General features: G+C 64.5%; 47 protein-coding genes (1 of these 47 only partly in view). 39 read left to right on the top strand and 8 right to left on the bottom strand.

The genetic code is table 11. From position 1 onward, the window contains the following. Together C2L71_RS08395 and C2L71_RS08390 are read right to left on the bottom strand one after the other, a co-directional pair. A partial coding sequence (locus C2L71_RS08395) for a DUF1700 domain-containing protein (RefSeq protein WP_103265315.1) occupies positions 1 to 679 on the bottom strand: 679 nt, incomplete at its 3' end. Further along, entirely contained in the window at positions 676 to 990 is a 315-nt protein-coding gene (locus tag C2L71_RS08390; protein ID WP_103265314.1) for a PadR family transcriptional regulator, read from the bottom strand. The genes C2L71_RS08395 and C2L71_RS08390, both read right to left, overlap by 4 nt. Positions 991 to 1306: 316 nt before the next feature. On the opposite strand from C2L71_RS08390, the gene C2L71_RS08385 reads away from it, so the two are divergent. The 25 genes from C2L71_RS08385 to C2L71_RS08265 all read left to right on the top strand — a co-directional run bounded on the left by C2L71_RS08385 (position 1307) and on the right by C2L71_RS08265 (position 31383). Further along, positions 1307 to 1774 (top strand): universal stress protein, encoded by a 468-nt coding sequence (locus tag C2L71_RS08385; RefSeq protein WP_103265313.1) that lies wholly within the window; start codon positions 1307 to 1309, stop codon positions 1772 to 1774. A gap of 196 nt (positions 1775 to 1970) precedes the next feature. After that, positions 1971 to 2282, top strand: coding sequence for an Asp-tRNA(Asn)/Glu-tRNA(Gln) amidotransferase subunit GatC (gatC, locus tag C2L71_RS08380; RefSeq protein ID WP_103265312.1), 312 nt, complete (start codon positions 1971 to 1973; stop codon positions 2280 to 2282). Next, positions 2282 to 3973: an Asp-tRNA(Asn)/Glu-tRNA(Gln) amidotransferase subunit GatA gene (gene gatA / locus C2L71_RS08375; protein WP_103265311.1), complete on the top strand. Its 1692-nt coding sequence runs from the start codon at positions 2282 to 2284 to the stop codon at positions 3971 to 3973. Before gatC ends, gatA begins: the two co-directional genes overlap by 1 nt. A 2-nt stretch (positions 3974 to 3975) precedes the next feature. Next, positions 3976 to 5550, top strand: coding sequence for an Asp-tRNA(Asn)/Glu-tRNA(Gln) amidotransferase subunit GatB (gene gatB / locus C2L71_RS08370; protein WP_103265310.1), 1575 nt, complete (start codon positions 3976 to 3978; stop codon positions 5548 to 5550). Positions 5551 to 5631: 81 nt separating this feature from the next. Continuing rightward, positions 5632 to 7146, top strand: coding sequence for an alanine/glycine:cation symporter family protein (locus C2L71_RS08365; RefSeq protein ID WP_103265309.1), 1515 nt, complete (start codon positions 5632 to 5634; stop codon positions 7144 to 7146). Between the two features lie 123 nt (positions 7147 to 7269). Next, positions 7270 to 7533, top strand: a complete 264-nt coding sequence (locus C2L71_RS08360) for a holotricin-3 (RefSeq protein WP_187143313.1) — start codon at positions 7270 to 7272, stop codon at positions 7531 to 7533. A 192-nt stretch (positions 7534 to 7725) separates the two neighbouring features. After that, positions 7726 to 8619 carry a DUF2797 domain-containing protein gene (locus C2L71_RS08355; protein WP_103265308.1) on the top strand — a complete coding sequence of 298 codons (894 nt, stop codon included), beginning with the start codon at positions 7726 to 7728 and terminating at the stop codon, positions 8617 to 8619. 184 nt (positions 8620 to 8803) lie between these two features. Further along, the gene (gene hisG, locus C2L71_RS08350; protein WP_103265327.1) at positions 8804 to 10489 is read left to right on the top strand and encodes an ATP phosphoribosyltransferase; all 1686 of its coding nucleotides are present in this window, start codon (positions 8804 to 8806) and stop codon (positions 10487 to 10489) included. A gap of 3 nt (positions 10490 to 10492) precedes the next feature. Further along, the gene (hisD, locus tag C2L71_RS08345; RefSeq protein WP_239926535.1) at positions 10493 to 11854 is read left to right on the top strand and encodes a histidinol dehydrogenase; all 1362 of its coding nucleotides are present in this window, start codon (positions 10493 to 10495) and stop codon (positions 11852 to 11854) included. Further along, positions 11847 to 12938, top strand: a complete 1092-nt coding sequence (gene hisC, locus C2L71_RS08340) for a histidinol-phosphate transaminase (RefSeq protein ID WP_103265307.1) — start codon at positions 11847 to 11849, stop codon at positions 12936 to 12938. Before hisD ends, hisC begins: the two co-directional genes overlap by 8 nt. Before the next feature lie 35 nt (positions 12939 to 12973). Next, on the top strand, positions 12974 to 13567 hold the full coding sequence (gene hisB / locus C2L71_RS08335) for an imidazoleglycerol-phosphate dehydratase HisB (protein WP_103265306.1): 594 nt from the start codon (positions 12974 to 12976) through the stop codon (positions 13565 to 13567). A 99-nt stretch (positions 13568 to 13666) separates the two neighbouring features. Then, positions 13667 to 14452, top strand: a complete 786-nt coding sequence (locus C2L71_RS08330; RefSeq protein ID WP_103265305.1) for an imidazole glycerol phosphate synthase subunit HisH — start codon at positions 13667 to 13669, stop codon at positions 14450 to 14452. Positions 14453 to 14457: 5 nt separating this feature from the next. Continuing rightward, positions 14458 to 15231 carry a 1-(5-phosphoribosyl)-5-[(5-phosphoribosylamino)methylideneamino]imidazole-4-carboxamide isomerase gene (hisA, locus tag C2L71_RS08325; RefSeq protein ID WP_103265325.1) on the top strand — a complete coding sequence of 258 codons (774 nt, stop codon included), beginning with the start codon at positions 14458 to 14460 and terminating at the stop codon, positions 15229 to 15231. Positions 15232 to 15405: 174 nt separating this feature from the next. Further along, positions 15406 to 16170, top strand: coding sequence for an imidazole glycerol phosphate synthase subunit HisF (hisF, locus tag C2L71_RS08320; RefSeq protein WP_087191033.1), 765 nt, complete (start codon positions 15406 to 15408; stop codon positions 16168 to 16170). A 134-nt stretch (positions 16171 to 16304) separates the two neighbouring features. Further along, positions 16305 to 16622, top strand: coding sequence for a phosphoribosyl-AMP cyclohydrolase (gene hisI / locus C2L71_RS08315; RefSeq protein WP_103265304.1), 318 nt, complete (start codon positions 16305 to 16307; stop codon positions 16620 to 16622). A gap of 223 nt (positions 16623 to 16845) precedes the next feature. After that, positions 16846 to 17508, top strand: a complete 663-nt coding sequence (gene fsa / locus C2L71_RS08310) for a fructose-6-phosphate aldolase (RefSeq protein WP_103265303.1) — start codon at positions 16846 to 16848, stop codon at positions 17506 to 17508. Continuing rightward, entirely contained in the window at positions 17505 to 19115 is a 1611-nt protein-coding gene (gene rho, locus C2L71_RS08305; protein WP_103265302.1) for a transcription termination factor Rho, read from the top strand. The genes fsa and rho overlap by 4 nt, the downstream gene beginning before the upstream one ends. 167 nt (positions 19116 to 19282) lie before the next feature. Beyond that, positions 19283 to 20353: a signal peptide peptidase SppA gene (gene sppA, locus C2L71_RS08300; RefSeq protein WP_103265301.1), complete on the top strand. Its 1071-nt coding sequence runs from the start codon at positions 19283 to 19285 to the stop codon at positions 20351 to 20353. Continuing rightward, on the top strand, positions 20334 to 22361 hold the full coding sequence (locus tag C2L71_RS08295; protein WP_103265300.1) for a methionine--tRNA ligase: 2028 nt from the start codon (positions 20334 to 20336) through the stop codon (positions 22359 to 22361). The genes sppA and C2L71_RS08295 overlap by 20 nt, the downstream gene beginning before the upstream one ends. A gap of 235 nt (positions 22362 to 22596) precedes the next feature. Continuing rightward, positions 22597 to 25152, top strand: coding sequence for a ferrous iron transport protein B (gene feoB / locus C2L71_RS08290; RefSeq protein ID WP_103265299.1), 2556 nt, complete (start codon positions 22597 to 22599; stop codon positions 25150 to 25152). 24 nt (positions 25153 to 25176) lie between these two features. Beyond that, positions 25177 to 25863: a response regulator transcription factor gene (locus C2L71_RS08285; RefSeq protein WP_239926533.1), complete on the top strand. Its 687-nt coding sequence runs from the start codon at positions 25177 to 25179 to the stop codon at positions 25861 to 25863. A gap of 125 nt (positions 25864 to 25988) precedes the next feature. Then, on the top strand, positions 25989 to 26906 hold the full coding sequence (locus tag C2L71_RS08280) for an ABC transporter ATP-binding protein (RefSeq protein WP_103265297.1): 918 nt from the start codon (positions 25989 to 25991) through the stop codon (positions 26904 to 26906). Next, a complete protein-coding gene (locus tag C2L71_RS08275) occupies positions 26903 to 27679 on the top strand; it encodes an ABC-2 transporter permease (protein ID WP_103265296.1) in 777 nt (258 codons plus the stop codon). The genes C2L71_RS08280 and C2L71_RS08275 overlap by 4 nt, the downstream gene beginning before the upstream one ends. 21 nt (positions 27680 to 27700) lie before the next feature. Then, positions 27701 to 28642: a sensor histidine kinase gene (locus C2L71_RS08270; RefSeq protein ID WP_239926531.1), complete on the top strand. Its 942-nt coding sequence runs from the start codon at positions 27701 to 27703 to the stop codon at positions 28640 to 28642. Positions 28643 to 28923: 281 nt separating this feature from the next. Continuing rightward, positions 28924 to 31383, top strand: a complete 2460-nt coding sequence (locus C2L71_RS08265; protein ID WP_103265294.1) for a tetratricopeptide repeat protein — start codon at positions 28924 to 28926, stop codon at positions 31381 to 31383. A 291-nt stretch (positions 31384 to 31674) separates the two neighbouring features. On the opposite strand, the gene C2L71_RS08260 is transcribed toward C2L71_RS08265, so the two are convergent. From C2L71_RS08260 to C2L71_RS08245, 4 genes are all read right to left on the bottom strand, one after another. Beyond that, positions 31675 to 31923, bottom strand: a complete 249-nt coding sequence (locus C2L71_RS08260; RefSeq protein WP_103265293.1) for a GlsB/YeaQ/YmgE family stress response membrane protein — start codon at positions 31921 to 31923, stop codon at positions 31675 to 31677. Positions 31924 to 32056: 133 nt separating this feature from the next. Then, positions 32057 to 32986, bottom strand: coding sequence for a SufB/SufD family protein (locus tag C2L71_RS08255; protein ID WP_103265292.1), 930 nt, complete (start codon positions 32984 to 32986; stop codon positions 32057 to 32059). Positions 32987 to 33123: 137 nt separating this feature from the next. After that, positions 33124 to 33900 (bottom strand): ABC transporter ATP-binding protein, encoded by a 777-nt coding sequence (locus C2L71_RS08250; protein ID WP_103265324.1) that lies wholly within the window; start codon positions 33898 to 33900, stop codon positions 33124 to 33126. 190 nt (positions 33901 to 34090) lie between these two features. Continuing rightward, complete coding sequence (locus C2L71_RS08245; RefSeq protein ID WP_103265291.1) at positions 34091 to 37093, bottom strand: insulinase family protein; 3003 nt, start codon at positions 37091 to 37093, stop codon at positions 34091 to 34093. Positions 37094 to 37390: 297 nt separating this feature from the next. Here C2L71_RS08245 and C2L71_RS08240 point away from each other — a divergent pair, with 297 nt between their 5' ends. From C2L71_RS08240 to rsfS, 12 genes are all read left to right on the top strand, one after another. Further along, positions 37391 to 38638, top strand: coding sequence for a hypothetical protein (locus tag C2L71_RS08240; protein ID WP_103265290.1), 1248 nt, complete (start codon positions 37391 to 37393; stop codon positions 38636 to 38638). Positions 38639 to 38841: 203 nt separating this feature from the next. Next, a complete protein-coding gene (locus C2L71_RS08235; protein WP_103265289.1) occupies positions 38842 to 40185 on the top strand; it encodes a glutamine synthetase family protein in 1344 nt (447 codons plus the stop codon). A gap of 33 nt (positions 40186 to 40218) precedes the next feature. Next, a complete protein-coding gene (locus tag C2L71_RS08230; RefSeq protein ID WP_103265288.1) occupies positions 40219 to 40890 on the top strand; it encodes a winged helix family transcriptional regulator in 672 nt (223 codons plus the stop codon). 387 nt (positions 40891 to 41277) lie between these two features. Beyond that, on the top strand, positions 41278 to 43905 hold the full coding sequence (gene polA, locus C2L71_RS08225; RefSeq protein WP_103265287.1) for a DNA polymerase I: 2628 nt from the start codon (positions 41278 to 41280) through the stop codon (positions 43903 to 43905). A 311-nt stretch (positions 43906 to 44216) separates the two neighbouring features. Continuing rightward, entirely contained in the window at positions 44217 to 44720 is a 504-nt protein-coding gene (rplU, locus tag C2L71_RS08220; protein ID WP_103265286.1) for a 50S ribosomal protein L21, read from the top strand. Positions 44721 to 44738: 18 nt separating this feature from the next. Then, on the top strand, positions 44739 to 44990 hold the full coding sequence (rpmA, locus tag C2L71_RS08215) for a 50S ribosomal protein L27 (protein ID WP_103265285.1): 252 nt from the start codon (positions 44739 to 44741) through the stop codon (positions 44988 to 44990). A gap of 152 nt (positions 44991 to 45142) precedes the next feature. Next, positions 45143 to 46537, top strand: coding sequence for a GTPase ObgE (gene obgE, locus C2L71_RS08210; RefSeq protein ID WP_103265284.1), 1395 nt, complete (start codon positions 45143 to 45145; stop codon positions 46535 to 46537). 14 nt (positions 46538 to 46551) lie between these two features. After that, complete coding sequence (gene proB / locus C2L71_RS08205) at positions 46552 to 47694, top strand: glutamate 5-kinase (RefSeq protein WP_103265323.1); 1143 nt, start codon at positions 46552 to 46554, stop codon at positions 47692 to 47694. Between the two features lie 147 nt (positions 47695 to 47841). Then, the gene (locus tag C2L71_RS08200; protein WP_103265283.1) at positions 47842 to 49119 is read left to right on the top strand and encodes a glutamate-5-semialdehyde dehydrogenase; all 1278 of its coding nucleotides are present in this window, start codon (positions 47842 to 47844) and stop codon (positions 49117 to 49119) included. Continuing rightward, positions 49119 to 49802 (top strand): nicotinate-nucleotide adenylyltransferase, encoded by a 684-nt coding sequence (gene nadD / locus C2L71_RS08195; protein ID WP_103265282.1) that lies wholly within the window; start codon positions 49119 to 49121, stop codon positions 49800 to 49802. Before C2L71_RS08200 ends, nadD begins: the two co-directional genes overlap by 1 nt. Continuing rightward, positions 49799 to 50479 carry a bis(5'-nucleosyl)-tetraphosphatase (symmetrical) YqeK gene (gene yqeK, locus C2L71_RS08190; RefSeq protein WP_239926527.1) on the top strand — a complete coding sequence of 227 codons (681 nt, stop codon included), beginning with the start codon at positions 49799 to 49801 and terminating at the stop codon, positions 50477 to 50479. Before nadD ends, yqeK begins: the two co-directional genes overlap by 4 nt. Continuing rightward, the gene (rsfS, locus tag C2L71_RS08185) at positions 50476 to 50949 is read left to right on the top strand and encodes a ribosome silencing factor (RefSeq protein ID WP_244946745.1); all 474 of its coding nucleotides are present in this window, start codon (positions 50476 to 50478) and stop codon (positions 50947 to 50949) included. Before yqeK ends, rsfS begins: the two co-directional genes overlap by 4 nt. Before the next feature lie 196 nt (positions 50950 to 51145). Here rsfS and C2L71_RS08180 read toward each other — a convergent pair whose 3' ends face one another. Further along, on the bottom strand, positions 51146 to 52435 hold the full coding sequence (locus C2L71_RS08180; protein WP_103265281.1) for a chloride channel protein: 1290 nt from the start codon (positions 52433 to 52435) through the stop codon (positions 51146 to 51148). Between the two features lie 8 nt (positions 52436 to 52443). Beyond that, complete coding sequence (locus C2L71_RS08175; protein WP_103265280.1) at positions 52444 to 53445, bottom strand: P1 family peptidase; 1002 nt, start codon at positions 53443 to 53445, stop codon at positions 52444 to 52446. Positions 53446 to 53725: 280 nt separating this feature from the next. Here C2L71_RS08175 and C2L71_RS08170 point away from each other — a divergent pair, with 280 nt between their 5' ends. Then, positions 53726 to 56191: an AfsR/SARP family transcriptional regulator gene (locus C2L71_RS08170; RefSeq protein ID WP_239926525.1), complete on the top strand. Its 2466-nt coding sequence runs from the start codon at positions 53726 to 53728 to the stop codon at positions 56189 to 56191. 349 nt (positions 56192 to 56540) lie between these two features. Continuing rightward, a protein-coding gene (gene secA, locus C2L71_RS08165) for a preprotein translocase subunit SecA (RefSeq protein ID WP_103265278.1) crosses the window boundary here: on the top strand, positions 56541 to 57071 show its beginning. The gene runs 2280 nt beyond the window's last position; the window shows 531 of its 2811 coding nt (coding positions 1-531); it begins with the start codon at positions 56541 to 56543; its stop codon lies beyond the right edge, outside the window.

Genomic DNA, 57071 nt, shown 5'->3' with positions numbered 1-57071 from the left:
CACCGGGGCAGGGGGTTGCGGGGTGGAGGGCGCCCGCGGCTGCCGGCAGGTCGGATGCGGGTGCGCAAGGCGGTACGGCCTGCTCGGATCCGCGTACCTTCTTCACGAACAGCCCCTTGATCCAGCGGGCGAACGAATGGGTGAGCTGCACGAGCCCCTTGCTGGCGGCTAGGACGCCGAACAGGGCGAACAGCCCCGTCCCCGCGGCGGCCAGCCCGCAGCCCAGAAGCCAGGCGGCCGTGAGCGGGTAGCCGGTAGCAAGGCACCACACCAGGCCCACGATGCCGATGGGGCCGCACAACAGCAGCGCGACGACGGTCGCCCATAGCGCCACGATGACCATCCAGATGGACAGGTACACCATGAGCGCCGCCATGACCAGCGCCAGCGCCACGGGCACCCAGATGGGCGAGAACACCACGAGCAGCACCACGTTGAGCGTGCGGCTGCCGGTGTTCGCCTTCGCGATGGCCTTCGGGATGACCGGCGTCTCGGCGATGATCTGGGCGGCGATGGCTCCCACGGGTCCGAGCGCCGCCACGGCGTCGGCCTCGCTCATGCCGTCCTCCACGCGGTCGTCGATCATCTCCGAGTAGAAGGCGATCGACTGCTCCACCTCGTACGACGGCAGTTTGCCGAGCGCGCGCCGCAGCGCGTCGGTGAACTCGGTCTTGTTCATTTTCTGGCACCTCGTTTCACGTAATCGTAGATGGAGACGACATCGTCCCGCTCGTGCAGGAACTCGTCGATATGGCGCACGCCCGCCTCGGTGATGCGGTAGTACTTGCGCAGCCGCCCGCTATGCTCGACGGAGTACGTCGTGAGCAGCCCCGCCGCCTCCAATCGTTTGAGCAGGGGGTAGAGCGTCGATTCGGTCAGGTTCAGAATCGCGGGCACGTCCTTGACGATCTGGTAGCCGTAGGAATCCTGCCGGTTGATCGAGGCGAGCACGCAGACTTCGAGGAACCCTCGCTTCATCTGTGCGTCCATTGCATACCTCCTTTCGCCCGATACTATACAACGCATAGTATCGGGCGTCAACAAGTATTTACGTGACGGGAGAGAACCCTTGTCCGCACGGAGCGGGAGGCCGCCCGTTTGCGAAAGGATGTGCGCGAGAGCGGTCGGATGTCGCGAAGATGGCCGGTTGGCAGGCTCTGGGCGCTTCGAACATCTTTCGTTTTCGAGCGAGCATGCGGGTGCCGGATGCTTTGAACAGGTCTGGTCTGATTATTTGACCCGTAGTTTGACGTGGCCTTATATGGTATAATTAACCAATCCGATCAGGAAGAAGGAGGTGGTGATCATGATGTTCACCAACATTCTTGTCCCGTTCGATACGTCGAAGCATGCGCTTCGCGCGCTCGAGGTAGCCAAGGGCTTCGCTGCGGATGATCCGGCCGTTCGGCTTCATGTTTTCAGCGCCATCTATGTTGCCACGAAGCCGACGGATCTGGGTGTGGACGCTGGCTACGTCCTCGACAGTGGCACGTACGACAGGCTTCTCAGCGCGGGCATTGCACGCGAAAAGACCGAGGTGAAGGAAGCGATCGGCGACATGCTCGACGACCTACCTAATCCCGTGGCATTCGAGGTTGTGAACTCCATGGACGTCGCCAAATCCATCGGCGATTACGCAGCGGAGCATGCCTGCGATCTCATCGTGATGGGCGCGCGCGGCCTCGGTCGTCTTCGGGGCATGATCGGCAGCGTCAGCTACGGTGTGCTGCGATCTTCCGACGTCCCCGTCCTTGTTGTGAAAGAAGGCGAGTAGGCGCCCGGTTCGAAGATCGGGCGGATGTAGATCGTTTTAGTAAAGGCCCCGCCGCGGCGGGGCCTTTTCATGCGGTTCGCTACCGCGCGGCGCTTCCTTTGTTATCATGTATGCGTGCTGTCCACAGGATTCGACCGCGCCGCGACCGACCCATGACAGCGCCGCATGGAAACGAGAGAAGAAAAGAGCAGGCTCTATGACCCAATATCTCACCGAGCACGATGTGCGCGGCATTGCGGAGTACGCGCGCATCGGGCTTTCGAGCGACGAGGTGGCGCAGATGACCACCGACCTTAACGCCATCATCGACAGTCTCGCACCCATTACCGAATACAACCTCGAGGGCGTGCAGCCCACGTTCCATCCCATCGGAGGCTTGTCGAACGTCATGCGCGAGGATGTCGAAGAACCTTCGTTCACGCAGGAAATCGCGCTCGAGAACGCGCCGAAGCGGCAGGACGGCTGCTTCCTTGTTCCATCGATTTTGGGCGAAGGGGGGGATCGTTGATGGCTGCCGCAACCGAGCGTGTGTTCGCTTGCATGGGCGTGCGCGATATCCAGATAGGGTTGGCTGCCCGCGAGTTCAGCGCCCGCGAGGTGGCCGAGGCGTCGCTTGCCCGCGTGCACGCTCTCGATGGCGCGACGCATGCCTACCTCGAGACTACCGAACAGCTGGCCTTCAAGGCTGCTGCGCGCGTGGACGCAGCCGTCGCTGCCGACGATTTGACCGCATGCGGCCCGCTCGCCGGCGTGCCCGTGGCGTTCAAGGACAACATGAACCTCGAAGGTGCGCATACCACGTGCTCATCCGCCATGCTCGCCAACTATGTATCCCCCTTCACGGCTACGTGCGTCGCGCGTACGCTGGAGGCTGGCGGCATCCCGCTCGGCAAGCTCAACATGGACGAATTCGCGTTCGGCTCCTCCACGGAGACGAGCGCCTTCGGCCCCACCCGCAACCCGTGGGACCTCGCGCGCGTGCCCGGCGGCTCGTCAGGCGGCAGCGCGGCGGCAGTGGCAGCGGGCCTTGCCACGGTGACGCTCGGAAGCGATACGGGCGGCTCCATTCGCCAACCTGGCAGCTTCTGCGGTACTGTGGCGTTGAAGCCCACGTACGGCGTAGTCAGCCGCTACGGCGTGGTCGCTTTCGGCAGCTCGCTCGATCAGGTTGGTCCGTTCACGCGCTCGGTGGAGGACGCAGCGTACGCGCTCAACGCCATCGCCGGCCGCGATGCGCTCGACTGCACGAGCCAGGCCGTGGACACCGACTTCACGGCGAACCTTGCCGACGGAGTTCGCGGTATGCGCATCGGCGTGGTTCCCGCTTTCATGGAGGCCAAGGGTCTCACGCCCGAGGTCAAGGCCAAGGTGGAAGAAGCTGCTGAGCATCTTCGCGCTCTCGGCGCCGACATCGTTGAGGTTGAGCTGCCCAACGCGCAGGCTGCCATGAGTGCCTACTACGTGCTGGGTCCCTGCGAGGCGTTCAGCAACCTTGCGCGCTTCGACTCGGTGCGCTACGGATACTGCGACCCTGGCCACAAAGACCTGGGCAGCCAGTACGAGGCGAGCCGTGCCAAGGGCTTCGGCCCCGAGGCGTGCCGCCGTATCATGCTGGGCAGCTACCTTCTGTCTGCGGGCGTGTACGATCGGTACTACTATCCCGCTCAGCAGGTGCGCACGCTCATCACGCAGGACTACGCGAGCGCCTACGAGCAGGTGGACTGCATTCTCGCGCCCGTCGCCCCGCGCACCTCGTTCGCATTCGGAGAAGTGAGCGATCCGACTGACATGTACCTGTCTGATATGTTTACCATCTCCATCAACATCGCGGGCAACGGCGGCATGAGCATGCCGGTGGGCCTGGGTGCCGAAACGCAGCTGCCGGTGGGCGTGCAGCTGATATCCCCCCAGTTCAAAGATGAGAACATGCTGCGTGTGGCCGCCGCGCTGGAAACGGTGTACGGCCCAGCCCCCGTAGCGCCGGCCTTCGCGCCGGGTCAACCCTACCCAGAAGGATCGATGGTGGATATCCCCGACGCCGCCGATGCGGTCCCCGGGGTCGACCTTCCCGGCTTGCTGACAGCGGAGGGCAGCTTCGGCGTTGCCCACCAAGCGAGTTCCGCAGCGCAGCGAGGACTGTCTGAGCGACTGGGCAACGCCGAAGCTGCCCCGTCCCAGGTTGAAAAGGCAGGTGAGTAGCCATGCGCAAGCTCGAAGAGGTGCTGCAGGACTGGGAGGCCGTCATCGGCCTCGAGATCCACGCCGAGCTCACCACGCTCGACACCAAGATGTTCTGCGGCTGCAAGCTGGAATTCGGCGCCGAGCCGAACACGCACACGTGTCCCGTGTGCCTGGGGATGCCGGGCGCCCTGCCCGTGCCGAACCGCGCGGCCATCGAGTCCATCGTGCTGGCGGGCCTGGCCACGAACTGCGACATCGAGAAGCACTCGATGTTCTACCGCAAGACCTACATGTACCCCGACATGTCGAAGAACTACCAGACCACGCAGGGCCCGGTGGCCTTCTGCATGCGCGGCCACCTCGACCTCGACGTGGACGGCGCGGCCGCCAAGGAGCGCATCGACCTGGAGGGTCTCGAGGTGGGCGAGAGCCGCGGCAACGTGACGCGCACGGCCGACGGCTACACCGCCCACGTGGGCATCACGCGCATCCACATGGAGGAGGACGCGGGCAAGATGGTGCACATCGGCGGCGGCGAGGGCCGCATCGCCGGGGCCACGCACTCGCTCGTGGACTACAACCGCGCCGGCACGCCGCTCACCGAGCTCGTGACCGAGCCCGACCTGCGCACGCCCGAGGAGGCCCGCCTGTTCATGCAGAAGCTGCGCCAGGTCTACCTGGCGCTCGGCATTTCCGACTGCTCCATGGAGGAGGGCTCCATGCGCTGCGACGGCAACGTGTCGCTGCGCCGCCGCGGCGCCAAGGAGTTCGGCGTGAAGACCGAGCTCAAGAACATGAACAGCTTCAAGAACCTCCACGACGGTCTGGCCTACGAGATCTGCCGCCAGGCGGAAGTGCTCGAGGAGGGCGGCCAGATCTTCCAGGAGACGCGGCACTGGGATCCCTCCAAGAAGCGCACCATCGTGATGCGCGTGAAGGAGACGGCCGACGACTACCGCCTGTTCCCGGACCCGGACCTCGCGCCCTACGTCCTGACCGACGAGTGGATCGACTCGGTGCGCGCCAAGCTCCCCGAGCTGCCCGACCAGAAGGCGGCCCGCTTCGAGGACGTGTTCGGGCTCTCCGCGTACGACGCGCGCCACCTGGTGGAGCATCGCGAGACGGCCGACTTCTTCGAGGTGTGCATGGAGCTTGCCGGCGGCGACGCGGCCAAGCTGGCCAAGCCGGTGGCGAACCTCGTGATCAACGACGTGACCGCCTACCTGAACGCGGCCGACGGCGTGGCGCTGGCCGACACGTCGCTCACCCCGGCGCGCGCGCTCGAGCTCGTGCGCTTGCAGGCCGAGGACGCGATCTCGTCCAAGCAGGCCAAAGAGGTGTTCGCGGCCGTGCTCGACGAGGACAAGGACCCGGCGGCCATCGTGGAGGAGCGCGGCATGAAGCAGGTGTCGGACACGGGCGCCATCGAGGCCGTGATCGACGCGGTGCTGGCGGCCAACCCCGACAAGGTGGCGCAGTACCAGGGCGGCAAGACCGGCCTTATCGGGTTCTTCGTGGGCCAGTGCATGAAGGAGATGCGCGGCCAGGGCAACCCCAAGCTCATCAACGAGCTTCTGGTTAAGAAGCTCGGGTAAAAGGATCGCGCAAACAGGCAGGGTTGCGGAGGCGCGCTGAGGTCAGGGTGCGCCTCCGCTTTAAGGAAGTGGGGGATTCCGATGGACTTCAACGAATGGCTTGTCGCCTGGACGGGTGAGGTGGACGGCTTTCTGTACACGTACATCTTGTTGTTTCTACTGGTGATCGTGGGCGTGTACTTCACCATCCGCACGAAGGCGGTGCAGCTGCGCTATCTCAAGGACATGTTCACGCAGCTCACCGAGAAGAAGCATGTTCCCGGCGAGCGCTCCATCTCGTCATTCCAGGCGCTCATGGTGTCCACGGCATCGCGCGTGGGCACGGGCAACATCGCGGGCGTGGCAACCGCCATCGCCACGGGCGGCCCGGGCGCCGTGTTCTGGATGGGACTCATGGCCATCGTGGGCGCGGCGTCGGCTTTCATCGAGTCCACGCTTGCGCAGATATGGAAGGTGCGTGGCAAGGAAGGCGAGTTCAGGGGCGGTCCTGCGTACTACATCCAACAGGCTCTGGGGAAGCGCTGGCTGGGCATCCTGTTCGCCGTGCTACTCATCCTGTGCTTTGCATTTGGGTTCAACGGGCTGCAGGCCTTCAACGCTGCCTCGTCGCTCGAGTATTACATCCCCGACTACGCCACGAACGGCGCGGCCGTGGCCTGCGGTATCGTGCTGGCGGTGATGACCGCGTTTGTCATCTTCGGCGGCGCGAAGCGCATCAGCGTCATCACGTCTATCATCGTGCCTATCATGGCGTTCGCCTACATCGCCATCGCCGTGTGGACTACCGTCTCCAACATCGCCATACTGCCGGAGGTGTTCGGCATGGTGTTCGCGTCGGCGTTCGATTTTCAGTCGATCTTCGGCGGCTTCGCGGGCTCGGTGGTCATGCTCGGCATCAAGCGTGGCTTGTACTCCAACGAGGCCGGCATGGGCTCGGCGCCGAACGCGGCCGCCACGGCGTCGGTGTCGCACCCTTGCAAGCAGGGCCTCGTACAGAGCCTGTCCGTGTACATCGACACGCTGCTCATCTGCACCTGCTCGGCCATGATGGTGCTCGTGTTCTACGTGCAGGATCCGCAAGCGGCCGCCGCGCTCAACGGCATGCCGCTCGTCCAGATGGCCGTGAACAACGCGGTGGGCGAGATAGGCATCCACTTCATCACGTTCGCCATCTTCGCCTTCGCGTTCTCCAGTCTCATCGGCAATTACTTCTATGCGGAGAACAACCTGCGCTTCATCAAGGGCGATAGCCGCGCGCTCCTGTTCGTATTCCGCCTCGTGTGTCTGTGCGTCATCTTCTATGGCGCGGTGAACAGCTTCGACCTGGCGTGGAACCTGGCCGATATCTTCATGGGCTTCATGGCGATCGTGAACCTCGTTGCCATCGTGTTGCTGGGCAAATGGGCGCTCAAGGTGCTCGACGACTACACGGCTCAGCGCAAGGCGGGCAAGGATCCGGTGTTCGTGGCCGATACGATAGAAGGGCTCCCGCCCACCGAGTGCTGGCATGTGGAAAAGCTGAAAGAGTATGGCAAGCCGCCGGTGCAGGAGTACCTTGACGATCAGATTGACGTGGAGTTCGTCGGGTTGAAATAAGTCTCGCACGGAGGCGCGGCGCGCTGCGGCATGTCGGCCCGGTAACACCGCGCCATGCTGTGATGAGCCGCGCTTCCGGGTCATGGTAGGATAGAAGCAACGAGCGTGCGAGAAAGGGGCATCATGACCGACGAGCGAAAACCGGGCGACTGGCAGCGGAAGGATCTGCGCCAGGACGCCAATGACCTGATGAGGGATCCGAACCCGAAGAAGTGGTACAACCAGACATTCTGGATCGTGTTCTTTGTCATAGTGTTCTGGCCCGTGGGCATCGTGCTTGTTTGGCGCAGCGATTGGCATATTGCCGTGAAGATAGCGGTCACGATCGCGCTCGCCGCCATCGTCTATCTCGTTTGGAACATGCAGCAAGCTGTTTTGCAGCTATAGGAATGCGCGCCGCACATGCGGTCGCTCCTATCGCGCCTGCGCCTACATGCGTGATGGCGCGAGCTGACCATCGTATTTCCCGGTGTGCAGTTTCCACGATTCGCGGCCTCGGTGCGTCTATGAATGTTTCTCATGCGCTATCATTTCGTCGAACAGTGATCCGATTCATACGATTTAGCGCGAGGTGCGAGAATGATGCGACTCGAGAACGGCCGCACGGTGGTGCTGGCCGGTCACGGCTACTCGAATACCGATCCATACCTACTCTTGAACGATATTGAAGAGGGAACGCAGTATCGATTTGCGGTGCGAGGCAAGACGTTTTCCATCCGAAAAGGCACTCGGCGCCGCTGTATCGGGCGGTTCAATCTCGAAACCCGCGAGAGAACCGTCTGCCCCCTCGGCGTCGCATTGCTGGCCGACGCCAAAGACGCCATGTGTCCGGCCTGCATGGAGGCGACCGGTTTCAACCCGTCGTTCTACTATGCGGACTTCGTTTCGCCGCAGCAGCGGATGTACAATCTCACGCCCCATTTCGTGTATCTGGCATATTTCTCGCCGCAGCATGTGAAGGCCGGCATATCATCGCAGACGCGTGGAATCGAGCGGCTGCTTGAGCAAGGCGCACGGGCGGCGCGTGTCGTGGGACGTTTCGAAGACGCCTATGCGGCACGTGAGTTGGAGGCTATGCTGTGCGCGCAACCTGGAGTGCTCGAAACAATGCGCGCCTCCAAGAAAGTGGAGCTACTGGCAGGGACGCGCTACGACGTTGCCGAGGCGCGCTCGGCGCTCGATGCGGTGGTTGAGCGCTTGGGCTTGGAGGGCGCCGAACCGGTGCAGGATCTCTCGCCGTACTATTTCGGCGGGCCCTCGCCCGATTGCCATGCGCTGCAGGTACCCGTAGGGTTCGATGACGTATGCGGCGGCCTTTGCACGGGGATGATCGGCGGTTGCCTTGTGTTCGAGCAGGGCGGCATGAACTACATCGTGTCTGTGAAAGAGTGGGAGTCCTACGAAGTGGAGCTTTTGGAGGACGAGGTTGCGTGCGAATACGAACTCGAACCCCAGCAGATAGCGTTGTTCTAGTCGGACCCTATCGTCGTCGCGTTCTGCGGAGCCAGAGCGATGCCGACGTGCATCTGCGGACGGAACATGGCATAAGATAAAAAACAGGTTGCTTTAGCACTCTACTGTGATAAAGTATATGATGGATCGCACGACCGTCGAAACGCAGCGTGCTTGCGCGCGCGAAACCGAAAAGGAAGAGGATATGGACTACGTGACACCGGCAGGATTCAGGGACGTGCTCGTCGACGAGGCCGTCGCACGCGAGCGCATCGCTGCTGACGTGCAGGCGTGTCTCGCCACGCGCGGCTATGCCCCCATCGAGACTCCTACACTCGAAGTCATGGATGTGCTTCGCGCTGGAGGGCGCGTGCCCGGGTCGCCATTCAAGCTCTTCGACGCACGTGGCGACCTGCTGGCCATGCGGCCCGATGTGACGTTGCAGGTGGCCCGCATGTGCGCGACGCGTCTCGCCGGGCAGCCGGGGCCGTTCCGGTTCCGCTACATGCAGCGCGTGTTTCGCGAGGCCGAAGCGGAGATGCAAGCCGAGGCGCGCGAGATGACGCAGATCGGCATCGAGTGCATCGGCGAACAAGGTGCCGAGGCTGATGCCGAGGTGGTCGAGCTGTTGGCCGAGGCGCTTGCGCTCGCAGGCGTGGAGAATTTCAAGCTCGCGCTTGCAACCGTGGGCGTGCTCAGGGCGCTCTTGGAGGCGAGCGGAGCTCCGGCATCGTGGCGCGAGCAGGTGCTGGGGGCCTACCATGCGTCGAATTTCGTCGAGCTTGACCGGTTGACCGGGTCCTGTGCGTCGGATGCAGGCGTGCCGCCCGTGTTCGCTGCTGCCATCGGCTCTCTGCCGCGTATACGCGGCGGGCGCTCGGCTATCGACGAAGCGCGTGAGCTCGTGGCGCCGCTCGGGTGCGAGAGCGGCCTCGATTCGTTCGCACGCACGTTCGACCTGCTAGCTGAGGCAGGACTTGCCGATAGACTGCTTGTGGACTTCTCGGTTATGAGTTCGTTCGACTACTATACGGGCATCGTGTTCGCCGCCTATTCCGATGCATTGGGCACTCCTATCGGCAGCGGCGGCCGCTACGACAACATGATTGGATCCTACGGGGAACGTCGCCCCGCAGCAGGCTTTGCCTTCTTTTTGGAGCAGGCTATGGCTGCGGCTTCCCCTGTCGGCAATGCCGGCTCCGCAGGGCCCGATGCATGTCGCCCTCTGCGTATCGCGGTACCGAAGGGGTCACTCAACGCCGATACGGTTGCCGCCCTCGGGGCGGCGGGCCTTGACGTAACGGGTCTCGACAGTCCTGGTCGTCAGCTCATCATCCGCAATCCTGGCGTGGAATACGTCATCGTGCGGCCCACCGACGCGCCGACGTTCGTGGCGCTGGGTGCTGCCGATTGCGGCATATGCGGTAAGGATTCGCTGTTGGAGGCGACGGCTGACGTCGTAGAACTCGTTGATCTGGGATACGGGGCGTGCCGATTCGTGGTGGCCGAGCCCGCCGGCGCGGGCGAGACGACCGCCGAGCATTGCCGCCGTCTGGGCTCCATCCGCATCGCCACGAAGTATCCTCGCATTACGGCCTCCCACTATGCGAAGACGGGCACCCAAGTCGAGATTGTAAAACTGCATGGGAACATCGAATTAGCGCCGCTGACGGGTATGGCCGAGCGTATCGTCGACATCACGGCCACTGGCACGACGTTGCGCGAGAACGATCTGACGGTGGTTGAGGAAGTCCTTTCGTCAACCGCTCGGTTCTTCTCGAACGCCTGCGCGTTTAGAACCGATCCGCGTATCGTACAATTGGTCGAAGCGCTGCAGCGAGAGGCTGATGTCCCGAGCGGCCAGTGCGCAACCGGCGAAGAACAGGAGTGAAGGATGATGCGACGCATCGTACTCGAGCCCGGCGAGGTTTTCACGAACAAGCATTTGAAGCGCACCGGCGCGTTCAACGCCGCCGCGCTGACGGCGGCGACCTCCATCATCGAGGGCGTGCGCGAGCGCGGAGACGAGGCCCTGCGCGCCTACACCGAGCAGTTCGACGGCGTGCGCGTGGAGAACTTCCGCGTCAGCCAGGCCGCCATCGCCGAGGCCATCGTGAACGTGGACGACAAGACGGCGAAGGCCCTGCGCCAGGCCGCCGTGCAGATCCGCGACTTCCACGAGCGCCAGAAGCAGCAGAGCTGGTTCACCGTGCGCGAGGACGGCGCGCTCGTGGGCTCGAAGGTGGAGCCTCTGGAGTCCGTGGGCATTTACGTGCCGGGCGGGCGCGCGCTGTACCCGTCGTCGGTGCTGATGAACGCCATTCCCGCTGCCGTGGCCGGCGTGGGGCGCATCGTATGCGTGACGCCGCCGACGGCCGACGGCTCGCTCGATCCGGCCATCCTGGAGGCGTGCCGCATCTCCGGCGTCACCGAGATCTACGCGGTGGGCGGGGCGCAGGCCATCGCCGCGCTCGCGTACGGCACCGAGTCCATCGCGCCCGTCGCCAAGATCACCGGCCCCGGCAACGCCTACGTGGCGGCGGCGAAGAAGGTGGTGTCGGGCGACGTCGGCATCGACATGATCGCCGGCCCGTCCGAGGTGTGCGTCGTGGCCGATTCCACGGCCGATCCGGCGCTCGTGGCCATCGACCTCATGGCGCAGGCCGAGCACGACCCGCTGGCCGCCTGCTACCTGGTCACCTTCGACGCGGCCTATGCCGACGAGGTGGAGCGCATGGTGGAGCGCCACCTGAAATCGTCCACGCGCGCCGAGATCACGGCCGCCTCGCTCGCCGATCAGGGCCTCGTCGTGGTGTGCGACAGCATGCCCCAGGCGATCGAGACGGTAAACGTCATCGCCCCCGAGCACCTCGAGCTGCACGTCGACCACGCCTTCGACCTCTTGGGCGCCATCCGCAACGCGGGCGCCATCTTCCTGGGCGCCTGGACGCCCGAGGCCGTGGGCGACTACGCGGCCGGCCCGAACCACACGCTGCCCACGGGCGGCACGGCGCGCTACGCCTCGCCTCTGTCGGTGGACGAGTTCGTGAAGAAGTCGAGCGTCATCCAGTACTCTGCGCCCGCGCTCGCCCGCGACGCCGACATGGTGATGACCATCGCGCTGCACGAGGGCCTGTGGGCGCACGCCATGAGCGTGGAGATGCGCAAGAACCTGCTGGACACCGGCAACGTGTTTGGGATCGAAGGCGGCGACGGCGCGGGCCGCGCGGACGGGGACGGGGGCGCCGATGCGTAGCGTATGCTGCTCGGCGCCGCAGCTCGCCAATCTGGAGCCCTACGACCCGAAGTACCTGCCCGCCACCGCCATTCTGTCGGCGAATGAGAACCCGCATGACGTTGAGCAGGAGATACGTCACGAGATCATGCGCGAGGTGAAGCGCGTGGCCCTGAACCGCTACCCGGATCCGCTGGCCAACGACCTGCGCGACATGATCGCCGAGGCGAACGGCCTCGACCGCGACCAGGTGCTCGTGGGCAACGGCGGCGACGAGCTCCTGTTCAACCTGGCGCTGGCCTGGGGCGGCCCGGGTCGCACGTTTCTCAACCTGCCACCCACATTCTCGGTGTACGACGGCAACGCCCGCCTCACGGGTACGACGGTGGTGAACGTGCCGCGTCGCGCCGACTTCTCCATCGACGAGGAGGCCGTGCTTGCGCGCGTCGCCGAGGGCGGCATCGACTACCTTGTCGTCACGAGTCCGAACAATCCCACGGGCGAACTGGCTGACGAGACGTTCATCTGCCGTCTGCTCGATGCCACCGATGCGCTCGTCATGGTGGATGAGGCGTACTTCGAGTTCTCGCGTCAGACAATGCGCCCCTACCTGGACAGGCACAGGAATCTCGTCATCCTGCGCACGTTCTCCAAGGCGTTCAGCCTGGCCGGCGTGCGCATCGGCTACCTGCTGGGAGATGCCGAGGTCATCCGCGAGTTCGTCAAGGTGCGCCAGCCGTATTCGGTGGACGCCGTGTCGCAGGCCATCGCGCGCGTCGTGTATGTGAACCGTGCGAAGTTCGAGCCGGGTATCCGCGCCATCATCGACGAGCGCGCCCGCGTCATCGACGGCCTCAAACGCATCCCCGGCGTGAAGCCGTACCCGTCGGACGCGAACTACGTGCTGTTCCGCCTGGAGAACGCCGGCACTGTTTGGGAGATGCTCTACGGCCGCGGTGTGCTGGTGCGCGATTTCTCTTGCGCGCCGCTCTTGGAGAACTGCCTGCGCGTGAGCATCGGTTCGCCGGATGAGAACGACGCGTTCCTGCATGCTCTCCGCGACGCTGTGATGGGAAAGTGCGATCTCGGGGTTCCGTCGACCTGACGGCTTGACCGGCGATTTTAGAGAAAGAGACGAACATGGATCAACGAACTGCCACCGTCGAGCGCACGACGAACGAGACAGACATCCGCATCGCCGTGAACCTCGATGGCACGGGCGCCGTCGAGGTCGAGACGGGCGTGCCGTTTTTCGACCATATGCTCACGGCGTTCGGGCGGCACAGCCTGATCGACCTGGCCGTGCGCGCGAAGGGCGATATCGAGGTGGATGCGCACCACACGGTTGAGGATACGGGCATCGTGCTGGGCCAGGCCGTCGCCCGCGCGCTCGGCGACAAGCGCGGCATCGCGCGGTTCGGCTCGCTCGCGCTGCCGATGGACGAGGCACTCGTGTTGGCGGCCGTGGACGTGTCGGGGCGCGGCCAGCTGCACTGGGCCGTGGACGTGCCCCCCGTCATGCTGGGCACGTTCGACGCTTCGCTCGCCAAGGAGTTCTTCATCGCCTTCGCCGCGAACGCGGGGATCACCCTGCACGTGCGCAGCCTGGCGGGGGAGAACGCGCACCATCTGGTGGAGGCGTCGTTCAAGGCCGCGGCGCGCGCGTTGCGCCAAGCCGTCGAGCCCGACCAGCGCATCGGCGACGCGCTTCCCTCCACGAAGGGCGCGCTATAGGTTCCAACGGCCTGCCGGCCATCGGGACGGGCCGACGCTGCGGGCACCGCGGAAGCCCTCGCTGATCTTATTGGGTACGTGAGATTGGAACACGCGACTATGATTGCCATCGTCGACTATCATAAAGGGAACCTGAAGAGCGTCGAGCGCGGCCTGGCGGCGGCGGGCGGCGACGTGCTCGTCACCGACGACGCGGCCGCCATCGCCCATGCCGACGCCGTTGTGCTGCCCGGCGTGGGCGCGTTCGCCGACGCGGCCGCCACGATGCAGGCGCTCGGGCAGGCCGGCGTCGTCCGTGAGCGCATCGCCGCCGGCGTGCCGTTCCTCGGCATCTGCCTGGGAATGCACCTCATGTTCGAGGAGGGCGTCGAGGGCGCTCCGCAGGAGGACGACGAGGCCTCCACCCACAACGCCTGCGGCCTGGCCGTGCTGCCCGGCGTGGTGGCGAAGATGCCGAAGGTCGATCAAAAGGGTCTCTCCTACAAGGTGCCCCACGTCGGCTGGAACACGGTGCAGCTGCAAAGCGGCAGCGAGGGGATCGGCGGTCTCCACCAAGCGAGTTCCGCACGAGCCGGACAGTCCTGTGGACTGTCCGAGCGAGCAGGACTGTCTGAGCGACTGGAAGCCGTCGAGCCCCTCGCGGACGGACAGAAAAGCTCGCCCCTGTTCGATGGCATACCGTCGGGCACCTACTTCTACTTCACGCACGGCTTCGTCGCGCCGTCGGGCCCGTTCGTCGTCGGGGAGACGACGCACAGCGTGACGTTCCCGAGCGCCGTCCAGTACGGCGACGTCGCGTTCGGCGTGCAGTTCCATCCCGAGAAGAGCTCGGACGCCGGCGCGCGTCTGCTGCGCAACTTCGTGTCCATCGTGAAAGGGGCGTGAGCGCCGTGTACCTGCTTCCGGCCATTGACATCCTGGGCGGCAAGGCCGTCCGCCTCGCCAAGGGCGATTACGACCGCGTGACCGTGTACCACGACGACCCCGCCGCCCAGGCGCAGCTGTTCGAGGAGCAGGGCGCGACGTGGCTGCACGTGGTGGACCTCGACGGCGCGCGGTCGGGGACCCCCGAGAATATCGCCATCATCGAGCGCATCATGCGCAAGACCCTGCTCAAGGTGGAGGTGGGCGGGGGCGTGCGCTCGCTCGACACCATCGCGCGCCTGGCCGACGCGGGCGTGTCGCGCGTGGTGCTGGGCACGTCGCTCGTGGCCGATCCCGCCTTCGCCGAGGCCGCCATCGCGCAGTACGGGAGGCTCTTGTGCGCGGGCATCGACGCGAAGGGCGGCGAGGTGGCCGTGGCCGGCTGGCGCGAGGGCGCGGGCGTGGCGGCCGAGGAGCTGGCGCGCGACGTGGCGGCGCTCGGCTTTAGGCATCTCGTGTACACCGACATCGCGCGCGACGGCATGCAAACCGGCGTCGAGGCGGCGGCGTACGCGGCCATGGCCGAGGCGTTCGGCCATCCGGTGATCGCGTCGGGCGGCGTGGCCGGCGTGGACGACCTCGTGCGCCTGGGCGAGGTGGCCGGCGGCATCGAGGGGGTCATCGCGGGACGCGCCGTGTACGAGGGCGCGCTGTCGGTGGCCGACGGCGTGCGCGCCTGCGACGAGGCCACGCGCCGCGCCGAGGCCGTCGCCATCGCGGGTAACCCGTGCGGATTGTAACGTGCGGGTTTCGGCACGGTCAGCGAGCGAGCTCCTCGCGAGCTCGGTTGCCGTGAAGGATTGACGAAGCGTGCCTTGGCACGTGAGGAAAGCCTGGAGCGGCAAACGGGCCGCGAGAGGCCCGCGCAGCGTCGGCACGTCCGTCGTTGCGTCAGCGACGACGGAAGGACGAAGATGCTAGCGAAACGCGTGATCCCCTGCATGGACGTGAAGGACGGGCGCGTGGTGAAGGGCGTCAACTTCGTGAACCTGCGCGACGCGGGCGACCCCATCGAGCTCGCGCAGCGCTACGACGAGGAGCGCGCCGACGAGGTGATCTTCCTCGACATCACGGCCACGAGCGACGACCGCGCCACCACCGTCGACCTCGCCAGCCGCGCGAGCGAGCAGCTCCACCTGCCGTACTGCGTGGGCGGCGGCTTCCGCAGCGTGGCCGACATCCGCGCGATGATCGCGGCCGGCGCCGACAAGGTGTCGGTGAACTCGGCCGCGGTGGCGGATCCGTCGCTCATCACGAGCGCCGCCGCGGCGTTCGGCTCGCAGGCCATCCTCTGCGCCATCGACGCGAAGCACGTCGCGGGCGCGGGAGACAAGTGGGAGGTCTACGTGCACGGAGGGCGCAAGGCTACGGGCATCGACGCCGTGGAGTGGGCGCAGGAGGCGGCGCGGCGCGGGGCGGGGGAGATCCTGCTCACCAGCATGGACCGCGACGGCAGCCGCGACGGCTTCGACTGCGCGCTCACCCGCGCTGTGGCGCGCGCCGTGGACATCCCGGTCATCGCTTCGGGCGGAGTGGGGAAGCTCGAGCACTTCGCCCAGGGCGTCATCGAGGGGGAGGCCGATGCCGTGCTGGCCGCGAGCGTCTTCCATTTCGGCGAGCTCACCGTGCGCCAGGTGAAGGAACACATGCGAGCCCAAGGCATCCCGGTGAGGCTGTGAGTTCCGCCGTTCCCCACAGGACCGCGCTTCGCGCACGTGCCGAACGGCGGAACGCTGACGCTGCGAGGCCTCTCGCTGAGTTACTGCGCCAACCGGTGCGACCATCGAACAACCTGCAAGAAAGGGAATCGCTCATGGACATCCTCGACCTCGCCTACAACGCCGACGGCCTCATCCCGTGCATCGTGCAGGATGCGGACACGCTCGAGGTGCTCATGATGGCGTGGATGAGCGAGGAGTCGCTCGCGCTCACGCTCGAGTGCGGCGAGACGGTGTTCTGGAGCCGCAGCCGCCAGGAATTGTGGCACAAGGGTGCAACCAGCGGCAACGTGCAGAAGCTTAGAGAGCTGCGCTACGACTGCGACGCCGACACGCTGCTCGCGCTCGTGCACCCGGCGGGGCCGGCCTGCCACACTGGCGCGCGCAGCTGTTTCTTCCGTACGCTTCGCTGAGCTTCCTTGCTCCGACCATACCGTTTCGTAGTCTGGTCTCCATCGCAAATACACGTTACGAATGGCATTTTGCTTGAACGGAGCAGAAACATACGCTACTATGATCTGCAGTTCTTTATCTTTCAAGGAAGAAAAACCCACCACATTTGCATTCCGCCACACGGAACTTATGCGCGCATTCGCGCGTGTCTAACCATAAAGCCGAACATACAAGGAGGACTGGGTGAAGTTTTTTCTCGACACCGCCGATCTCGCCGAGATCGAGGAGGCGGCCAGCTGGGGCGTGCTCGCGGGCGTGACCACGAACCCGACGCTCTACGCCCGCACGGGCGGCAAGCTCGCCGACTTCCACAACCACATCAGGCGCATCTGCGAGATCGTGGACGGTCCCGTGTCCGCCGAGAGCGTGGCCATGACGCGCGATGAGATGATTCGCGACGGTCGCGAGCTGGCCGCGCTCGCCGACAACGTGGTGGTGAAGCTTCCCACGATGATCGAGGGCCTAGCCGCCACGAAGCAGCTGGCCAGTGAGGGAATCCCGGTGAACATGACGCTGTGCTTCACCGTGCCGCAGGCCATTATGGCCGCCCGCGCTGGGGCGCGCTACATCAGCCCGTTCGTGGGCCGTTTCGACGATATCTCCGAGAACGGTCTCGCTCAGCTCGAGGACGTAGTGGCCGCCGTGAACAACTACGATTTCGGCCACGACGTGGAGATCATCGCCGCGTCGGTGCGCAGTGCGAACCACGTGGCGCAGGCAGCCCTCATGGGTGCCGACATCGCCACGGTGCCGTTCGCGGCGCTGAAGAAATGCGTCCAGCACCCGCTGACCGACCGCGGCCTTGAGGCGTTCCTCAAGGATTGGGAGAAAGTGCAGGGCGCATGAGCGAGAACGAAGCAACTGCAACCGCGGCTCCGCGCCGCCGCCGTTCTACGAACGTGAACGCCAAGGCTCCCTCGGGAAAGCAAGAGGGTTCTGCACCAGCGTCACGCGGTTCCGCAGCGCGTACGCCGCGCAAATCCGTGAAGGCGAACACGGGAGGAGACGCTCAAGGCGCCTCCAAACGGTCAGGCGGCTCCAACGGAGGCGCCAAACAGGGTTCGTCCAATAGGCAGAAGCAGAACGGCAAGCAGAACGGGCAGGGCGGCCAGAACCAGCGCCGACAGCGACGCCAGCACGACAGCAACCGCGGCCCCCGCGAAGTGCAGCCGAGCGTTTCACGCGAGGAGTTGACGAAGCTCAAGGTGGCAGAGTTGCGCGAGAAGGCGACGGAGCTCGGCGTAAACGTGGCGGGCCTCAAGAAGGCCGAGCTTGTAGAGGCCGTGTTTGACGCCAGCGTGAAAGCAGAGGGCTTCATCGAGGCGACGGGCATTCTAGACATCCTCGCTGACGGGTACGGTTTCCTCCGAACGCAGGGGTACCTGCCGGGCGAAACTGACTGCTACGTGGGGCTTTCCACCATTCGGCGCAACGGGCTGCGCAAAGGCGATCTCGTTACGGGGCAGACGCGCCCGGCCCGTGAGAACGAGAAGTACGCGGCTATCCAGAAGGTCACCGCTATCAACGGTACCCCTGTCGAGGAGTGCGGCAACCGCGTGCGCTTCGGCGATCTCACACCGGTGTATCCGGACGAATGCCTGACTATGGAGCATGGCAAGAGCACCATCACAGCACGCGTCATTGATCTCGTGAGCCCTATTGGCAAGGGCCAGCGCGGCCTGATCGTAAGCCCTCCGAAAGCCGGCAAGACCACTATCCTCAAAGATATTGCGGCCGCTATCAGCGCGAATAACCCCGAGGTGCACCTCATGTGCCTCTTGGTTGACGAGCGTCCCGAAGAGGTTACGGACATGGAGCGCTCTATAAAAGGCGAGGTCATATCCTCCACGTTCGACATGCCCACCGAGAACCATATCGCCGTATCGGAACTCGTGATCGAGCGTGCGAAACGCCTTGTGGAGTGCGGTAAAGATGTCGTGGTGCTGCTCGACTCCCTCACACGCCTCGCGCGCGCTTATAACTTGGCGCAGCCTGCATCGGGCCGCATCCTTTCCGGCGGCGTGGACTCCACGGCGCTTTACCCGCCCAAACGCTTTCTGGGTGCCGCTCGCAATATCGAAGGCGGCGGGAGCCTCACCATTCTGGCTTCCGCGCTCGTCGATACGGGGTCGAAGATGGACGAGGTCATCTTCGAGGAATTCAAGGGAACGGGGAATATGGAGCTCAAGCTTGATCGCAATCTGGCCGACAGGCGCATCTTTCCGGCCATCGACCCGGTTGCAAGCGGCACCCGCAAGGAGGAGCTGCTGCTCGAGCCTCAGGAGGCGCCGCTCATATGGGCTGTTCGGCGTATCCTGTCGAATACAAACTCAACCGAGCGCGCCATGGACATGCTCATCAAGTCGCTCAAGCAGACGGACACGAACCAGGAGTTCTTGCTGCGTACGGCAAAGAAGGCGCAGCACACCAAGGGCGACGCCATCGAGATCTAGCGATTGGACTCCTTGTGGCCGATGGGGTTCTTTGGTATCCGTCAAGGTGCCGTCATGCAGGATTCGTCGGCGGGAACGTATAATGGAGCCATCGTGGAACCGCGCCCGTCGGGCGCGGTTCCCTGTCGCATAAGGTAGTATGATCCCAGCCTAAACGAGGAGGGAACATGTCCCAAAATGATACGTGGCAGCAGCAGGTGTGGCAGCAGCCCCCAGCGCCTCAACCGGGCGCGCCGATCCCAGGAGGCGAAGGAGCGTACTACGCGCAACCCTATGCCCCTCAGCCTGCACCCAAGAAGAGCCGAGGCTGGATCGTTGCGCTCGTGGCCGTCGTGTTGGTCTTCGTGCTGCTTGCCGTAGGCATGGTGTCGTGCGCCGGCGTCATGACGTCGTTTGGCTCCCTGGGCACCTCGTCATCGACATCCGGCGTTGACTATCTCATGAGCGATGCGGTAGGCGTCATCGAGCTCGATGGCACTATCCAATACGACGGTTCCACGTGCAGTCCCGAGGGTTTGAAGGAACAGCTCGATATCGCGGCAGAGAATGGGCACGTCAAGGCCATCGTGCTGCGCGTCAACTCGGGCGGCGGCACGGCGACGGCGGGCGAAGAGATGTCCGAGTACGTGCGCGAGTTCTCCGAAAGCACTGGCAAACCCGTCGTGGTTTCAAGTGCGGCGACGAACGCTTCGGCAGCATACGAGATTTCGTCGCAGGCCGACTACATCTTCACCGCGAAGTCCACGGCCATAGGCTCCATCGGCACTGCCATGCAGGTTACCGATTTGTCGGGGCTATACGAACTGCTGGGCATCAGCATCGACAACATCACGTCGTCCGACAGCAAGGATTCGAGCTACGGTACCCGCGCGCTTACCGAGGAGGAGCGCGCCTACTACCAGGCCATGGTCGATCAGATAAACGAGACCTTCGTGCAGACTGTTGCAGAGGGGCGCGGTATGGCCGTCGAGGAGGTTCGCGCTCTGGCAACGGGACTCACGTTCACCGGCATCGACGCTGTGGAGAACGGGCTGGCCGACGAGGTGGGCACGCAGCAGGACGCCGTTGCTAAGGCCGCCGAGCTTGCGAACATGTCGGCGTATACGACCGTGGCGCTCGAGCCCGCAGGGTCCGATCTGTCGACGCTCCTCGACCTAATGTCATCAAGCGATGTATCCGTCGAGAACCTTGTCGCCGCGATGAAGGAGATGGAAAACGATGGCCGCCTCGCCCACTAAGCAGGAGCGCGCGTCCTGGCCCAAACGGGCCGTAGTCACGGCGGGCATGCCCTATGGCAACAAACCGCTGCATTTCGGTCATATCGCCGGCGTGTTTGTGCCGGCCGATGCCTTCGCGCGTTTTCTGCGCGACCGCATCGGCGCGGCCAACGTGCGCTTCATTAGTGGCACCGACTGCTTCGGCTCGCCCATCAACGAAGGCTATCGCAAGCTCGTGGAAGCCGGCGAGTTTGATGGCACCATCGAGGAGTACGTGCTGAGGAACCACGAGGCGCAAAAGGCGACGCTCGGCGCCTACGACATCAGCCTGGATATCTATGAGGGTTCCAACATCGGCCACTCGGGAGACGTGCACCAGCTCATCAGCGAGAAGTTTATCGAGAAGCTGCACGAGAACGGACATTTGCAGCGCCGATCCACGCTGCAGTTTTACGATCCAGAGGCGCAAACGTTTCTTAACGGACGCCAGGTAATCGGACGCTGCCCCGTCCAGGGCTGCAAGTCAGAGCACGGCTATGCCGATGAGTGCGATCTTGGCCACAGTTATGCGCCCGAGGATCTCATCGCGCCGCGATCGTCGCTTACGGGCGTCGAGCCCGAGATGCGCCCGGTCGAGAATTGGTACTTCGATTTGCCCGCATTCGCGGACTTTCTGCGCGCGCATGCGGCGGCGCTTGACGCCGACGCCGATGTGCGTGCCGTCGTGCCGCAAACCGTGAAGGAGTTCTTGGCCCCGCCCGTCGTCTACATCAAGAATGACGCGCGCGAGGCCTACGAGGCTGTGGCTGCCGGCTTGCCCTCTCATGAACTGCACGAGGCCGAGAAAGGCAAGCAGAGCTTCGAGATCGAGTTCGCCGACATCGATGCGCGCGATACGGCGCGCGAGGTGCTCGCCGGTGCGGGCATCCGCTTCCGCACCAGCAAGGCGCTGGTGCCGTTCCGCATCACGGGCAACATCGAATGGGGCGTGAAGGCGCCCGTTATCGACGGTCTTGAGGGGCTCACGGTGTGGTGCTGGCCTGAGAGCTTGTGGGCGCCTATGTCGTTCACTATGGCCGTCAACGACAAGATGGGCCTGCCTCGCGGCAGCTGGCGCGATTGGTGGTGTTCAGAAGACGCCGAAGTGTACCAGTTTATCGGCCAGGACAACCTGTACTTCTACGGCGTGGCGCAGCCCGCGCTCATCGAAGCGGTGAAGCCCGGCGATATACTCGTGCCGGGCGAGACAGATACGCCTTTGCGTCAGACCAAGCTCGTGGCCAATCATCACATCCTGTACGGCGATAAGAAGGCCTCGTCGTCCGGGTCGGTCAAGCCGCCTTCGGCTGACGAGCTTCTGGAGCACTACACCGTGGAGCAGCTACGCGCCCATTTCTTGGCGCTCGGACTCGATCAGAAGTCGGTCGGCTTCAAGCCAAAGCCTTTTCTCGCCACCGAGAAGGAGTTGGCCGACCCGCGCGTGGCCGATCCGGTGCTCAAAGAAGGAGCGTTGCTCACGAACGTGTTCAACCGTCTTGCGCGCAGCTGCTTCTACGAGGCTCAGAAGAATTTCGAAGGATATATGCCGCTAGGCGAGCCCTCGTCCGAGGCTGTCACGCAGGCCTTCAGAGCCCTCTCCAAGTACGACAGGCTGATGCACAGGGCCGAGTTCCATTCCGTCATGTCGCTTATGGACGAGTTTATCCGCTGGGCGAACAAGCATTGGTCGGACGGCATACGCGCGGCCGAACTGGCCGACGACGACGAGGCTCGTCGCCAGGTGCTCGTCGATTCGTTCCATCTGCTCCGCATCGCAACGCTGCTCATGCATCCCATCGTTCCGACAGGCACCGAGAAGATCTGCGATTACCTGAGCTTCGACTTCGACGACTTCTTCAGCTGGAACTACGATTTCGACAGCTTCGAGGAGCTATGCAGCGCCGGCGAAATTACCGAAGGGCGCCATCGGATTCGCGAGCTGCCTCCCCGGTTCGATTTCTTCGAGAAGCATGCTTCCCAGTATCGTTAAACCAGGTCTTTGGTCGACGGTCGGGCGCCCGGTTCGCTTGTGCGATCCGGGCGCTTTTCGTCGTAGGCGAATCGGCGTGCCGGCGTCGTTTTTCGCACTTGTGCAGGTTCCTTGAAGGGTTTGCCACGGGAAACTTTTTTATGATAAACATGTGGTTTCGCGGTACCATGGAGGCAACGGAAAAAGCGAGGCATGCGAGCTGTCGCGTGGCGGCTCGGGCCCGAGGAGATGTGCATTGACGACGCTTGACAACCTGCCCATCGACAAGACCGCCACGGTGACGGCCGTCGGCGGCGAAGGGTCGCTGCGGCAGCACTTCCTTGACATGGGCATCATCCCTTCTGCGGCGGTGACCATGGTAAAGCATGCGCCCATGGGAGATCCGGTCGAGGTGCGCGTTCATGGTTATGAGCTGACGCTGCGCGTGGGCGACGCGCGCAAGATCGCAGTGGACGACGTGCGCGACGCCTCGGAGGAGCGCGACGACCCGCAGGCGCGTAAGCCGGTGCCGCATCCTGGTCTTGGCGAGGGCGGCAGGTTTCACGACAAAGACGAGGAGAACCCGCTTCCGGAAGGGGAGACCGTTCTCTTCGCTCTCGTAGGCAATCAGAACTGCGGCAAGACGACGCTGTTCAACCAGTTGACCGGTTCGAACCAGCATGTGGGAAACTTTCCCGGGGTTACGGTGGATCGCAAGGATGGAGTCGTGCGCGGGCATTCCGAGGCGTTGGTCACCGATCTGCCGGGCATTTACTCCATGTCGCCGTACTCGAGTGAGGAGCTGGTGACACGTCGGTTCCTCCTGGACGAGCGGCCGCGCGGCATCATCAACATCGTGGACGCCACCAATGTGGAGCGCAACCTCTACCTTACGATGCAGCTCATGGAACTGGGCATGCCGATGGTGCTCGCCCTCAACATGATGGACGAGGTGGAGGGCAACGGCGGAACCATCGACGTGAACGAGATGGAGAAGCTGCTGGGCATCCCAGTGGTGCCCATCTCGGCTGTCAAGAACGAAGGTATAGCCGAGCTGGTGGACCACGCGCTGCACGTTGCGCGCTTCCAGGAGCCACCGGTGCGTCAGGATTTCTGCGCGCCCGACGAGCACGACGGCGCGGTGCACCGCTGCCTGCACAGCATCATGGCGCTCATCGAGGACCATGCCGAGCGCGCGGGCATCCCGGCGCGGTTCGCCGCGAGCAAGCTGGCGGAAGGCGATGCGCTCGTGTCCGAGCGGCTCGACCTCGATCAGAACGAGAAGGACGCGCTCGAGCACATCGTGTGCCAGATGGAGGCCGAACGCGGGCTCGACCGTGCCGCCGCCATCGCCGACATGCGCTTCAGCTTCATCGGAAAAGTGTGCTCGCGCACGGTGGTGAAGCCCAAGGAGAGCCGCGAGCACGCGCGCAGCATGGCGCTCGACCGCGTGCTCACTGGGCCGCTCACGGCCATCCCTGCATTCGTGGGCATCATGGCGCTCGTGTTCTGGCTCACGTTCAACGTGGTGGGCGCCTGGCTCTCCGAGGCGCTGGACGCGGGGATCGGCGCGCTCACCGATGCGGTGGCCGGGGCGCTCGCGGCCGCGCAGGTGAACGAGGTGCTGCAATCGCTCGTGATCGACGGCGTGTTCAACGGCGTGGGCAGCGTGGTGGGCTTCCTGCCCATCATCGTGACGCTGTTCTTCTTCCTGTCGCTTCTGGAGGACTCGGGCTACATGGCGCGCGTGGCGTTCGTGATGGACAAGCTGCTGCGACGCATCGGGCTGTCGGGGCGCTCCATCGTGCCCATGCTCGTGGGATTCGGCTGTACGGTGCCGGCGGTCATGGCGTCGCGCACGCTCCCCTCGGAGCGCGACCGCAAGATGACTATCATGCTTACGCCGTTTATGAGCTGTTCGGCGAAGCTGCCCATCTACGCGTTCTTCACGGCGGCGTTCTTCCCGAGTGACGGGGCTGTCGTGATGGTGGGGCTGTATTTCGGCGGCATCGCGGCCGGGGTGATCGTGGCGCTGCTCATGCGCCGGACGATGTTCTCCGGCGAGGCCGTGCCGTTCGTGATGGAGCTGCCGAACTATCGCATGCCCAGCCCGCGCAGCGTGGGGCAGCTTCTGTGGGAGAAGGCGAAGGACTTCCTCGAGCGCGCATTCACGGTGATCTTCCTGGCGACGATCGTCATATGGTTCATGCAGACGTTCGATTTCGGTCTGAACGTGGTGGCCGACTCCGCCGACAGCATGCTGGCCGTGGTGGCGGGTTGGATCGCGCCCTTGTTCGCGCCGCTCGGGTTCGGCGACTGGCGCGTTTCCACCGCGCTCGTCACCGGCGTGATGGCGAAGGAGAGCGTGGTGTCGACGCTGTCCATCCTGTTCGGGTCGACCGAGAGCCTTGTGGCCGCGCTCACGCCGCTCGCCGCTTTCAGCCTGCTCGTGTTCTGCCTGCTGTACACGCCCTGCATAGCCGCCATTGCGTCGGTGCGGCGCGAGCTGGGCGGAACGTGGGCGCTCGGCATGGCGTTCGGGCAGTTGGGTGTGGCGTGGATCGCGGCGTTCGGCGTGCGCGGCGTCGGGCTTGCGCTGGGCATGGGGACGGCGGGGGCGGCGAGCGCGGCGGTTGCCGCCGCGGTGGTCGTGTTGGTGGTATTCGCCGTGCGGCGCGTAAGGAGGCGCGGAGGTGCGGCGGCGGCATGCGACGGCGCGTGCGCGGGATGCGCGAGCGCGGGGTCGTGCAGGCGCATCGAGGTGGTCGACGTGCAGGCGGACGAGGCGGCGGGGGACACGACCCGGTCGTAGCCAGCCGGAAAGAGGTGTATGGGCATGAGTGAGATCCTCGTCGTGGAGGACGATCCCGACATCAACAACTTGCTGCGCGCTGTCATGGAGCGCGCGGGCCATCGCGCGATGCAGGCGTTTTCCGGATCGGAGGCGCTGCTCAGGCTCGGGGCTTCGACGCCCGATCTGGTGCTGCTCGATCTCATGCTGCCGGGGTTGGCCGGCTCGGAGCTGCTCGAGCACATGCGCGGCGAGCAGGGGCTGGACGTGCCGGTGATCGTGGTGTCGGCGAAGGCGGGCTTGGCCGACAAGGTGGCCTTGCTGGCGACGGGGGCCGACGACTACATCGTGAAGCCCTTCGAGCCGGACGAGGTGGCCGCGCGGGTGGAGGCCGTCTTGCGGCGCAGCGGCTCGGGAGGTTGCGCCCGCGTGGGAGAGGTGCTGCGGCACCGGGGGCTCGTGTTGGACGCCGGTACCCGCAGCGTGTCCCTCGACGGTGTCGAGGTGGCGCTCACGGCGCACGAGTTTGATATCCTGCGCACGCTCATGGAGGAGCCGGGGAGGGTGTTCTCGCGCGAGCGGCTCTACGAGCTGGTGTGGAAGGGCGGCTACTACGGCGAGGACAACGCCGTCAACGTGCACGTGAGCAACATCCGCAAGAAGCTGGCGGCGGTCGATGCGGAAGGCGAGTACATCAAGACCATCTGGGGCGTCGGATTCAAGCTGGCGTGAGGGGGCGGGGCGTCGGCGGCGCGGACCTTTACGCTTTCCTTAGCCTTTCTTGAGGACTTATTTCGGGCCTGCGGGCTAAAGTTCTTTCTCGAAGGATCGGGCGAGAGAGAGGAAGAACCCTTTCGATGGAACACGTTATCGAGACGAACGAGCTCGCGAAGCGCTACGGCGACGTGGCCGCCTTGGACGGCGTGAGCGTGTCGGTGCGCCGCGGCGACGTTTACGGGCTGGTGGGCGACAACGGCGCGGGCAAGACCACCCTGTTCAAGCTTTTGTGCGGGCTTGCGTTCCCTACCGCGGGCGAGATGCGCCTTTTCGGGGCGCATGCGCCGAGCGACCTGGGGCGGCAGCGCGCACGCGTGGGGTCCATCATCGAGAGCCCCGGCTTCTATCCGAATCTGAGCGTCGAGCGCAACTTGGAATGCTGCCGCATCCAGAAGGGCGTGCCGGGCGGGGAGGCGGTGGGCCGCCTGCTCGAGGAGGTGGGCCTGGCCTACGCGAAGGACCGCGCCTGCAAGGATCTGTCGATGGGCATGAAGCAGCGTCTCGGCCTGGCGATGGCGCTCATCGGCGAGCCGGAGCTGCTCGTGTTGGACGAGCCGACGAGCGGCCTCGACCCGAGCGGCATCGTCGAGATGCGCGCGCTCCTGCTGCGCCTCAACCGCGAGAAGGGCATCACCGTGGTGGTGTCGAGCCATCACTTGGCCGAGCTCGAGCAGATGGCCACGGTGTATGGCTTCCTGAACCGGGGGAGGCTTTTGGAGCAGGTGGGCGCCGAGCAGCTGCGCGCGCGGTGCGCGGACTTCATCGACATCGCCGTGTCCGACCCGGCCGGCTATACGGTGCTGCTGGAAAGGGAGCGGCCCGGCGAGCGCTACCAGGTGCTTCCCGACCAAGCGGTGCGCATCCTCGACCCTCGAGCGGGCGCGGAGGCCTACAGCGGGCTCGCCGGCGCGGCGGGCATGGACGTCTTCCGGCTCGAACGCCGCACGATGTCGCTCGAGCAGTACTATCTGGGCTTGAAGGAGAAGGGGGCCGCATGATGCTGAACTATATGAAAGGCGAGGCGTTCCGCATCGTGCGCGGCAAGGAGGTGTACCTGCTCGCGGGCATCTTGTCGCTGCTTGCGATAGCGGCGAACGCGATCGAGTTCGCGATGACCTTCGTCGATCCCGGCTTCCCCTACGCCACGGTGCGCTTCAACCTGGGGATCGTAACTTCGTCGCTCGGCTCGCTGTTCTTCGTGGCCGGGATGCTGGTATGGTTCCTTTACTCCGAGGACAAGAAGAATGGCACGATGAAGAACGCGCTCTCGCACGGCTGCTCGCGCACCTCGGTTTTCGCGGCTCAGTGCGTCGTCTCATCGCTTGCCGGGCTTGCTTGCATGGTCGTGGTGCTGGCGGCGTACGTGGGCAGTGCTGTCCTGCTGTTGGAGGGACCGGCGTTGCCGCCGGTCGTGGACCTGCTGTCGGGCGTCGCGGTCGCCCTGCCGTCCGTGTTTGCCTCGGTCGTCCTCATGTCCGCGGTGCTCGCCCACTGCAAGACCACCTCCTCGGCGCTGGTCGCGTGGGTGGTCGTCCTGTTCGTCATTCCCTACACGCTGCGGATGGCCGGACTTCTCTTCGAGCCCGTCGCCATCGTGGCCAGCTGGCTTCCGCCGAACTTCTTCGCCACCGAGGCGCTGGTGAGCATGTCCGGTTCGTCCTTGCTGTGGAACGACCCGGCCGGTCTTGCGAAGTGCCTGATCGCAGGATTTGTCGGTTTGGGAGCGTTCACGGCTGCGGGCGTGTGGTGCGTCCGCAAGATCGAGCTATAGGGAGGGGCGGGGGTGGCGCACGTGCTGTTAATCGTCGCTTTGGCTTGCGCGCTTGCCGTGGCAGCGTGGTTCGCCGTGCGCTGCCTTCTGCTCAAGCGGTCGCTTCGACGGGCTGACGCCGAGCTCCGCGAGATCGTGGAGCGCCTGGAGGAGAACCGTATCGTGAAGCTGCCGAGTCCCGACGCCGACTTGGAAGCGCTCCTAGGCACGGTGAACGCGTCGCTTGCGGGAATCCGCCGGCAGGCCGCGCTGTACGCACGACGCGAAGCGGACTTGAAGGCCCAGGTTGAGCGTATCAGTCACGACCTGCGCACGCCGCTCACCTCCATCCAGGGGTACCTCGCTCTCGTCGACGAGAGCGCGTTGGACGCTGAGGCTCGCGCCTCGCTCGCCACGGTCAGACGCAAGGCGGACGCCTTGCAGCGGCTCATCGCGCAGTTCTACGACCTGTCGCGGTTCGAAGCCGAGGACTTCCACCTGGAGCTGGGGCAGGTGGACGTGGGCCGGCTCGTGCGCGAGTCGGTGGCGGAACAGTATCGGCTGCTCGAGGAGCGGGGGCTGGACGTGCGCGTGGAAGTGCCCCGCCACGCCGTGAAGGCGCGTGCGAACGCGGAGGCCCTTGAGCGCGTGTTCGAGAATCTGCTGCACAATGTGTCGAAGTACGCGCGGTCGAGCTTCGAGGCGGTGGTCGAGGAGGAGAATGCCGAGGTGGCTGTTGTCTTCGCGAACGACGTCGACGACGTGGGACGGCTCGATGCCGAGCGTCTGTTCGAGCCGCATTACGCGGCGGACGCTTCGCGTTCGCAGGAGAGCTCGGGGCTCGGCCTGACAATCGCGCGCCATCTAACCGAGCGCATGGGCGGCACGTTGGAGGCGCGCGCGGAGGAGCGCGACGGGGTGGCGTGGCTCTCGTTTGCCTTGCGGCTGCCGCAGGTTGAGCCAGGCATCTTGCATCCCGGATGAGAGGCTCACGGAGGGCAGCTGGTTTATCTGCGGAAAGAGGGAAGAGCGGCTCGAGTGCCGGCGGTTTCTTCGAAATTCTTGGGAAACGTTCAAAGATCGGCAAAAAATCCGCCACTGTCGCTCGCCTGCGGGCGTGATAAGAAAAACGCAGGGGCAGTCGACGTTGGATTGCGGGGCGCGCTATGCTCGCATCCCGCGCCGGCGCCTCTTCTGCTATCCTTTCTCTCAGCGCGCGAATGCGGTTGTTCAATCGCAATGCGCATCGCCATGGGAGGAGCATCGTGGAAAATCAGGCTGAATTTAAACTGCCCCTGCTGGGCAAAAGCATGAAGTTGCATCCCCTTCCCGGGCAGGATCCGCAGAGGGAATACGGCGTGATCTGGGATGCGTGTCCTCAGCCGAGCGATGGATTCGGCTACGTGTTCGAGTTCACCGGCAAACGTCGGGGTCGCTTCCTCGCATGGCTGACTGCGAATGGCGCGGCATACGCGTGCGACGGCCCGCTCGCGTATATCCCCGAAGGGGAGCCGAACCTGCTTTTGTCGCGCCTTCCGAACAACGAGGACTTCGGACAGGTGCAGGCGCGCCGAGGCGCGCGAGTCCCGCTGCAAACCGTATCGCGCTTCGCGCGCTCGCGTACGGGCACCTTCGCGTTCGAACAACCTTCCTGCGATATCGGGCCTTATGCCGGGTCGAGCCTCGGTTTGCGAACCTTTGCGGCAGTGGGTTATCTTGCGTTCGTACATATTCCGAGCGCGGCGCAAACGCCGGTCTTGACTGGCCTTGCCGCTGATGTGATGGGCGATCTGCTCAGGCCGCCGCTTCCCGATGCGCTCGACATGCTCGTCCACCACGTGCGCTCGGCGCAGCCGGGCGCCGTCTCTGGTTTTGAACGGTACGCCGCGCGCCTGCTGGAGGAAGCGGGGGCTTCGATGATCCGGCCGCTCGCTGCGCGCACCGCTCTCGAAGCGGGCCGTCTGTCATCAACGGGGCTCGCATGGCTGCGCTTCGATGATTCGGCGTTGAGCGCCGGGGAACGCCAGCTGGTGCTGGCAGTCGAAAGCGCGCTCAACCGGCTCTTGCTCGTGCAGGAGGCTGTAGAGGGCTTTCCCGGGACCGCGGCTCCTTATGCCGGTTTTGACGAGGGTTTCTGCTCTCAGCAGGATTGGCGGTGCATCATCGACATCGCCTCGGGTGCTGCGGAGGCGGTACAGAGAAGCGAGCGCGAGAATCCTCTGCGGCAGATGCACGGGGTGCATGCTGCGCGCGGCGGCGAATGGGATGTGCGCACACGGTTCGCCCAGGCGTGCGAAACCATGCGACTGCCGTTTCGCATGGAGTATCGTTTCGATGCTGATGCAGCGGGCGGCACCGTTGCAGTGGAGTGCTCCGTTCCGCAGCCCGAGGCTTTTCCCTCGACACGATGGGACGGAGTGCGCGGCGCATGGGAGGATGTGCGGATGCTGCGGGGCTGGGCCGCATCGGCTTATGCGATGCGGCTCGCGGCGCTGCTCGCTGCTGCAGCCTTCGGTGCGGGCGTCGGTATAGCGCGGGCTTACGTGACGGTGCGGCCTGGGGGCCTCGACGCGCCGGTTGGCATGTCGCTCAGGTTCGATCGCATTTCATTCATGTCGGATGTGCTACCCCTCATCGCTGAAGGCGCGCTCGGTGCCGATCGCAACGCCTGCGATCCCGCCGCCGTGCTTGCTTTGCTGAATCCTGCTGATTGCTCGGCTGCATTTTCGGACGATGGTTTCTTCGGAGTCGCGCAACCGCTCGATATCGGTTTGGAGAGCCGACGTTCGCCGCTGTGGGAGGATGATCGGGCGCTGCCCGGGCCGCTCTCGGAGCTTCTGCAGGCCGACCGCGTGTGCGAGCTCGACGTGCTCCACGATGAAGACGCTGATCTGACTGCTCGGGTATCTGTGGCGATGGAGGACGCGGAGTCTTCGCCTCTCGCAAGCATCGTGCTACTCGAGGAGATTGCAGCGCAGGCGGGCGAGCGGGAGTCGAAGCGCGCCGCGGAAGGCGGTTCCAGCGATGGGCGCGTGCCGCTGTACTGCGCAAACCCCTGTACGCGCATGCTGGTGCGGCTATCTGAAGCGGACGTGAAAACGCGGTACAGCAAAGCGTCCGACGCAGCCTTCGCGGCGCAGAGCTCGCTTTCGCGCCTCTATGCGCAGGTGGGCGATGTGACGCGCGCGCTCGAGGTGGCCGAGGCGTGCAGGTCGTTGGCGCCCACCTCGCTTCCAGGGTACCTTGATGGAGTATCTGTGCTCATGGACGAAGGCCGCTTTGCCGAGGCGGAGGAGTTGGCGCGGCGCGCCTTGCGCATAGCCTCCGACCGCCGGGACAGCAGCTATCTGCGCTATCGGCTGGCGTATTCGCTGTGGAAACAGGACCGGTTCGACCTGGCGCTTGCGTGCTATACGTCGGTGACTGCCGACGGCGGCGACATGGCTGGACACGCGGAGATCGAGATGGCCGATCTCATGGAGCAGATGGGGATGCGGGAGCATCTGTCGAACGATGCGGCGGCGGCAACGCTGCATGAAAACGGCATACCCGCAGCACCCACGTCCGAGGTGATGGGATGTCTCGCACAAGCTGCTCTGGGACTTGCCGATGCCGGCATCCTGAGAGCTTCGGCCTTTCCCGCGTATGCGGTCGCTCAGCTTGCTTCCGATGATGCCCTCATAGTCGTTGCACGCTCGCTGGAAAGCGGCCTCGATGTCGCCTAGGTCTGGACGCCTCGAACGCAGTCAACGACGCGTATCCTAAGTCGAACAACCAGACGGACGGCGCTACGGACGCATGGTCGATCTGCTGCTGGTGGTGCAGCGCGCGACTTGGGGAGTTTGCACGGATCGGCACAAGCGAATCCGGCTGCATCGTGCTCGTTCTTCGTTATCCGTGAATCAGAGGAAGCGGTCCGGCTGAAACCAGGTTCGAACGTGCAGAAAAGCGAATACCGGCGGCCAGACGGTCGCCGGTATTCGCAGTGAGAGCCGCGTCCGCTCGTATGCGGGCTTTCATCTTCTGTTGGTGATCAGATTGATTACCCAGATGAGTACGATCGAGCCGATTAGCGCCACCACGAACGACCACAGGTTGAAGCCGGTGAAGCCTGCGGCGCCGAAGAAGCTCATGATGAATCCGCCGATGAGCGCGCCCACGATGCCGACGACGATGTTCTTGACCAGGCCGCCGTCGGTCTTCATGATCGCGTTCGCCGCCCATCCGGCGAGCCCTCCGATGATGATCCAAACAATGATGCTCATAGCCGTTCCTTTCCTTGGGGTGGGGAACAGCATACGCAACAAACGCGCTCGGGCGCATCGCCGCGTGAAACGGTGTCGAGGTCGTGAACAGGACGTTGCCGACGCCCGGTTCACGACCTCGGTCCAGAAGCCGTCAGTTCAGGAAGTCCTCGAGGATCTCCTGCTCGGCCTCTTCTTCGGTGAGCCCCAGCGTCATGAGCTTCATAATCTGGTCGCCGGCGATCTTGCCGATGGCGGCCTCGTGCACCAGCAGCGCGTCCTCGCTGGCGGCCTCGATGCCGGGGATGGCGGTCACCTTCGCCGTGCCCATGATGATGGCGTCGCACTGCACATGTCCGCGGCAGGCGGCCTCGCCGATGACCAGCGGGTTGAACACCTGCTTGGAGTTGTCCTGCGCCACCGAGCGCGAGATCACTTGCACGCTGGAGTCGTCGCCCTTCAGCTCCACCTTCATGTTCGAGGTAGCAACCTGGTCGTCGTGCGTCAGCAGCTTCTCGGTCAGCACGAGCTTCGCACCTGCGCCCAGCTCGGCGTTCGTGTCGCGCACGGTGGACGACACGCCGCGCAGCTGCGTGAGCTCCATCTCGCAGCTCGCGTTCTCCTCCATGATGACGTTCGTCACGGGGTTGAGGATGCGCTCGCCGGTGCCCGCGCCCTCGCCGTAGTGCTTCTCCACGTACTTCACGTGGCTGTTCTTGCCGCAGTAGAACGTGTGGATGCCGTCGTGCTCGGAGGCCTGGTGGCTCTCGTTGTGGATGCCGCAGCCGGCAATGATGGTCACGTCGCAGTCGTCCTCGATGTAGAACGTGTTGTACACGACGTCCTTGAGGCCCGCCTGCGTCACGATGACGGGGATGTACACCGTCTCGCCCTTCGTGCCGGCCTTGATACGGATGTCGATGCCGGGGTTGTCCGTCTTCGTGGCGATCTCGATGTTCGCCGACGAATGGCGCTCGACGAGCTGCCCGTCCTTGCGGATGTTGAACGCGCCTTTCGGCATGCCGTGTATGTTCGCGATCTCGGCGAGCAGGCTCTCGTCGATAGGGGAAAGGTCTACAGCCATGGCGGCCTCCTTCGTACTGGCGGATTTCTGGTGCGAGCCGAACCGTCCAACCGCTTGCCTCTTCACGTAGAGTCTGGAAGATGAGCTTGAACGGCTCGGAGCTTTTGCGGCTTTGCCGCGGAAACCCCGTCGTTTATCTAGCAGGTGGTGGGAATCTCGGTGAGATGGAGTTCTGTCGGCTCCGTCAGCTGGCAGCCGGGTATGCCCTTGGAGACAAAGCCGAGCTTCGGCATGATGTCGTCAGGTGCTCCCGTCTCGACCACTCGTCCGTCGCGCAGCACCACGATCTCATCGGCAAGTTGAATGATGCGTTCCTGGTGCGAAATAATCACGATCGAACGGCCGTCGCGGGCCTCATGGATGCTGCGGAACGTCTCGGTGAGACGGTCGAAGCTCCAGAGGTCGATGCCGGCTTCCGGCTCGTCGTAGATGGCGAGTTGCGGGTCGCGCGCGAGGATCGTGGCGATCTCGATTCGCTTCACCTCGCCGCCGGACAGGTTCTTGTCCACCTCGCGGGTAAGGTAGCTCGCTGAGCAGAGTCCCACCTTGGCCAGGTACTCGTTGCAGGACAGCATCGGCAACTTTTTGCCGGCTGCAATATCGAGGAGCTTTTTCACCTTCATGCCCTTGAAGCGGGCCGGTTGCTGGAACCCGTAGCCGATGCCGCGCCGAGCGCGCTCGGTGATACCGAGATCGGTGATGTCTTCCCCCTCGAACAGGATTCGTCCCGCGGTCGGTTGCTCCACGCCCATGATGAGCTTTGCGAGGGTGGATTTCCCGCCGCCGTTTGGGCCGGTGATAACCGTGAAGCGGTCGCTGGGGATCGTCAGCGACAGGTCGTCGATGATGCGCTTCTTCTCCGAGGATCCCTCGGAGAGCGGCACCTCGAACGTGAGGTTCTTCAATTCAAGCATGGCCGTGCTCTCCATCTCTGCTTCGCTCGTCTAATTGATACTATAGAAGTATCATTAATATCGCATCCCGTCAAGCCCGACGGCGCGCGAACCCGGAACCGTGCAAGGTTCCGTCCTCAACGGCCCATTCTAGCTCGAAACGCATCGCGTGCCGACGTGAATGTCGACTTTCGCTTGCGCCTCTCCGACGCTATTCCGCCAGCAAGGTTATAACGTCGAATCCGGCGCCCGATTCCTCGATGATATCCTGGCCGCCGAAGGCGCACACTGCATTTCGCTCGATAGCCAGCGCGAGGGGCTTAGCCAGGGACCGAACTTCTTCGGGCGTGGCGGAAAGCATCTCGCTGCGGGTAGCGTGGCGTGTCTCGGGCGTGCGCCCGGCAAACCAGTCGCCGTCTTGGCGCCTCACGAGCGCTCGGGCCTTTAGGGGCGCATCGAATCCTGCAACGGTGGCCACCACGTAACCCTCCATCTCCTCGGTGCGCGGCTCGAAGGAAGCAAGCCACGCCGCCGATTCGGCGAAGCGCGCAAGGGTTTCGTCCAGGTGCGGATCGCGGTAGGAGTAGAAGCGCATATTGCCTGTGCGTGCAGCTCCGAAACCGGCGCCGTACGCGCCGCCCTTCACGCGTACCTCGTTCCATAAGTAGTCGTAGGAGAGCGCACGCGCCGCCACCTGCCAGGCGCCCGTATACGGTGCGCCTATGGCGCGCCGATCGAAACCCTGAGCTGCATAGCACACATCCGAAGGCACCACGAACGCCTCGTTGCGTATGACGGGCTCGGGCACGGATAGCGGGAGCTCGGGGGAGCCTGGGCGTCCCGTCCCGGCTCCAGCGCTCCAGAATCGCTCGAAGTCTTCATCAGAGCCTGCGAAGCTCACCGTGCAGCCTTCGTCCACGAACAGCCTTCGTGCGAGGGCGGTCAGGTGCTCGGCCACCTCATCGGCGCGTTCATCGTAGTGCGCGAGCAAATCCTTCAAGAACCGGTAGAAGTCGATACCGCCCAGCTGCTCGCGTATCACGCCTGCTGGCAGGTAGTAGGACGCCACGCGCGCCATGGCGGCTGCGTGTCCTGCCGCTGCGAAACTCTGCTCCATTCCGATGCGCCGCTGCTGGAGCACGTCCTTGATCTTGCCCGCGTCTGAAAAATCGGTCTCCAGCATGATCTCGAGCGGCAGCTCGCACGCGGCTTCCACGTTTTCGGAGAGAGCGCTCGCGCCCACCACGAATTTCGGCGCCAGGTCGCGAGCTTCGCCATCGCCCTCGTAGAGGTCGGCGAAAAACGACAGGTTCCCCAGCTTGCCGTTTACAAGCGTGTCGATTTCAGCAGCCGTGTGGCGCGCCGTTCCCAGCTTGCCCAGCACGAGCGCGAGCACTGCCACATAAGGCAGCTCCTCGAACTGCGCGCGGTTGAGGTCGAAGTAGCGGTAGGTATAGGCGATGCCGCGCGAAGGCACGTGATGGCGAATGCATGGCACAGGCGTGCCGTCGACCGTGCCGTAGGCGGGTTCGTCGGGCGCGTCTCCGATGTCGCCGACGGACAAGCGCGGCAACGTGGCGAGTGCGGCGGGGGCGTCGGGTTCCGTTTGCATGCGTCGCAATGCCGCCTCTTCATCGGCGATACGCGCGAAGTCCGCAGGATCCATGGCCGCCTCGGCGGTGCGCAGGCGCTCGATCTCGAAGGCTTCCTCGTCGCCGTCTGCGGGCACGATCTCTGCGAGCGCCCAATGGTCGCTCTCCAAAAACACGTCCACGAGTATCCGCTCGAAGTAGCCCGTGCCGAGCTCGCGGCGCATCAGGGCGAAGTCGTCTTCGTAGCGCAGGTACGTTGTGGCCAGCGCATCATCGTAAAGCCAGCCCGACAGCGCCGTCATGGACAGCGCCACGCCGTCGGCCATGCCGAAGTCGTGCTCGCGCATGACGAATTCGGCGCGCGAGAGCGATGCCTCCACGAGCGTACGGTCGACCCCCTGCTCGACAACGGCGCGTACGGCATCCTCGAAGATGGCGCGGAAGCGCTTGGCCGCTTCCGGCTTCGCACCGCGCAGCTGCACGACGATGAACGGCTGCAGCATGCCGTCGGCCAAAAAAGCCAGCACGTCGTCGGCGAGGCCCGCATCGAGAAGCGCGCGCTTCACGGGCGCTTCGTTGCTGCCCATGAGCGCGTCGAGCAAGATGTCCACCGCCGTCACACGTGTTCGTTCGGCTGCGTCCCCGATGACGTAGCCTAGTCCGGCGCATGCGTTCTCGGGCGCTGTGTCCATAGTGCGCTTCACGTGTTCGGCCACGACGGGCGCTTGAGCTTCGAGTGCGTGCGGCACGAGCGGCAGCTCGCCCGCTTCGGAGCGCTCTCTGTCGCGTGCGGCCTCTTCATCGGCGACGGGGGAGAGGTACTCCCGATCAAGGAAGGCAAGCATGCGGTTCAGGTCGAGGTCGCCGTACAGCGTGAGGTAGCTGTTGCTCAGCCGGTAGTGACGGCGGTGTTCGTCAAGAAACTGTTCATAGGTCAAGTCGGGGATGGCGCGCGGCGTGCCGCCCGACTCGAAGCGGTAGGCTGTGTCGGGGAACAGCGCCGCCTGCAGCTCGTCGTAGAGCACAGAGTTCGGATCGGACAGGGCGCCCTTCATCTCGTTGTACACCACGCCGTTGAGCACGAGTTCCGCCGTGGCGTCCTCGGCTTCGGTGCGCGCCACGACGTCGCCTGCTATGGAGTCGCCTAGGTCGGATTCGACGTCGCCGGCCAGCTCGTAATGCCAGCCTTCCTGCTCAAAGATGGCTCGCTTGCGGTAGATGGCCGGATGGAGCACTGCATCGAGGTACACGTCCATGAGATTGAGCAGGTCCTGCTCGTTGGTGCTGGCCACCGGGTACATGGTCTTGTCGGGAAACGTCATGGCGTTCAGGAACGTCTGCATGGAGCTCTTCAGCAGGTCCACGAACGGCTCTTTGACGGGGAACTTGTCGGAGCCGCACAGCACCGAGTGCTCCAGGATATGGAATACGCCGGTGTCGTCGGCGGGAGGTGTCTTGAACGCGATGGAAAACGCCTTGTTGCTGTCGTCGTTTGCCAGGTAAAGCAGCCGCGCGCCGCTCTTCTTATGAACGAGCACAAAGGCGGTGCCGTCGATCTCGGGCAGCTCTTCGCGAGCGAGCACGGTGAATCCGTGCAGGGTCTGATTGACGGAGAGGTTCATGGGGGTCGCCTTTCATCGGTGTTCCGACTGCGGCGACGCGTGCGGGTCGGGCGCGGAGTGCGTCGGCGACCTGCGCGGACGCGTGCCGTAGCGGCGGTTTCGTCGAGGTGTAAGGATAGCACAACGTCTCCACGGCGCGCGCGGTTCGCAGTATCAGTAGAAAACGGTTACCCTGCCGAGGTTCTAAGAGCCCTAACAAGCAGGCAACCGTTCGGTGCGCACCGGCGAAGGCGAGGCGGGCCAGGTGCGGCATGCGCTAGCATCGATCACGAAAGCACCTGTTCAGAGGACTGTTCAATGACTGCATCGCGTATGTTTGCATCTATCGTCCGGCGTCGAGCGGCAGCATGCGCCGCCGTGCTTGCCGCGGTCTGCCTGGCGGCCCTGTGCGCGGCTTGCCCGTCTGCGACGGCGATCGCCGCTCCGAACGGCAGCTCGTCGACGCCCGATGAAGATTCCTCGCCATCCGCGGCGGGTCCCTTCGAGGTGGAAGGTCCCGCTGCTTCGTACTCATGGGATGGATTGCGGCTGTCGATCACCGGGGAGGGCGTGTCGATCGTCGGCATGGCGGGATCAGAGCTGGGGGACGTTTACGTCGCATCCGCAGTCGAACGCGTCGGCATCGGCGCCGGCGTGCACATCGGCACGCTCGAGGTGGCGCGCTCCGTGCGCCTGGAAACGAGCGGCGGAGGCAACTCTGTGGACGTTTGGATGTCTGATCGCGACGACGCCGTAGGGGGGTCGGGCTCCATCGCGCTTGGAAGCGTCGAGCGCTCGGTCGATATCTACGGGTCCGTCTCCGTGCGCCTCGAGGGAGCTATCGGGGGTGTGCACGTTTGGGAGCATGCGACGCTTGCCGTCCTGCCCAGCGCGCGCATCGAGGGCTCCCTCACCGTGTTCGGCGGCGTTCTGGATCTTTCGCAGGTGCCTCTCGGCGAGCCCGTGCCCGTCCTTGGCGTATCGGTGGGCAATCCCGGTCAAACGTTCGCCATCGCCGCGCCATTCGGCGCGACGCGCTTGGATCAGTTGCTTGGGTACGAGTATCTTTCCGTCAACGATTCGACGTCGGTCTATGAGGACGGAGAGGAGATTGGCGCGCTTCGCGAGGACGGCTCGTTTCTCATAACGGCGACGCGCACGGTGACATTCGAGGGCTTCGACGATGCGGTTCTGGCTGTCGAGCAGGTTCCGCTGTTCGGTGCGGCTGCACCGCCGAAAGCTGTAGCGCCGGATGGATACCGTTTTATCGGATGGGACGTGCCGTTCGATTATGTCGACGAGGATCTGACCGTGAGGGCAGAGTTCGAGAAGCTTCCCGCTTCCGCTTCTCGGCCCGAAGCAGGATCGGGCGTCGCATCGTCTCCGTCGGAAGGCGGGTCGTCCTCGTCAATGCGCGCGGTGCCTCCGAGCCGCTACACTTCTGCCAAGCACGTGCTCGCAGCCACCGACGACGGCGATCAGGTGCCCGTCCTGGCAACCGTTGCGGCGTGCGCTGCATCGCTTGCGGCTGCAGCTGCGGGCATGCGTCATTCAGGCAGGAGGTAGCGGCCGATCGCAGCGAGGGCGCCGCATCATACATTGCCGCCGGGGGCTCGGATGCGGTCGTCGGCAGCGCTCCCTGCACGCCGGTATCGAAATAGGAATCATCGCGACGACTTCAAGCGCCATCTTCCTGCAGCGCTCACTCTGCGCCGGTAACGAAACGGAAACATCGCAGGGTATAATGGACTTGAGAGAAAGGATGTGCGATGACCTCAAGCCCTCAACAGGATTTCGTACTCAAAACCATCAAGAGCCGCGATGTTCACTTCGTTCGCTTCTGGTTCACTGATGTGCTCGGCCTCATGAAATCCTTCGCGGTCATTCCAAGCGAACTGGAGGGCGCGTTCGCCGACGGCATGGGCTTCGACGGAAGCTGCATCGAGGGCTTCTGTTGCACCCAAGAGTCCGATATGCTGGCTTTTCCTGATGCCTCGACGTTCCAGGTGCTGCCGTGGCGTCCCGAATCCAACGCGGTTGCGCGCATGTTCTGCGACATTCGCACCCCGGACGGCCGTCCCTTCGAGGGCGACCCGCGCCAGGTGCTGGCGCGTGCGGTGGACAAGGCGCGGGACAGGGGCTACGTATTCAACGTGGGGCCGGAGCTGGAGTTCTACTACTTCAAGGACGCCGGCGGCACCGAGGTGCTCGACCGAGGCGGGTACTTCGACCTCACGAGCCTCGACTACGCGAGTGATCTGCGCCGCGATACGGTGCTCACGCTGGAGAAGATGGGCATTCCCGTGGAGTATTCCCATCACGAGAACGGGCCGTCGCAGCACGAGATAGACCTGCGCTTCGCCGATGCGCTCTCGATGGCCGATGCGGTGATGACTTACAAGCTAGCGGTGAAGGAGATAGCGCTCAAGCACGGTGTGTATGCCTCGTTCATGCCGAAGCCCTTAGCGGGCGCGCCGGGCAGCGGGATGCATGTGCATCAGAGTCTTTTCGATCTTGACGGGCGCAATGCGTTCTTCGATCCCGATGATCCGCAGGGCTACCGCCTCTCGAAGGTCGCCAAGCATTACATAGCGGGCCTCTTGAAGTACGCCCCCGAGTTCTGCGCGGTTACGAATCAGTATGTGAACTCCTACAAGCGGCTCGTCTCGGGAGGGGAGGCGCCCACGTACCTGTCGTGGGCAAGCCGAAACCGCTCGACGCTCGTGCGTATTCCAGGCTATCGACCAAGTCGCGAGGATGCCTGCCGGATCGAGCTGCGCAGCCCCGATCCGGCCGCGAACCCCTACCTCGCCTTTGCCGTCATGCTCGCGGCGGGCTTACAAGGTATCGAGGACGAGCTGGAACTCCAGGAACCGACCGAGGATCAAGACCTGTTCGCGCTTTCGCGCCAGCAGCTTCGGGAGCAGGGGATCGAGACGCTCCCAGAAAGCCTGGGCGAAGCGGTGGAGCTGTTCGCCGAATCGGAGCTCATGCGCGAAACGCTGGGCGATCACATTCACTCCTATCTCGTGGCGGCCAAGCGCGCCGAGTGGAATGAGTACCAAGGTAACGTGAGCGCGTGGGAGCGCGAACGTTATTTGGCGGTGCTCTGATATGCGCCGGGAAGAGGGGGCGGAGGCGCCGACATGAGGAAATCGGTCATGTTCGTTGCGGACAGCCTGGACAACGCGCACAAATTCCAACATGTCCTCGCAAGCTTGGACGTGGATGTATCGGCCGGATCGTCTTCTCAGCTCAAGAAGCTGCTGGCACAGCACCCCGGCTATGATCTCGTCATTTACGAGGCGTGCGGTGGGGCGCCGGGCTGCGTCGCGCAAGCGGAGTCGCTCCTTCCCGAGGATGGTTCCGCAGCGCTGCTCATAATCGTGAACGAGGAGCAGTTGGCCGAGTTCCGGTTGCCCGTACAGGCGAGGAGCGATTTCGTGGTGCGCGGAGCCGGCGAGGCTGAATGCGCCGCCCGTATCCGCCAGCTTCTCTGGCCTGGCAACGAAGGCTCCGCTTCCGATCTCGTGGCCGTCGACTCCATGACCATCAACCTGGCCACGTACCAGGTGGCTGTGGCCGGCGAGCCTTTGGACCTCACGTATTTGGAGTACGCGCTTCTCACGTTTCTCGTGACCCATCCTGGCCGTACGTACTCGCGCGACGCGCTGCTGCGTCGCGTGTGGGGTTTCGATTACTACGGCGGCAGCCGTACGGTCGACGTCCACGTCCGTCGTGTCCGCGCCAAGCTGGGCCCCGATCTTTCCCAGCACCTGGAGACGGTCCGCGGTGTCGGCTACCTCTGGAGCGCCTAGAGCCGCCGGTTGAAGCGATGCGAGCCTATGCCCTGCACGCGAGCCGACCCTTCGGCAGGGTCTTCTCGCAACGTTCCCCGCAGCAACGTGGCCCCGCAGGTTGAATCCCCTCCACCAAGGCGTCGAGCGAGTTGTCGTCGCCGACGGTCGGTTTTCGCATGCAGCGGGATTACCGCGGCTCGGTGTGAATCTTTCACGGAGATGCAAGCAGCTTCGGGGGCGCGCCCGCGCGCCCGAAGCGCGTTTCGCACGAGCCAAAACGCCCGGTGGGCGTTTTACGCGAGCAGGACTGTCCGAGCGGCTGGGCGCGGCCGCACTTCTGAAGCGGGCGGCTTGCTTGCGCTATACTGATCGGTTGAAACCCAAGCCGACGGAGGACCTCGCCCCATGCCGAAGAAGATCGCCGTCATCGACGGCAACTCGCTCATGCACCGCGCCTACCATGCCGTTCCTTCAACGATGAATGCGCCCGACGGTCGTCCGACCAACGCCGTGTTCGGGTTTCTTGCCATGTTGCTGAAGTTCATCGATTCTGAAAACCCCGATGCTCTCATCTGCGCGTTCGACGCGGGCCGGCCGGAGTTTCGCATGAAGGCGCTCGAGCAGTACAAGGCGCAGCGCCCGCCTATGGACGATGATCTCAAGGTTCAGTTCCCCATTATCGAGGAGCTGCTCGAGGCCATGAACGTGCCCGTTGTTCGCGTGAAGGGCTGGGAGGGCGACGACGTGCTGGGCACGGTCGCAAAGCGCAACGAGGCGTTAGGCTACGAAACGCTCCTCGTCACGGGCGACAAGGACGCCTATCAATTGGCCAGCGGCCAAACCCGCATCGTCACCACGAAGAAGGGCATCACCGACGTGGCCGTGTACGGGCCCGCGGAGGTGGAGGAGCGCTACGGCGTGCGCCCCGACCAGTTCATCGATTTCCTCGGCCTCAAAGGCGACTCGTCCGACAACATCCCCGGCGTGCCGGGTATCGGCGACAAGACGGCTGCAAAGCTGCTGCAGACATACGGGAACCTTGAAGGCATCTACGAGCATGTGGACGAGCTCAAAGGCAAGCAGAAAGAGAAGATGGTCGACAACAAGGATATGGCGTTCCTGAGCCGTGACGTGGCCACCATCGTCTGCGACCTCGACTTTCCGCTCGACCTTGAAGGGTGCAGCTTCCCGTCGTTCGATTCCGATGTCGTGACGGAGGCATTCAAGAAGGTCCAATTCAACTCCCATCTCAATCGCGTACTGAAGCTCGTCGGCAAGGAGCTGGAAAAGAAGGTGGCGTCGCTTTCGGTCGAGCCGGTCGTGACGGGACAGGCTGCCGACGAGCTTGTGGACGCCGCTCTCGCACGGGGCGAGCGACTCGGCGTCTCCATCGTCGAGCCTAAGCAGGTCTCACTGTTCAGCGCGGGGCTGCACTGCGCGGTCGGCACGAGCGAGGGCACGGCTCTGTTCGAGGACGAATCCGGACGCGAGGCCGTTGCTCGCATCGTCCGCGGCGGCCGGTTCGCCGCACTCGATGTCAAGCAGACGGTGCACTGCGTCTACCCGGCAGACACGGCCGAGACCGCGCTCGTGGACGATGCGGACCTCATGGGCATGGACGCGTTCGATCTCAGCCTTGCGGCGTACGTTCTCGATTCGTCTGTGGCCGATTACACCTTCGACGCGCTGCTCGGCGTCTACTGCGACGGCGTCCTTCCCGAGTCGAAGGGAGATGCCGACATGGCCGCGATCCAGGCCGCGGCTGCGCGTATGCTCGCGCAGCCGCTGGCAGAGGCGCTCGACGCCGACGGTACGAGGGACGCCTACTTCGACATCGACCTGCCCCTCATCGGCGTGCTCGCCATCATGGAGCGCACCGGAGCATCCATCGATTGCGACCACCTGGCCCGCCTCGGTGCGAGTACGCAAGTCGAGCTCGACGATCTGAGCGGCCGCATCTACGATCTGGCCGGTGAAGAGTTCAACATCGACTCGCCCAAGCAGCTCTCGCGCGTTTTGTTCGAGGAGCTGGGGCTCAAGCCCCTCAAGAAGAACCAGCGCGGCTACTCCACCGACGCCGCCGTCCTCAAGGAGCTGGCAAAGGAGCATGAGCTGCCTTCGCTCGTGCTGCGCTACCGCGAACTTGCCAAGATCAAGTCCACCTACATCGATGCGCTGCCGCGCATGCGCGGGGCCGACGGTCGCGTCCACACCTGCTTCAACGAGACGGTGACTACCACCGGGCGGCTGTCCTCCTCGGATCCCAACCTGCAGAACATCCCCGTGCGCACGGACTTCGGCCGTCAGATCAGGGCCTGCTTCGTTCCGCTCGCGCCGGGCCAGAAATTCCTGTCAGCTGACTACTCGCAGATCGAGCTGCGCCTCCTCGCTCACCTCTCCGGCGACGAGCATCTCGTCGCCGCATTCTGCTCGGGCGCGGACTTTCACGCAAGCACTGCCGCCCGCGTCTTCGATGTTCCCGTCGAAGAGGTGTCGCCTCAGCTGCGCAGCCGGGCGAAGGCCGTGAACTTCGGCATCGTGTACGGCCAGCAGGCATTCGGATTGTCCCAGAGCCTCGGCATTTCCTTCGCCGAGGCAAAGGAAATGATAGAGCGCTACTTCGAGGCCTATCCGGGCGTTCGAGCATACTTGGACGATACGATCGTTCAGGCGAAGGAGCACGGCTATGCCGAGACGATGTTCGGCAGGCGCCGTCATATTCCCGAGCTGCGCTCGGGCAACGCGGTGCAGCGCGGCTTCGGCGAGCGCACGGCTATGAACCATCCCATGCAGGGAAGCGCGGCCGACATCATCAAACTCGCGATGACCGAGGTCCAGCGTCGCCTGATGGCGGGCGGCTTCGAGGCCAAGCTGCTGCTGCAGGTTCACGACGAGCTGGACTTCAGCGTGCCCGAGGCGGAGATTGAGCCGGTCTCGGCGCTCGTGAAGGATGTCATGGAGCATGCTGCCGTCCTGCGCGTGCCGCTCGATGTGGACATATCGTTCGGCGACACCTGGGCCGAATCCCACTAGGGGATTCATCTGCCATCCAAGACGGTTTCGTCCCGATGTTGATCGCGGACGGGGCAGCCGGATAGGCCGGCGCTGGTCGAGAACGCGGGCGGTGGGACGCGTTTGCGATGAAACGGTGAGAAACGGGGCTTTGCGCTCGTATATGCATGCAGGTCTGGTACCATGATTCGGCCCGAAGCAGAGGAATTGCACAGGCTAGGGAAAATCACGGAGCATGCTTATTGACAAGCATGTCCCTTCGCTGATAAGATATCGCCTTGCGTTTTCCACTCCCCTCGGGAGTTCGGATAGATAAAAATGAGGAGACATTCATGTACGCAATCGTGAAGACGGGTGGCAAGCAGTACAAGGTTGCCCCCGGGGACAAGCTGAACATCGAGAAGCTCGACGCCGAGGTCGGGGCGAAGGTCGAGCTCGACGCCATCTGCGTCGTCGACGGCTCTAAAGTCGAGGCCGACCCTGCGAAAGCAGCGGCCACGAAGGTGGTTGCCGTCATCCTTGAGCAGTTCAAGGGCGAGAAGCAGCTCGTGTTCAAGTTCAAGAAGCGCAAGAACTACAAGAAGCTGCGCGGACATCGCCAGCAGCTGACGCGCATCGAGATCGAATCCGTCGGTTCCGCCAAGGCCTCCAAGCCCGCTGCGAAGAAGGCCGCCGCAAAGAAGGCGGACGAGGTCAAGCCCGCTGCTGATCAGGCGGAGAAGGCGGATGCGAAAAAGGCTCCGGCCGAGAAGAAGCCGGCCGCCAAGAAGCCTGTCGAGAAGAAGCCGGCTGCCAAGAAAGCCGACGAGAAGCCTGCGTCGGACGACGCCGAGTAAGCAAGGGAGGGAACCACCATGGCTCATAAGAAAGGTCTCGGGTCTACCCGCAACGGCCGCGACTCCCACGCACAGCGTCTCGGCGTGAAGATGTTCGCCGGCCAGACGGTCAAGACGGGCAACGTCATCGTCCGCCAGCGCGGCACGCATTTCCATCCGGGCGAGAACGTCGGCCGCGGCAAGGACGATACGTTGTTCGCGTTGTGCGACGGTACGCTCGAGTTCACGCGCGGCGTCAAGCGCAAGATTCACGTGCGCCCCGAGGCGTAGGATACATCCCGTCTCACGACTGCTACACCTTGTCTGTTTTTGCATGCCCCCTGCTCGCTAGGGGGCATGTTTCGTATACAATCCAAGGTGCCCTGTTCAACCTGAAAGCTGGCGCCAACGAAAAGGCGCTACGAAATACGAGGTTCGATCACGTGTTCATCGATAAAGTACGCATTCATGTTCGAGGCGGCGACGGCGGCGCAGGTTGCATGTCGTTCCGTCGAGAGGCGCACGTCCCGAAGGGCGGTCCCGACGGCGGCGACGGCGGCCATGGCGGCAACGTGGTCGTCGAGGCCGATGCCAGCCTTTCGTCGCTGATAGAATACCGATTCAAGCACCACTTCAAGGCGGATCGCGGCACGCACGGCAAAGGATCGCGCATGCACGGCGCGACGGGCGAGGACCTTGTCCTGAAGGTGCCGGTGGGCACGGTCGTGCGCGAGTACTTCGAGGAGGAGAGGGAAACGGGGCAGCTCATCGCCGACCTCACGCATGACGGCGAGCGCATCGTCGTCGCCGAAGGAGGCATGGGCGGGCGCGGAAACATCCACTTTGTCACGCCCACGCGCCGCGCGCCGGCCTTCGCCGAGCTGGGGGAGCCGGCGCAGGAGCGCTGGATCGAGCTCGAAATGAAGCTCATGGCCGACGCCGCGCTCGTGGGCATGCCATCGGCCGGCAAATCTTCGCTCATCGCGCGTATGAGCGCCGCCCGTCCGAAGATTGCAGACTATCCGTTCACGACGCTCGTGCCTAATCTCGGCGTGGCGCGCTCGGGCGATTACAGCTTCGTCATTGCCGACATCCCCGGGCTTATCGAAGGCGCGCATGAGGGGCGCGGCCTCGGGCACGAGTTTCTGCGCCATATCGAGCGAACGGCGCTTATTGTGCAGGTGGTGGACTTGACGGGAGACTATGAAGGGCGCGATCCGCTCGAGGACTACGAAGTTATCAACCGCGAGCTCGCGCTGTACGCCGATGAGCTGGCGGCGCGACCGCGCATCGTCGTGGCGAACAAAATCGACGCGCCCGGCTCCGACGAAGCGGCTGATCGGCTTGCGAAGCGTGTGCATGAGGATTCCGTGGCGGCGGCTGGAGGCGACGAGTTCGGGCCGAGTCCCATCGATCCGAAGCTCTACCGCGTGAGCGCGCTCACAGGCGAGGGTGCGGATGGATTGAAGGCCGCAATCGCCACAAAAGTGCACGAGCTTCGAGAGGCTGCGCGCGCCGATGCCGAGAACGACGTGCAGTACGACCATGTGTGGGAGCACCGGCGCCGGGAGCGCGATCGCCGGTTCGATGTGGCGAACCTGGGCGGAGGCGTGTTCCGCGTATCCGGCCCGCAGGTGGAACGCATGGTGGTGCAGACGGACTGGGAGAACGAAGAGGCTGTCGCCTTCCTCCAGCATCGTCTCAAGCGGCTCGGTGTGGAGACGGCCCTTGAGAAAGCGGGAGCGGTGGACGGCGATGAGATACGCATCGTTGGGCGTGCGTTCGAGTTCGAATCGGCCCGCACGGCCGACGACATGTTCAAGGAGCTCGACCTGTGACGAAAGACAAGACGATGGCTGCGGGCGCTGCAGGCTGCGGGTGCGGCAGGCGCCTCGTCGTGAAAATCGGCTCGTCCACGCTCACGACTTCGGAGAGTTCGATTGACTACGCGTATTTGCAGACGGTTGCCGACCAGATAGCTTGCGTGAAGGCGGCCGGTTGGAAGCCGATCGTCGTGACGTCGGCCGCCATCGCCTGCGGCCTGGAGGCTCTTGGGATCGATCGGCGCCCGAAGGACATGCCGAGCCTCCAGGCGGCGGCGTCGGTCGGGCAGAGCGCGCTCTCCGCAGCGTATGCGCGGGTGTTCGCAACGCACGGCATCGTCACCTCGACCGTGCTGCTCACGCGCCGGGACACGGCCGATCGGCGCGCGTATCTGCACGCGCGGGACACGTTCGACCGCCTGCTCGATCTGGGAGTGGTCCCCATCGTCAACGAGAACGACACCATTTCGGTGGAGCAGATCCGCTTCGGCGACAACGACACGCTGGCCGCGCTCGTCGCCTGCCTCGTGGAGGCTGATCTTATGGTGATCCTCTCCGATATCGAGGGTCTCTACGACGCGAACCCGCATTTCCATTCCGACGCGAAGCTCATCGCGCGGGTGAACGCCATCGGGCCGGACATCATGGCGGTGGCCGGCGAAGCGGGCACCACGGTGGGCTCGGGGGGCATGATCACCAAGATCAAGGCCGCCCGCGTGCTCATGGTGGCGGGCATTCCTCTGGTCGTGTGCAACGGGCGCCGTGCGGGCGCCATCGTGGATGCAGCGGCGGGAGAGGATGTGGGCACACGGTTCACGGCGGTGCGCAAGCCACATGAGATCACGCCGAAGAAGCTGTGGATCGCGCTCGGCGACGCGGCGCGCGGCGCGCTTGTGGTGGATGACGGGGCGAAGACGGCGCTCACGTGCAAGGGCAGCTCGCTCTTGTCGGTGGGCGTGCGCGCCGTCGAGGGACGATTCGACGCGGGGGACATCGTGGACATCAAGGACGGGTCGGGTCATCTCTTCGCACGCGGCAAGGTATCGTTCGCGAGCGACGAGGCGGCGCTTGCTATCGGCCGCACGCGGGCCGAGCTGCAGGCGAACCGTCTGCTCGCAAGCTTGGCCGACAAGGCGCTCGTCCACCGCGACGAGCTGGTTGTGTTCGAGTGAGCGGTTCCGCTGGCCTTGCGGGTAAGCACAACGCATCGACGTTGAGGGCCGTTCTGGCGTCCGATAGGCACCAGATCTCTCTCGCTGATGTCGAAGGATCTGTGGGTTGATTTCGCGCTTTGTGCGAATGGGAAGGAATGTGGTTGCATGGCTGAGAAGACCGTGCGCGAAGAGGTGCAGCGCATCGCTGAGGAAGCGCGCGCGGCAAGCGGGGCGCTCGCGCAGACGAGTGCTGAGGAGCGCAACGGAGCGCTTGCTGCCATGGCGGCCGCGCTCCGGTCGCATGCGGAAGAGATTATTGCAGCGAACGCGCTCGATATGGAGGCGGCGCGGAAGGCCGGTACGAAGGAGAGCCTACTCGACCGTCTCATGCTCGACAAGGGGCGCGTCGAGGCCATGGCGGCCGCGCTCGAGGATCTTGTTGCGCTGCCCGATCCGCTCGGGCGGGTGCAGGATGCGCGCACGCTGTCGAACGGCATCGAGCTCGAGCGCGTGAGCGTTCCGTTGGGCGTGGTGGCCGTCGTGTACGAGGCGCGCCCGAACGTGACGGCCGATGCGGCCGGTATCTGCCTGAAGTCCGGCAATGCGGCGGTGTTGCGCGGCGGAAGCATGGCGGCGCACTCGAACGAGGCCGTCGCTCGCGTACTCGCCGACGCTGCTGCGAGTGCAGGCATGCCGCACGGCTGTGTCGGTCTTGTTGCATCCACTGAGCGCGCTGCGGCTGACGAGCTCATGCAGCTGCACGGCGTGATCGACGTGCTCATCCCGCGCGGAGGAGCCGGCCTCATCCGTCACTGTGTGGAGACGTCGAAGGTGCCGGTCATCGAGACGGGCACGGGCAACTGTCATGTGTACGTGCATGCTTCGGCCGACTTTGACAAGGCGCGCGCCATCATCGTGAACGCGAAATGCCGCCGCCTGGGCGTGTGCAACGCGGCCGAGACGCTGCTTGTGGACGCGACGGCGGCCGAGGGCTTCCTGCCCGCTGCGCTTGCCGGGCTGGCGGCCCGCGGCGTGACGCTGCATGCCGACGAGCGCGCATCCGCCGTCGCTGCGGCCCGCGGTATCGAGACGCAGCCTGCGACCGAGGACGATTGGGCGACCGAGTACCTCGCGGCCGACTTGGCCGTGCGCGTGGTCGACGGCGTGGACGAGGCTATCGATCATGTGAACCGTTATGGCACGAAGCACTCCGAGGCCATCGTGGCCGAGGACGAGGCCGCGTGCGAGGCCTTCCTCGCGCGCGTCGATGCGGCGGCGGTGTACGCGAACGCGTCGACTGCCTTCACCGACGGCGGGCAGTTTGGCCTCGGCGCCGAGATAGGCATCTCCACGCAGAAGCTGCATGCGCGGGGGCCGTTCGCGCTTGACGCGCTCACGTCGTACAAGTACGTCCTGCGCGGCTCGGGGCAGGTGCGCGCGTAGTGCCGGTCATCAGCGAGAGATTCGACGATTTGGGCAGTGACGGGAAGCCTGCGCGCCTCGGCATCATGGGCGGGACCTTCGATCCCATCCACACGGGCCACCTTGCCTGCGCCGAGCAGGCGCGCGAGGCCTACGACCTCGACGCGGTGGTGTTCGTGCCCGCCGGCAACCCGGTGTTCAAGAAGGACCGCGCGGTGTCGTCGGGCGCCGACCGGCTCGCCATGTGCCGGCTCGCCGTGCTCAGCAACCCCGCCTTCGACGTGAGCGCTGTGGAAATCGAGCGCGGTGGCGATACGTTCACGGTGGACACGCTGCGCCAGATGCGCGCCCATTACCCGGACAACGTGGAACTGCGCTTCATCACCGGGGCCGATGCCGTGTACAACATCGTGAAATGGCGCGAGAGCGCCGCCATCGCCGATCTGGCGCGGCTCATCGCGGTCACCCGTCCTGGCTACGTGCTGTCCGAGGAGCGCCGCGCGCTCATCGCCGCGCACGGCCGCTTCGTCATCGACTACCTCGAGGTGACGGCGCTCGCCATCTCGTCGAGCGATCTGCGTGCGAGGGTGCGCGAAGGGAAATCCATTCGTTATTTGACGATGCAGCGGGTGCTCGACTATATTCAGAAGCATGGGCTGTACCGCGAAAAAGGAGCGGGCGGCTGTGTGGAAGGAGCGCGATGACTGCGATGGATGGGAAGGCGAGCCAGGCTGAGCCCGTTGGGGGCGCACCTGCTGACGATGCCCTTTCGGACACGTTCTTGAACGCGCGCGAGGAAGATCTGAAGAAGCGGCTCAAGAGCCGGCGCTTCGAGCACGTGCTCGGCGTATCCGAAACAGCGGCTTCGCTCGCCAAGGCCTACGGTACCGATGTCCGCAAGGCGCGGTTGGCCGGTTTGCTGCACGACTGGGACAAAGACTTCGATGACGCTGGCATTCGCGCCCGTGCGCGCGAGCTGGGCGTTGACGCCGAAATCGAGCCCTATGTGTTCGACAGCATGCCTCGTCTGCTGCACGGACCCACGGCTGCAGCGGCGCTCCGGAAGGAGTTCCCGTGCATTCCCGATGATGTGCTCCAGGCGGTCGCGCGTCATACCGCTGCCGCGATCGGGATGAGCGATCTTGACATGATCATTTACATCGCCGATGCTATCGAGCCTTCTCGGCGGTTCGAAGGTCTTGAACGACTGCGCGCGGCGGCGGGAACGGTGCCGCTCGAAGAACTGTTCATGATGACGTTCAATCACATCCTGCTGACGCTTGTCGAGCGTCGGCGACGCCTGCACCCGGCAACCGTCGAGGTGTGGAACCACTATGTGAGCCGGTCGCGCGAAGCGGCAGGCGGGAAAGGAACAGCGTGAGCGAAACCAGTACCGAGCAGTATCCGACAGTGACGACGGGAGCCGAAGCGATCTGTTCGTCAGAGCCAACCTCAAGGGAATGCGCCCTCATTGCGGCGCGCGCGGCTGATGAGAAGAAAGCCACCGATCTCATGGTGCAGGAAGTCGGCGATCTCATCGGCGTGACGGACTACTTCATCATTGCGACGGCGGCGAACAGTCGTCAGGTGGATGCCATCGTCGACGAGATCGAGGAACAGCTGCGCGTGCAGGCACATGTCAAGCCGCTCCATCGAGAGGGGACGCAGGATGGCACCTGGTCGCTGCTCGACTACGGGAGCTTTGTCGTGCACGTGTTTCAGCCCGAGACGCGCGAGTACTACCGTCTTGAGGCCCTTTGGAACGACGCGCCGGTCGTCGACCTTGCGGCCGAGGCGGGCCTGACCGGGCTTGAGTACTCCGATCGCATCTCCAAGTTGTTGAAGCGATAAGCTCGGAATCTACCTGCGGCGGGCCGGAGAGGAGGCGGTTCTCGCGACTGTCGGTTCGCTTCCAGGATCGTGCAAAGAGCCTCCTCTCCGCTCGCCGGGTTGACCGGGCTTTCTTGGGATCCTGAAAGAGCGTGGGGCTTTGGCCGACCGTCGCTCGCTCATGGGATCGCGAGAAGTCCCTTCTGTGCGAGCCGGGTTATCGGCTTTCCGCCGGGACGTCTTCGGACTGCGGGTCCTCCTGCTCTCTCGGCTTCTTGCGGAACGCCGTCGGAAGCGGAACGATGGCACCGAGTGCCGCCGCAGCCAGCATGACGATGACGCCTTTGACGGGGAAGCAGAGGAACAGCAGCAGTACGGCCATGAGGGGCTGGCGCATGACTCCGCCGACGAGCGCGGCCGTGCAAGCGCAGAGGCAGAACACCGGGTCGGCTCCTGTGAGCGTCGCCATGCCGTAGCCTATGGATACCCCCGCGAAGATCACGGGGAAGAAATGCCCGCCGCGCCATCCGAAGCGGATGCAGAAAGGCGTGAGCAGCACCTTGACGAAACCGGTGGCCAGGAGCGCGAGCGCGCCCATCGACGTCCACATTCGGCCGAGCTCCTCGGCTTGTGTCTCGCCTGCGAACATCGCGAAGGGTAGCACGATGCCCGCTACGCCGAGTACGGTGCCGGCTATGACGGCCTTCAGGACGGGCCGATCGCCCATCTTGTCGGAAAGCCTGCCAAACAGGCCGTCGCCCATGCAGAACAACCAGCCGCCCGCTGCGCCGACGAGCGCGAGCGGGACTAGCCACAGCAGCTCGACCGTTCCCACGTGGATGTCGGTGAAGCGCGGCAGCGACATGCCCCCGCCGAACAGCGCGCCCAGTCCGGCGAACGCAGCCAGTGCGCCGGCGATGGCGCACAGATACACGACGATCTTCCAAGTCTTCGGTATGCGGATGGTTCGGTCGTCCACGTTCTCGTCCACGCTGCCGTACAGAGGCGCCACGAATCCGAATAGCGGCGCAGTGAATATGGCCGAGAGCGCTGCCATCGTGCCCACAGACGTGAGCTGCCGGAATTCGCTGCCGAAGCGCTTCATGCGATCGCCGACCCAGGTGCAGATGCCGGCGACGGCGCCCGTGAGCCCCGCCTCTGGACCGATGGGCCCTCCGAAGAAGAGCGGGAGCAAGGCGGCTGCGGACATCACGCCCAACTTGTCGTAGTCGTAGCGGCCGTCGCGCTTCACCTTGGCCATGACCTCGTCGAGATCTTCGGGATACGAGCCGAAGCGCTTAGCGAACAACCCGATGACCAGGCCACCGATCGAACAGGCTAGAAGCGGGAAGAAGGGCCCGAAGTGCTCGGGCAGGATGTTCCAGACGAATGAGATGCCCAGGTTCATGACGAACAGCAGCAGCCAGACGAACGCCCCTGCGACAGCGCCCGTCACGATGACGGACGAAGCGAACAGGATCCGGTTTGCCGGTTTCGCGAACCGCATAACTCCTCCTACTGCGCTGATGCGCGAAGATCACGCGCTGCAGGCAGGCCGAAGGCTCCTTCGGCCTGCAGGACGGCCCGCTCGATAGCCCCCTGCATGGCCTCGGTTGCCAGAACGGCCACGACGTCGACCGGGGCGTCCGTCTCGCACGAGGCGAACGTGAACACGGTATCGCCGTCGTTGGATGTGTGCACGGGCTTGATGGCCCGGGCATAGGCGTCGTGAACCGTGGAGGATACTTTCGTCGCCTGCGCCTTCGTGAGGCGGGCATTCGTGAGCACAACGCCGATGGTCGTGTTCGCGCAGGGGCCGCTCTCTTTGGAAGGAGCGTCGGCATCGTCTGCGGCGACCTGCGAGGCTGCGAGTGCCGCTAAGGGATCCATGATGCCCCCTTCTTCATCTCGGCAGCCGGCGATCCATGCGCCGTCCGCATCGCGGACGTTGCCGAGGGCATTCACGGCGACGACGGCCACGGTCACAAGCTCTCCGAGCCGTAGTCCGTACATGCCCAGCCCCGACTTCATTGCGTGTTCGCCACCGAGGATCTTGCCTACCGTTGCGCCGCATCCGGCGCCGACGTTTCCCTCTGCGAGCGACTGGCAGTCCCGATCGAGCGCCGCTTTTGCAGCGGCGCGGCCCATGGCTGCGTCCGGATGGGCGTTCTCGCCAACGAGCAAATCGAACAGGCAGGCGCTCACGACGATGGGCACAAGCGCGCTTTCCACGGGAAAGCCGATGCCGCGCTCGGCGAGTTCCTCCATGACGCCCGTCGACGACGCCAAGCCGAACGCGCTGCCGCCCGAAAGCACGACGGCGTGCACTGCCTCGATCATGTTCTCGGGCTTGAGCAAGTCGGTCTCGCGTGTGGCGGGTCCTCCTCCACGCACGTCAACCCCGCAGACGGCTCCGGCGGGAGCGACGAGCACGGTGCAGCCGGTCCCCGTTCGCGGGTCGTCGGCATGGGCGGTAAGGAAAGCGGGCAGATCGGCGATCGAAGCCGTTTGCAACATAGGATCCTCCTCGGGTTCGGGCGATTTCGCTATTGTACACCGTCGGTCCCCGCGAAGGGCGAACCGATGTCGGCTTGCGGGCGAATGATGACGCATGGTATCCTAAATGCCCTTTCGGATCGTTGCATTTCCCGTGCCATCGGGAGTGATACGTATGTCCGATTTCCTCACGAGGGCGGCCTGCCGCGGTCGTCGTCCTCAGCACCTCGATGTCAACCGCCATGTTACGCGTCCCGAGCTCATAGCTCGACTCCTGCGTGAGAGGCGTGTCGCCCGGTTCGTGGTCGCACCTGACGGCTTCGGAAAGACGAACCTCGCTTTGGAATATGCCGACACCGTGTTCTCATTCGAGCATGTGTTTTGGATCGACGGGAAAAGCCCTTGCTTTCTGCGCGATCTCGATGGCGAGCGCATCGCCTGCGTTCTGATGGAGGCGGACGAGGCGCCTTTTCTGACGGTGTTGGAGGATGTGCCCCCGCTCGATTCGGAGCGCGTTGAGCTGCTCGCGCAGGAGATCGATCGTTTGCTCGATCGGGGATGCGAGGTTATCGCCACCTGCGTTCCTACATGCGACGCGTTCGACTGCCTCTGCGATCGCATCAAGCTTTCGGCATCGGACTTGCTGTTGACCGATGCGGAGGTCGACGAGTTCCGCACGCCGGCCGAGCGCGCCGAGACGCCTGCATGCGCGCTTCCCCCAGCGCAGCGCGTGGCTGGGCTTGTTTGGGGCGACGCGCAGAACGGGGCGCCCTTTCTTGCTCTGGCACTGCGAGAGGAACTGCCCGCCGACATGCTGCTACCCCTGTTCGCCATGCTCGTGCTCGAGGAAGGGCCGCTCGACGATCTTGCGGCGTTCAGCCCGCGCATCGCCGATCTGACCGAGCTCCTGGCGGATCGGTACCCCTATCTGGGCATCGATCGTCAGCTCGAGCGGTTCTGCGCGGCGCCTTTTATGGTCGCGGACATCGCCTCGGCCTTCGCGGCGCGCCTCGATCTGCTGGCCGAGCGGTCGTTGCTACCCGACCGGGATACGCTCGTGACGCGGCTGGCCGATGCGCTTATGGCGCGTGTGCGTCACGAGCGCGCGTGCGATACGGTGCGCCTCCTGGCATCCAGGTCGTCGCGTGCGAAATGGTTAGCCTGCCGCGGATCCGAGCTGTTCGATGCGGCCTGCCTCGTTCCGGCGTGCGAGGTGTACCGTTCGCTTGCGGGCGAGACGGGCGGCGCGGGCGTGCGCCTCGATGCCGACGAAGCTGTCAGAAGGGCGATGTTGGACGATCGCGCGAGCGCCTGCACCGCCGCGCGGCGCGTGGCGGGCGATGCTTCCGCGCCCCCGCGCGAGCGGGCAGTCGGCGCGCTCGTGCTCGCGCGATGCGCGCAGCAGGATGAGCGCCTCAGAGCAGAATCGATTGTTGCCGCGTGCGTTGCTGCGGCCTCCTCGGGCGGTCCGCGTCGGGCCGGGGTCGATGGCGCCCTTGTCGAGGACTGGGCCATGGCGGCCTCGATTCACGTCGCACTGTCCCGTTCCTGCACGGAGGGGGCCGAAGCATGGGTGGCGTGGTACGACCGCGGCGCGCGAGGTAGTGCGCTTGGCCATGCCTCCTCCTGGGTGCTGCGCAGGGCGGCGCTCGACGGCCTGCGAGGCGATTCCGCCGCGTGTCCCGCCACGGTGCTCGATCGTCTCGCCGCCATCGTCCGATCGCGTGTGTCGTCCGTCCGCGGGCCAATGCGGCTGTACGAGGCGGTCGCAGGTATATCGTTCGAGCGGGCATGCGAGCGGGGCGCGGTTGCGCTGCCCGCTTTGGACGCGCGCGCGGCGTTGGCGGTGCGCAGCATCGAGATGACGCTATATGCCCAGCGCGCCGCATGCGAGCGCATCGAGAGCGAGCGGGCCGAACGCCGCCGTTCGCTCGCGGCTCTTCCCGGCGCTTTCGGCGCCGAGGCCGAGCTTCCCTTGAGGGTCGGCCTCGCATCGAAAGCGCCGACGCTGACGGTCAACCTGTTCGGGTGTTTCGAAGTGCGCATCGGCGATGCTCCCGTCGATCCGGCGCGCTTCCGACGACAGAAGGTCAAGACCCTACTCGCGCTGCTCGTACTCAATCGCGGGCGCGAGTTCTCCCGCGATCGGCTCGTCAGCCTGATCTGGCCAGAAAGCGACCTGGAATCGGCGCGGAAGAACTTCTACGGGATATGGTCGATGCTGCGTCGCGCGCTGACGACGCCCTCGGGGGACTGCCCCTACCTCATCCGCCAGCAGCAGGGCCTGCGCCTCGATGCGCGCCTGCTTTCGAGCGATGTCATGCGCATCGACGAGGTGTGTCGCGAACTTTTGTTCGAGCGGCCGGGGCACGGTGGCTGGGTGCATCTGTTTTCGGAGGTGAGCGACCGCTTCTCCAATGATCTTATGCCGAGCGATTCCGATAACGCGGCTATTGCGAGCATGCGCGTCGACTATCGCAACCGCCTGGTCGACGCGTTGGTGGCAGCTTCATCGCGACTCGTCGAGGCGGGGGACGTGCAGGAGGGGCTGTGGTTCGCGCGCGCCGCACACCAGCGTGATCGGACCCGCGAGGACGCCTATACTGCGCTCATGCGGGCTCAGGTGGCTGCAGGGCAGCGTACCGCCGCGCTTGAGACGTACTTTTCGTGCCGCCGATTTTTAGCCGATGAGCTGGGAATAGATCCCTCCCTTGAGACGATGAGCCTGTATCGTGAGGTCATCGAGGCAGAAGAAGTGCTCCGCTAGGCGCGCGGCAGGGCGGCGGAAGAATCTGGGACTGCGAAGAGGGAATCCGGGCCCGCGGGGAGCGAAGACCGTCCTCGTGGGCCTACAACTCGGGCGGGTGCTTCGCTCCGCCCGCACGCAGCCGAAGGGTAGCGCCGGACGGCTCGCCCGCGTCTTCGGCATCGGCGGACATTCTGGCACACGTGCGCGAGGGGTCTCGCGCCGCCTTGCGCGCCCTATGGATTTCCTCTGAGGCCAGGTGCGATATGCTAGAGTAACACGTGCTGTATTCAACTGTTTCAACGACGCGGGTACGCTGCGGGCGAACGTCGCGAACGTGCAGCGACCCGCGAAAAAGGATGGCGCATACATGGCAGGATTCCTATCCAAGTTGCTCACGCTCGGCGAGGGCAAGCAACTGAAAAACTACGAGGCCACGGCGCAGAAGATCAACGGACTCGAACCGGACATGCAGGCGAAGTCGGATGCCGAGCTGCGTGCGCTCACTTCGGCGCTGCGGGAGCGGGCAGAGGCGGGGGAGGACCTGAATACCCTGCTGCCCGAGGCGTTCGCGGCCGTGCGCGAGGCGTCGGTGCGCACGCTGGGCTTGCGGCACTTCGACGTGCAGCTCATCGGCGGCATGGCCTTGAATGACGGGCAAATTGCCGAGATGAAGACCGGCGAGGGCAAGACGCTCGTGTCGACGCTGGCAGGTTACTTGAACGCGCTTCCCGGCAGCAACGTGCACATCGTGACCGTGAACGACTATCTCGCCAAGCGCGACAGCGAATGGATGGGTCAGATCTACCGCTTCCTTGGCATGGAGGTGGGGCTCATCCAGAACGGGATGCGGTCCGAGAAGAAAATTCCGGCCTATGCCGCCGATGTCACGTACGGCACG

The sequence above is a fragment of the Enteroscipio rubneri genome, from assembly GCF_002899715.1.
Taxonomy (GTDB): Bacteria; Actinomycetota; Coriobacteriia; order Coriobacteriales; family Eggerthellaceae; genus Enteroscipio; species Enteroscipio rubneri.
Note: the sequence above shows the minus strand (reverse complement) of the source record. Positions and strands in the feature narration are given on the sequence as shown.

Coding starts and splice junctions, on each gene's coding strand:
- C2L71_RS08235 (WP_103265289.1), top strand. CDS start 38,842: ATGACCTCAAGCCCTCAACAGGATTTCGTACTCAAAACCATCAAGAGC.
- yqeK (WP_239926527.1), top strand. CDS start 49,799: ATGACTGCGATGGATGGGAAGGCGAGCCAGGCTGAGCCCGTTGGGGGC.
- C2L71_RS08390 (WP_103265314.1), bottom strand. CDS start 990: ATGGACGCACAGATGAAGCGAGGGTTCCTCGAAGTCTGCGTGCTCGCC.
- hisG (WP_103265327.1), top strand. CDS start 8,804: ATGGACTACGTGACACCGGCAGGATTCAGGGACGTGCTCGTCGACGAG.
- hisC (WP_103265307.1), top strand. CDS start 11,847: ATGCGTAGCGTATGCTGCTCGGCGCCGCAGCTCGCCAATCTGGAGCCC.
- hisD (WP_239926535.1), top strand. CDS start 10,493: ATGATGCGACGCATCGTACTCGAGCCCGGCGAGGTTTTCACGAACAAG.
- gatB (WP_103265310.1), top strand. CDS start 3,976: ATGCGCAAGCTCGAAGAGGTGCTGCAGGACTGGGAGGCCGTCATCGGC.
- C2L71_RS08230 (WP_103265288.1), top strand. CDS start 40,219: ATGAGGAAATCGGTCATGTTCGTTGCGGACAGCCTGGACAACGCGCAC.
- C2L71_RS08250 (WP_103265324.1), bottom strand. CDS start 33,900: ATGCTTGAATTGAAGAACCTCACGTTCGAGGTGCCGCTCTCCGAGGGA.
- C2L71_RS08260 (WP_103265293.1), bottom strand. CDS start 31,923: ATGAGCATCATTGTTTGGATCATCATCGGAGGGCTCGCCGGATGGGCG.
- hisI (WP_103265304.1), top strand. CDS start 16,305: ATGGACATCCTCGACCTCGCCTACAACGCCGACGGCCTCATCCCGTGC.
- C2L71_RS08295 (WP_103265300.1), top strand. CDS start 20,334: ATGGCCGCCTCGCCCACTAAGCAGGAGCGCGCGTCCTGGCCCAAACGG.
- proB (WP_103265323.1), top strand. CDS start 46,552: ATGGCTGCGGGCGCTGCAGGCTGCGGGTGCGGCAGGCGCCTCGTCGTG.
- C2L71_RS08200 (WP_103265283.1), top strand. CDS start 47,842: ATGGCTGAGAAGACCGTGCGCGAAGAGGTGCAGCGCATCGCTGAGGAA.
- C2L71_RS08330 (WP_103265305.1), top strand. CDS start 13,667: ATGATTGCCATCGTCGACTATCATAAAGGGAACCTGAAGAGCGTCGAG.
- C2L71_RS08360 (WP_187143313.1), top strand. CDS start 7,270: ATGACCGACGAGCGAAAACCGGGCGACTGGCAGCGGAAGGATCTGCGC.
- sppA (WP_103265301.1), top strand. CDS start 19,283: ATGTCCCAAAATGATACGTGGCAGCAGCAGGTGTGGCAGCAGCCCCCA.
- C2L71_RS08355 (WP_103265308.1), top strand. CDS start 7,726: ATGATGCGACTCGAGAACGGCCGCACGGTGGTGCTGGCCGGTCACGGC.
- rpmA (WP_103265285.1), top strand. CDS start 44,739: ATGGCTCATAAGAAAGGTCTCGGGTCTACCCGCAACGGCCGCGACTCC.
- C2L71_RS08280 (WP_103265297.1), top strand. CDS start 25,989: ATGGAACACGTTATCGAGACGAACGAGCTCGCGAAGCGCTACGGCGAC.
- C2L71_RS08245 (WP_103265291.1), bottom strand. CDS start 37,093: ATGAACCTCTCCGTCAATCAGACCCTGCACGGATTCACCGTGCTCGCT.
- gatA (WP_103265311.1), top strand. CDS start 2,282: ATGGCTGCCGCAACCGAGCGTGTGTTCGCTTGCATGGGCGTGCGCGAT.
- polA (WP_103265287.1), top strand. CDS start 41,278: ATGCCGAAGAAGATCGCCGTCATCGACGGCAACTCGCTCATGCACCGC.
- gatC (WP_103265312.1), top strand. CDS start 1,971: ATGACCCAATATCTCACCGAGCACGATGTGCGCGGCATTGCGGAGTAC.
- C2L71_RS08240 (WP_103265290.1), top strand. CDS start 37,391: ATGACTGCATCGCGTATGTTTGCATCTATCGTCCGGCGTCGAGCGGCA.
- C2L71_RS08255 (WP_103265292.1), bottom strand. CDS start 32,986: ATGGCTGTAGACCTTTCCCCTATCGACGAGAGCCTGCTCGCCGAGATC.
- C2L71_RS08365 (WP_103265309.1), top strand. CDS start 5,632: ATGGACTTCAACGAATGGCTTGTCGCCTGGACGGGTGAGGTGGACGGC.
- hisF (WP_087191033.1), top strand. CDS start 15,406: ATGCTAGCGAAACGCGTGATCCCCTGCATGGACGTGAAGGACGGGCGC.
- C2L71_RS08175 (WP_103265280.1), bottom strand. CDS start 53,445: ATGTTGCAAACGGCTTCGATCGCCGATCTGCCCGCTTTCCTTACCGCC.
- C2L71_RS08180 (WP_103265281.1), bottom strand. CDS start 52,435: ATGCGGTTCGCGAAACCGGCAAACCGGATCCTGTTCGCTTCGTCCGTC.
- rho (WP_103265302.1), top strand. CDS start 17,505: ATGAGCGAGAACGAAGCAACTGCAACCGCGGCTCCGCGCCGCCGCCGT.
- C2L71_RS08285 (WP_239926533.1), top strand. CDS start 25,177: ATGAGTGAGATCCTCGTCGTGGAGGACGATCCCGACATCAACAACTTG.
- hisB (WP_103265306.1), top strand. CDS start 12,974: ATGGATCAACGAACTGCCACCGTCGAGCGCACGACGAACGAGACAGAC.
- C2L71_RS08385 (WP_103265313.1), top strand. CDS start 1,307: ATGATGTTCACCAACATTCTTGTCCCGTTCGATACGTCGAAGCATGCG.
- C2L71_RS08275 (WP_103265296.1), top strand. CDS start 26,903: ATGATGCTGAACTATATGAAAGGCGAGGCGTTCCGCATCGTGCGCGGC.
- rplU (WP_103265286.1), top strand. CDS start 44,217: ATGTACGCAATCGTGAAGACGGGTGGCAAGCAGTACAAGGTTGCCCCC.